Raw genomic sequence first — 54,640 nt, 5'->3', positions numbered from 1 at the left:
GTGGCCGTTAAAAGACGGCCACGTCCGGACAGCAAGCAGAACCTATACCTACGGCGACGCCAATTGGCCGGACCTGCTGACGGCGTTCAATGGGAAGTCCATTACCTACGACGCCATAGGCAATCCCCTGTCCGACGGCACGTGGACCTACGCCTGGCAGCATGGCCGTCAGCGGTTCCATGTCTGCCACCCTCGGCGCCGCGAATCCCCTGCGCTATCGTGGGTATGTCTACGACAGCGAGACGAGCCTGTACTACCTCAGCAGCCGGTATTATAACCCGGTCTGGGGAAGGTTTATCAACGCGGATACCGCCGCCGTGGTAGCTGCGTCCCCCGACAAAGCCAACTGGGATAAGAATCTCTTTGCCTACTGCGACAATGACCCGGTCAGCAGAAAAGATGATGGCGGGGACTTGTGGGAAGAAATCACCACTTTGGGAGATTCTATTTTTCGTAGCGCACTCATTTTTGGCGGTCTTGCAATCGGTGCTGCAGTGTTATCAGCTTTTGTAGTTGGGACCGGTGGTGCTGGTGCGATTGCTATTCCTATGCTGATATGAAGTACATCGGTATAGACTACAGCCTCATAGAGGGCCGTCCGGAGTTTTGGATTTATTTCAGTACAAACCCGGTTCCAGTGGAGTATACCCATAAAATAGCGGCATATCGTATCAACAAAGGATTCTTGTGTATCCTGTATACCCCCAAAAACTATGAGTTGCTGATTCGAAACACGCCGCCAGAAATCAGCCGGCAGCTCAGAAAATGCTACTCCACCGTGCTGGCCTATAAAGCGGACCGGTAGTGGCAAGCAGGGCGAGTGTTTATACAAACTCTTGCAAAAGCGGAAATCCGGCAAACGCCGGGTTCCCGATTCGCTTGGTTCACAAAGTCAACCCCCGGCTCTGCCGGGGGCAAAAGAAATCCTATGGAGAGGGGAAGAGTAGACAAGAAAAAGTCTCCGAGTTAGAGAAAGGAAGAGGTTTGCCGACCAAAACTTACAAAAACAAGGAGACTAATTCATGAAAGAAGTAGATGTAAGTAGTTTAGAACATAACAGTTGGCGATGTCAATACCATGTGGTGTTTGCGCCGAAATGCGGAAGTTGTGCCAGCAAAAGAGCATGGAAATCATAGAAGCACAAGCATGCCCAGACCACATCCACATGTTGATAAGCAACCCGCCGAAGTACAGCGTATCCCAGATTATGGGCTACCTGAAAGGAAAGAGCAGCCTGATGATATTTGACCGGCATGCCAACCTGAAATACAAATATGGGAATCGGCATTTTGGGGCAAGAGGATATTTTGTGGATACGGTAGGGAGAAATAAGAAAGCAATAAAGGCGTATATACAAAACCAGCTTGAGGAGGACAAAATGAGTGACCAAATCAGCATTAAGGAGTATATAGACCCGTTTACGGGTACCAAGAATCCCAAGGCATAAGTAAAACCCCTTAAGGGGTAGCCCGAGAAAGGAATGCGATCGGCAGACCTTTCGGGCCCCTTAAGGGGCTTCGTCCGTAATAGGCCCTTATAGGGCCAGATCAAACCTCCGGCTTAGCCGGAGGTTTTGATTTTTGGGATAGTCCCAAGCCCTTGTTGTTCATGTTATTCTTTGTTAATCTTCTTTGGACAAAATATGCTTAATCTGTTCAAGGCTCTCCGCAAAATAGATTCCTTCCTGCCGTTCCTTTGAAGACAAGCCCATTTCTATCATGTGATTTAAGAGTGCTTTCAGATCCTTGTAGAAGCCGTTCAAATTGTAAAGAATACAGGGAGCATCCAATTGCTTCAGTGATACCTTGGACATGATTTCCGCAATCTCCTCCAATGTGCCAGTGCCACCGGGGAAGGCGATAAAGGCATCGCCCAGCTCGATCATTTTATTCTTGCGCTCCGACATATCCTTTGTGACGATCAGCTCTGTCAGCCCGTCATACTGGAAACCTTCGTCCATAAAGAACTGCGGTTCTACACCGGTCACATTCCCACCGGCGTCCAGAACGCTTTTGGCGATCTCGCCCATTAAGCCAGTCTTCGATCCGCCATAGACCAGCGCATTTCCGCTTGCACCAATCCATGTACCAAGTTCCTGAACCGCTTTGCGCAAAGATGGGTCATTGCCTTCGTTTGCACCGAGATAAACTGTAATATTCATATCAGAATGCTCCTTTCATTTATTGCTCTACTTGCTTTTCTTTATTTATCACAGTCAGAAATACAATGATGATCTCTGTCAGCACAGCCATAGATATTCCCATAAAGGTTGACAGCCCACTCAACGCAATATGGTCAATGCCGCCGATAAATACAGTCGTGATTCCTGCAAACACCATAGGTATTTTATTCAGCCAGGTGTTGCGGAGAAATTTGAGATGCACAAACAGCAGCAGGAAAGTTAGGATCAGTTCACTGACGGTCATTGCGGCGAAGGAAGGAATATGAAATGTCTTTTCCATAAAAGAGGGAAAGAATACATAGGCGAGCGACCACACATATCCTGCCAAAAGGCTGCAAACGTAATTTCTATATTCGCATTTCTTTGCGCCAAGAGCCATTGTTAATGAGAAGCCGATGTAAATGCACCATAGGAAACCCTTGAAGAAAGCGACCGTTGTAAACAAAAGCGTAATCAGGGCAAAAGCAATTCCACGCACCAAAGAGGCAACAAGAGCCCTATCCTTAAACCTGTGTGCAACTGATATTCTTTTCATTTTCGCACCTCCGTAAAAGCAAAAACGGCACGTAGACTTTTCAGCCTAAGTGCCGGTAGGTACCCACCCATACACACTATACAGAAAAGAGTCGGAAATGTCAACCTATAAACGGCGGAAGAGGGATATATTTTGCCACGTGGATAGTTGCAGTAACAACATATAAACCCATCCGCCTCCTAAGTTTACGCTTCTTATAAGACACAAAATCCTCGTTTTTCCACCCTAAATTACACACAATTTTGGGCTTTGATTGTAGATTTCTGATTGTATCCGCACCGCTGTTTTTCTTGTCATGCTTTATGCAAGATTGTCGTTGAATACGTTGCGGATGGCGGTAAACTCGCTGTCCCCGCGCACACTGTCCACACCGTCATTGACGGCAATAAAGTGGACGCCGTACTCTGGAAACAGCATTTCCGTATACATTCCGACTTGCAAATAGTTACGCCCGAACCGGCTCATATCCTTAACGACAACGCGCTTGATCTTGCCCGCCTTGATGTCGGCAAGCATCCGCTGGAATCCGGGCCGGTTGAAGTTGGTTCCCGAATATCCGTCGTCCTCGTCGTAGTGGCGGATGGCTGTATAGCCGTGATCCCGGCAATACTTTTCTAAAATCCGCTTCTGGTATTTGGTAGTACTCAAATATTGATTCTGTACCAAATCGAATAATGGAGTGCAGGCTTCCTTTAATGGGCAATTCTTCTACCGGAGGCTTTGGTGTTCGAAATTCTCTGCCCATGCGTTTGGCGTAATCGGCATCAACACCTGAACCCCAATAAATCGCTTCATATGCATTTTGCGCAAACATTTTATTGAGTTCGTTTACTTGATTTTTGGATTTAATTGTAATATTGAAACCATCCTCACTTTTCTCATCGTACACTTCTGGATCGCAAAGGCAAAAACACACAGTTGGACTTAGAGGAAGAAAAATGATAATACCTCCAGTACCTAAACCATAGTTAATTCTATAATTCCTACGCGCATAGAGAAGGTTATACAACGTGACCGGATTATCAGAAATAATAAAGCCACGACCGGATTCGTTTATGATTGTCAATGGCTTTAGATCGACCAAAATATCAAAACATTCGTTCGCTACAGCGATGGAGATTTTATTGGGAGTATCGTAGTCAGCAAAGAATTCTTCGCGACTAACTGCAAGCTTTCCTCTGGATGCTTCTGTTTCATCGAGCATCATTCTAAGATTATCAAGTAATGAACGATAAGCGTCTGCTATTTTTAGCTGTTCTTACTAATGAAATCTGTACAAAGTGAAGGAGGAGCAGGTAGTATTCCAATGGTTCTGTACACTCTGTGTCGTCCTCAACCAATAGATATCTCACCACCTGAGACCATTTTCCTTCACATTTGGACAGCCACTCTTCTATAACGCCATCTCTTCCATACATATAGTCCCGATAGGCTACTTGTTTAATTGACGCATGCTCGACTACCCTGAAACCGGATTTTCTGAGCATACCAAGGCTTTTTTTATTTTTGGAGAAGTTCTTTAAATAGAATCTTGGAACATAGTGTTGATCTTTTTTGTTCTGCATAAGATCACTCTTTTCTGTAAAGAGAAGTAGCCGCATGGGAATACTCTCACACGGCTACCTTGGTAGCACAAAGGCCTACCGTTGATTAATTATAGTACATAGCGGAACAAATTACAAGAAAACATCGAATTATCACATTTTTTGCCATAGCGACACTCCTCAAATTCTGCGCCGCAATAGACAATGAATAAGAAAAACCCTCTGAAATCAACCGATTTCAGAGGGTTTTGGTCCGAGTGGGGCGACTCGAACGCCCGGTCTCTTGATCCCAAACCTATGTCTGAACTTTCAGCGAGGGGTCTTGCGCCCTCTTTGGCACTTTCCGGCACTCCTGCGGTCCCCCTTTGGAACTCTATTGGCCTGTTTATTTCAGACACCGCTTTCGTCTTTTGGGATTTGTGTGGGATGAAATTCTGTATATTAAAAGTGCTTCCGACCGGGATTGTCCCCGGCAGCGGGTGCTTTTTACCGCAGCGAGCAGCTCAGAAATTGCGCCGCATAAACAAAGAAAAAAGCGCGATGACAAAAAGACAGCAGGCTGACTTGGATGATAGCCAGCCTGCTGAGCGAAGATGGTTATTCGATGTTTTGCCTTTCGGCAGCAATACGTGTTCTTTTGCCTGAGAATGCAATGCCGATTTTTATAAATGACGTAACATTCATTGCCTGCAGATCAACGCTGTACGCACGGTCGTTGATCTGTTGCAAGGCAACATTGGCAAGGTCTTCAAGCTGTGTTTCAGAGCGGTCTTTCCCCGCCTTTAATTCAATCAGAATACCAGGAAGCCGCTTATTCAAAGGAAGCATCTGAATATCAAATCGTCCATCACCAGCTTCGCGATTGGAGGTAATGCGATAGCTGTTGTCCATCACAGCGCACATACCCAATATCAGACCATGGTAAAATGTTTCGTCGGCAGCATCGTGGAAACTAATTGTTTGGAGCAGGAACTTTTCCAAGGCTTTTTGCAGTGATTCGATATCTGCCTTGTAGATAGCTTCCTGAATAGCAATAGCAACGGAACGAGGAATAATATTCTCAAGCTGAGAGAGGATCTCCTTGCTGTAGACGAAAGAAATCTCTTTGTTGGGCAGAGCCACTTCGCACATATAATCCTCGCCGTAAGACTGGTCGCAGCTCACAGCCTTCAAATAACCTGCCACAAGCAGGAAGCTGTAAACAGAGGACGGATCATTCTGGATCTGCGGATAAATGACGCCAGTGTCGATGTGCGTAACGAAGGATTCGCCCTTCATCAACAGCTCCAGACGCTCCATAATATCCGGCGTTGCAGAAGCCAGCACCTCACGGATGATGTCATTGCTTCCGGTGGACTGCCAGAATGCTTTGGGACGGCAGTTATTGTTGAAGTATCCAATGACAGACCAGGGATTAAAAATCTCGGTATTGCCGAAAAGGTAACCATCATACCACTCGCAAAGCTCCTGATATTTATCAGAAGCATGATAGTAGTCCGCCATCTCATGTACTTCACTTGAAGTGAAGCCGAAATATTCACTGTAGCGCTCGTCTAAAATCGAGTTGATCTTCAGGTTGTTCAGGCCGCTGAAGATACTTTCCTTGGCAACACGAAGGATGCCGGTCAGGAAACCATAGCTCAGATGCGGATTGTCCTTCAGACCACCGGAGAACAGGTTTCGCATGAACCCGATGATCGTGTCGTAGAAGCCGCTCATATGGCCCTGCTGAATGGGAGTATCATATTCGTCAATGATGACGATAGGTGCGACATTGTGGTGCTTATGGAGGAGCAGCGTCAGTGTCCGCAGGGACATTTGATATTCCACTTCGTCAGCGGCTTCTGTTGCAAGAAGGGAATATTCCTCTTTTTCGTAATCACTAAGTGCGGAGCTGGATGCCAACTCGTCGTGGCGGCGGAATTCCTGCGCGATCAGCTTTTGGAGCGTCTGATAGGTTTCTTCCCAAGAGGTGTATTTAACATCCTTGAAGGACAGGAAGATCACAGGGTACTTTCTATGGTGGGCAAGATAGGATTCTCCGCAGGACCAGATTTTCTTATCTCTGAAGTAAACGGAAGTGTCCTCGGTCGTCTTTTCGAAGAAGGTGCGGAGCATATCCATGTTCAACGTTTTGCCAAAGCGTCTGGGGCGGGTAAATAGGGATACTTTGGGGCGCTCGTCCAGAAACTCTTTGATCATTAAAGTCTTGTCTACATAGTAGTAGTTTTTGCAGGCGTCCCGGTAATCAGATACGCCAATGGGCAACGGCTTGCGTGCAGATGATGCAACGGGCTCCACCACACTCCGATGACCACGCTTATCCATCGGCTTTTGAGCGCTGTCCGGGATAAACCACTGCCTGCCCTCCTTATACGCGCCGGAAATACGTCCGGCTTTGCAAAGCGCATTGACCCGCCGTTCGGTGATCCCCCAAGCGGCAGCCGCTTCTTTGATCGTCATATTGGAACACCTCCAGTACAGTTTCTAAGAATATTATAACCGTTTCTCCGAATAAAATCAACTATATTATTCCGAATAATACCGGCGTTATTCGGAACAGTTATTTTCCCGAAGATATGCCGTTCTTTTCAGTAGCTATTTCCTGCTTTCTGTGATATTGTTCGTTTGCCAAAAGGAGGCGACGATATGCAGAAAGAAAATACCCTGACAGTCGGGCAGTGGTGCGGCCAGTGGTTCATCGCCAACCGCCCCAAGTGGAACGGCAACACCGAGGGCGGGTACCGCAATCTGATTTACGGCCACATCCTACCCAACATCGGAAATGTAGCACTCTCCGACCTGACAGAGCAGACGGTCACGGGTTTCTACGATGTCCTGCAGAGCCGGGGACTCAGTGCCAGAAGTGTGTGGTGCGTCCACCTGCTCCTGCGCCGGTGCATGGATCAAGCGGCACAGGAACAGCTCATTCCATACAACCCGGTGCGGCTCTGCCCAGAACCGCAGGCGGAGGAATACAAGTCCGCCCCTTTGCGTCAGGGGCAGCTCCAGCGTTACCTGAACGCAGCGGAGCAGCTCGGCGTACTTCCCATCATCTATACAGGACTATCAAGCGGCCTGCGGCAATGTGAACTGATCACCTTGTCGTGGGCCGATTTTTATGTCCGCTACAGGTACATCCTTAAAGGCCAGCGGTTGCTGACGCTTAACGCCAAAGCGGCGCATCTGCTGAAGCAGATACCGGAAACGGCCTCGTCCTATGTGTTTCTCAATCCAAAAACCGAAGCGCCGTACAAGCTCCACGAGTTCTACTATCTGCACAAGAAAATACTCAAACAGGCCAGACTCCCACGGGTGGTCTTTCGTGATCTGCAGCGCCAGTGTATGGAGGTGGGAATATGACGCTTCGGGAATACATCCTCTTCTGGCAGGAAACCTACGACAGGCACCAAAGCAGGCCGACCACCTATGCGGCACACAACTATGTGTTCAAAAACCACATTCTCCCCGGTTTAGGAGATGTGCTCCTCTCTGAATTGACATCGGAGAGGGTTGGAGAATTTCTGGAGGAACGGAAGCACTTCGGCAATCATCGACCCGGCAGCTCTGGCTTGGGAGAAGAAACCATGCGGCACATCCACCGCCTGCTGCAGCAATGCTTGGATCAAGCCATACGGGACGGTCTCCTGACAGAGAATCCCGCCAAGGCATTCCGCTACCGCAAGTCCACAACGGTGAAAGCGAATATCATGACGCCTCTGGAAATGGAGGACTATCTGGACGCCGCCGAGCGGCTGGGCTACCTCCCCATGTTCATGCTGGCGCTGACGACAGGCCTACGCCAAGGCGAGCTAATCGCCCTGAAATGGAGCGACCTTGATATCGAAAAGCGGACGCTGACCATCGCAGAAAACCGTGCCGTGGTACGGCGAGAGCTGGTGGAGTACGGCAGTCAGACGAGGTCAATAAGGCTGACCCCGGAGGTGGTCGACCTTCTCATCATGGAGCACAGCAAGCACCCAAGCAGTCCGCTCATGTTTATGCACCCGGCTACGCTGAAACCTTACTCGCCGCAGATGGTGCGCCGGATGCACAATGAGATCATCAAGGAAGCGGGCATCGACCACATTCGGTATGTGGATCTCCGTCATACCTGCGCCATCCTCGCTCTAAAGAACGGCATGGATGCCAAGGAGTTGGCGCAGATGCTGGGTCACTACCGACCGACGATCACCCGGCAGAACTATGGACCCTATCTGCCCCACAAGGTACAAAATGAGGATTTGCCAAACGAGACCACCCAGAGCGAACTGCAACAGGCGGCAAATATTCTGGATAATCTTCTGAAGCTCTGATAGCTATTCCGCAAAAGGTGAGTTGTCCACAGAACTCAATCATTTTACATCCAAAGAGGAGGAACCAAAATGAAAAATAGAATCATCATCGTCGCAGCAATCACCGCCTGTCTGGCCCTGTGCGCCGCCATGTGGCCGCAGACCGAAACGGTCGGGGAAACACCCGCGCCGCCCCAAACACCCGCCGTAAGCGCCCCAGAGCCGATTGTCGCAGAGGCCAAATTAGAAACAGAAATCGATTTGCCACCAGAGAAAGAAAAGGCTGCGACTCCACAGCCGGAGCCTCCCTGTGAAACCACCAATGAGCCGGAGTTTGTACCGGCGAAAGCGTCTGCAGCTCCCAACACACAACCAACGGCTGAATCGGAGCACGTTCCGGAACCTACTCCCGTACCCGCCCCGGCGCAGACGGTCACTGACCTGCAACCCGGCGATATGGTTTATGTGGAGGGCTTCGGCTGGCTGGAATACCAAGGGCCAAATCACTGCGAATACGGCGCGGACATTTACGAAAACGGCAACAAAATCGGCATCATGGGCTGACCTCAAAAACTGCGCCGCATAAACAATGAAACAACCGATTTGAAAAATCGGCGATAAAAAATCGGTGATAAATGTCGGCGACAAAAATCGACGATAAGCGTAAACATGAAAGGAACGACAGTCGATCAGCTTGATCAACAAGGATATAGTCGTGGGAGCGGCATGAAACGCTCTCACAAAGTCTTTAAATGGCGATAACGATGAATACACACAGGACAATTTCAAAATACCATTATGTAGACAGCATATTTTATCTCTTGCAAATAGCAGAAACAAAAAATGACGAACAATATTTAAAAAATACAAAAAATATATAAAGAATGTGTTGACACAAATGAATCCACTCTATATAATAAAATCAAAACAAGTCAAAGGAGCGGTTATTATGGGGAAAAAACCAGAATCCAAGCGTGATAGATTTGTTCGGCTGGCAGAAGCCAGAACAAACAAAATCATCGATATGATTCAATTGCTGGGGAACTGTGCAAACACCAACACCTATGAGTATACTCAGCAGGATGTCGATCAGATTTTCTCTGCCATCGAAACTGAACTTCGTGAGGCGAAGAAAAAATACCAGAAGGTCGAAAGCAGCAGAACCTCCAGGTTCACATTAAAGTAAGGATGGTGTTCTTAAATGGCTCTATTCTCTCTTCGCAGATACGCTTGGAATTTTCCTTCTAACAACCATGGTCAAATTTTTGGCATCGCAGATTCTGGCGTTGAAACTTTTAATGGCACCCCAATTAAGTCTTTGGCGCGTGAGATTTGCCAGAATTCCATCGATGCAAATCTGAAGAATGGTGAACCTACTCGTATTGTTTTTCGCACATTTGAGATTGCGCCGTCTGCAATTCCGGGCTTTGATGACTTGGAAGATGCATTTTCCAAGTCGCTGGAATACTGGTCTAAGCAGAAATCTACTAAAGCAAAGAGCTTTTTCCAGTCTGCTCTTAAATTAGCGAAACAGCCTAAGATCACCTGTTTAAGAATCAGCGATACCAACACCACAGGACTCCTTGGCTCTGATGAAGAATACAATTCTCCTTGGTGCAACCTTACTAAGTCTCAGGGTGCCTCTGACAAAAGCGGCTCTCATGGAGGCTCTTTTGGCATCGGCAAATTTGCTCCTTATGCCTGCTCCGTTTTTAGAACTGTTTTCTACAGTACGTTGGATAGTGAGGGAGTCGCTGCGTACCAGGGCGTGGCCCGTCTCACCAGCTTTAAAGACAAGAAAGGTGAGACCACGCAGGGGACGGGATTTTACGGAGCAGATAAAAACGCTCCCGTGAAGCAACAAATATCCATTGACCCTTCCTATAGCCGTGAGGCAGGAAAGAGCGGCACAGACATCTTTGTCTTAGGCTTCAATGGCAGCAAGGATTGGAAGCATGACATGGTAGCATCTGTCCTTGACGGCTTTTTGTATGCTGTGTATGCTGAGGAACTTATTGTTGAGGTCGAAGATATCGTTATCAGTAAGGAGACCCTGCCAGAACTGGTTACATCCCACAAAGCATATTTTTCTGAATATGCCGACGAGTACTATCAGGTTCTTACTGCCGACGAGCAAAAATCGCCTACATACACCAAAGACATCGGTACAATGGGCAAGGTAACGCTTCGACTCATGATACAGCCTGATTTTCACAGAAGAGTGGCGATGGTTCGCCGCACGGGTATGAAAATTATGGATAAAGGAAACATCAACGGACTAATTCCCTTTGCCGGAGTGTTATATATTGAAGGTGACAAACTCAATGAATATCTCAGAACGCTGGAGAATCCTCAGCACACAAAATGGGAAATTGAGCGTGCTGAAAATAAGTCCGAGGCTAAGGGCGTCCTGTCTGCCCTTACCAAGTTTATCAAAGCCTGTCTGGATGAGCTGAAAAATGATGATGGCGAAGAAGCACTTGACCCTTCTGTTGGTGAGTATCTCGCTGCTGAACAAGATCCAGCACAACCGAAACCTGAAGATAAAGGCGAAAACATCAATGACACCATACAAGCGATTGAAACAAAGACTGTGTCCCGCAGTCCCAAGCCAGGCAGTATGAGTCAGGCTGGAACAGGTACTACTGAGGTAGATGACCCCAATGGAGATATTATCGCAGATGATATCCCCGGTGAAGGCAGCCGCGAAGGCAACTCCACCGGAGGCAATGGCGGAGGTGGCGGTGGAAGCGGCGAAGGTGGAGGAAAGGGTGATAAGCCTATCGAACACCGCAAGAGCTTGGCCGCAGTGTCTGCAGTAAAGTCGCGCGTTATGTGTACGAACAAGAGTCAGGGTGAGTATACCGTCACTTTTGTTCCCAATGTATCTGCAACAGACGGGATTATCAGCCTTTTCATGTCTGCAGAATCCCAGAACTACGATGCAACACTTATTTCTGCAGCCGCAGATGGTGCTGAACTGACAGTGAGTGGAAATAAAATCAGCGGATTAACCTTTACCGAAAATGTTCCTGTGAAACTGTCTATAAAGATTAATTTCCATGACTACTGTTCGATGGAGGTGAAGGCGTGTGGAAATAAGGTATAAACTGTATCCTTACCCCGTCTTGGCATATTATTCTGATGATTACAAAGACGGTAGTTTTGATACTACTATTGATTTGCAGAAAGATGGCTATAACATCCGTATCGACTTTATGGCCTCTCTTACCAACGTGGGGCTGAAAAAGCTGATTCAGGATGGACAGGCCCAGTATGTATATCACCTGGAATGCGCTCAGACTGGTTTCCGTGAAGTCGTGACTACTGAGAAGGTATCGGAAAGCCGTGTGCTTTCCGATAAGAAAATATGCGGTAAACTGCAGATATGTCCGTTTATCGTTGCGACTCAGGATATTGCTGGGTATAGTAATCCAGGATTTCATGATGACTATAGTGGAGCGACCTTTGAGATTGAAGCCGGCTGCGTCTTAGCGGTTGGAAAGCAGGTCAATGCAACCATCACTAAAGAAATAGAAGATTTGGCAAACACTCCGTCTGTTTTCAGTATCATTCGAAACGCAGACCCATTAGTAACACACATGATTGTGGGTATTGATGGTCAGAAAATCGTTGTTAAACTGCCGCTGAACGACTACTACAGTTATAAGCAGCTTGCCAAGGCTCCGATCACACAGCCTGTTTTGAATGCGATTACAATTATTCCGGCTCTTACATATGCGCTGGAGGAATTGAAATGCAGAAGCATAGAGGAACGTGAGGAGTTATCCGAATGTGGCTGGTATAGAACTGTGCGCAAATCTTTGCTGACAAAATTCGATGTAGATATTGAGAGCGATGATTTTAATCAGCAGAATATGGTGGTGCTGGCACAGCGCTTGATTAATGATCCGCTTGCCGAAGCATTCAAGGTTCTCTGTGAAGGCTTTGGAACAATAGGAGGGGATGACGAATGAATCTGCAATTTATAAGCTGGGATGATCTGAACGCCATAAAAGAAAACTTAGATCAGTATGTCAGCAAGTTCGCTCTGCCCTCCAATGCATGGATCGAAGAGGAATTGGGACACTCCCCATTCCTCAATACCAAGTATCCGATGCCGGATATTCATTTGGATATGTCCCAGCCGGTCGACAAAGCACATTTGACGGATGCAGCCAATGTTCAGGAAGTTTACGGCAAACTGAGTTTCATTTCCGACTCTCAGGCATCGGATGAACGCTTGTGGGCAGGTATGTGTTTAGGCCCATTTTATGAGTACACACAGTACCGATGGAAAATAGCAAAAAAGTGTACCAAACAGGATATAAAGGCGCACTACTTCTTCGGATTTGGTGCTCGACGTTCGTTGAGCAGAAATGCTCTTGCACGGCTATGGTGGATCGGCAGACTAACTTATGATGACTCGCGTCCCGATCCGTATGAACTTACAAAGTTCGTATGTGAAAACGCCGATCATGCGCTGCATATCATTGAACGCAACACTTCCAATAGTCCTACCATTATTCGCGCGTTTGTAAGCGCTATCCTTACTGCACGTACTGAAGGATTGAATATCAACACCGATACAGTTGGAGAGCTGTCAAAGTATCTGAATCTATTGGGTGGTACATATATTCTGGACTGCCTGCCTTACGATACTATTTACAACAAGACCTTGGCGAAGGCTCGTGAACTTGCTAAATGACAAAAAGGGTGGCCCAAGCAAGCTGCTCAGGTCACCCTTCTCTTATTCCTTTTCTGCACCTAATGCTTTAACCAGGCTTCGCGCAATTGCGTTTGACAAAACTGGAGGAACCGCGTTTCCTACCTGCTGATACTGTGAGTCTTTAGAACCCTCGAAAATAAAGGTGTCTGGGAAAGTCTGCAGGCGGGCAGCCTCTCGGATAGATATGGCTCTGTCCAACTCAGGATGCACCCACATAGATTTTCTTACATTCACAACAGTACCAGAGGGCTCATTGTATTTCAAACGCATATAAATGGTGTTTTGTGTTCTGTCCGCATTACTGTATGTAGTCTTTAATTCCACACCCAGATCATGAAAATTCTCGCCTTCTTTTAACGCCGCGAAACGGGCTTGTGCGACCTCACGGGTTGCTGTGGATACATGGTTATACAGCAGCTTGCCGCGAAGAGCTTGAGCCAAAGCACTTAGATTATCCATACGAGGTAATTCAACAGGGGGCGCATCAACCTCTGTTGCGGCAGGGACATCCTGCAGGTCTGCAATAGCGTCTCGCACAGTGCGGAATGCATCACTTGTAAACTCAGGCTTCGGAGGATCATAAACAATTCCCCCTCTTGTGCCGACAATAATAAAACGTTCTCTCTTCTGCGGCGCGCCGTAATCAAGAGCGTTGTAGACCTTCGCTGTAATATCGTAATTATATGGTGCGGCAGACAAAACACCATCAACATAATCAAAAACAGCATAAGACTGTACTGCTGCAATAACTGTACCATTTTCGGAACGATATTCAGTTACATGGATGTTATTGTCCAACAGCTCCTGCATCCTGCCCAACATACGCTGCACAGAGAGAGGTATTTCGATAGCACGAATTAATGCATCAAACTCAACTTTGTCTCCATTCATGTAGGAGAGCAGCATTTGTGCCATTTTGCGCTCCTGCGTTCGCACCCAATCTTCATCAGTGGACGCGGCGATATCTGCCAACAGTTTGGTGAGGTACTTTCGATAGCGCTCCACAGAGCTGGCAAACTTGGGCTCGTTGATACGAAAGCGGTATAACACAGTAATCGCTTTGAGCTCTTTTTCGTCCCACAGATAAGTTTTAATGTTGGAGGGATCTTTAGCAAAGTTGACCGCATTAGGGAAATTGATGCCTTTCGGCAGTAACTCAATTTTATCCTCAGAGAGAGTCAACCCCATGATAACGGGATCATCGATATCTGTTTCCTCTACCATAAATCGATGGATGTTGGATTTAAGCATAGCCACATTTTCCATAACAAACGCTTTGGGCTTCAGCTCTCGAACAGCACGAACATATTCCTTGACCAGACGGTTGTTCATGCTGATGATAGTAGTGTGCTGACGGTTTGCATTCGAGAATCCTTGGCAGGGAGGTCCGCCGATAACCACATCGATTTCGCCGCACGATTCCTCTAATTCCTTGTAATCAATTGTACGGACATCCGGGTACAGGCGAGCCAATCTGTGATTTCGTTTGTATGTCTTTCGTGCGCCGGGATTATTTTCTGCGGCTGCAACAATTTCAAATTTTCCTGTCTGCATAAATCCGAGACTCAATCCTCCCGCCCCTGCAAACAGGTCTATCACTTTATAAGCCATTTCAATTACCTTCTCTTCGCTGTAGTGACCATTCAGTCTAAGACATCATTGCATTCACACAAATATAAGAAATCCGTTGAGGTATCTTCACTCTGCTTAACCTATTAGTCAAGTGCATAAATTTACCAAAAGCAAGCGGAATCTAATCTGTATGTTATTGTCCTGTGTCATCCGCGTTTTCGTAAACAATCTCTACAACATCAGAGAACTGAACGCCAAAAACAGCACAGATTTTTATAAGTGCATCCATGCTGATCATCTCGTCGCGTGACAATTTTGCAATGGAGGAGGCACTTAACCCAGTAAGGGCTTGTAAATCTTTCTTTTTCATGTTTTTATCAATCATGAGTTTTAGAAGCCTATGGTAACTAATTTTCATATGCGTACCTCCCTTCAACTATCCTATAATACATCAAAAACTACAAAAAAGCAACAGGATTCATGAGAAGTTGAAGTTTCTTTCTATGTTCTTGTAGTTTGCATCTGGTTATAGATGTTGCAATGCCGCTATTAGAAAGCAGAGGGATGAATTATGGCGGACAACCATTCTCAAGAAGTACGAAGCATGAATATGTCACATATTCGTAGCAAGGACAATAAACCTGAAGAAATGGTGCGGAAGTTTCTGTTCTCCCAAGGTTTTCGCTACCGCAAAAATGTTCGCAGCTTACCCGGTTGCCCAGATATTGTTCTTCCTAAATACCGTACGGTTATTTTTGTGAACGGATGCTTTTGGCATAAACACGATTGCCCTCGTTTCGTTTGGCCGTCCTCTAATCAAGAATATTGGAAACCCAAGATCCTTGGCAATGTAGCGCGGGATAAGCGCAACGCTGAGTTACTGCGCGAGGCTGGGTGGAAAGTTATCATTGTTTGGGAATGCGAACTCAAAAAGAAATGCCGGGAAGAAACATTAATTCAACTGGTATCTGATATACAGTCTGGCCAATAGTCGATGCCATTGATACCTTCGCAAGCAATAGACGGCAGTAAAAACACGGGCGACAAGTGATGAAAGTGACGATAAAAGTGGCGATAAAATGTGACGATAAACTGCTTGAAAACGATGATAACACCATACGGTTAGAAGGAGCTGAGACTTGGTGGTCTCAGCTCCTTCTTTCGTAACGACTATTCTTTTTTCTGCGATCCATTCAGGCTGGCCCAATGCTGGCGCAGCAGCCTTTCTGCTTCTCTGCGAAAGGAATCTTGGAACATGACAGCCACAACCAATGCGCTAAGCACTGCAGCCACAGGCTCCAGCCAGGGATATGCGGTCCAAAGCTGTTCTCCCCAGCAAACAAGCGGAACACCAACAAGCAGCATAAACAGCAAAATAATGATGGCAACGTCGGGCCTGCCGTAGCCTTCACGTCTTTTGATTTTGGCCCGTATCTGTCGAAGCGCACGGGCGCGGATCTCCCGGATGTTTCTGGACGAGCACTGTTTGTCCTGTGCGACGGATTCGGTGGACTCGCCGTTGATGACGGTGCGGAACAGAACCTCCCGCTGTAGTTCAGTCAGCTCACGCAGTCCCTCGTCAATTTCTTTGCGCACATACATGAGCGGGTCTTCATCAGATCCCTCTGGCAGATACTTCGCCCGGTCAAACCAGCGCATATCATCGTAGATCGCGTTGCGCACTTCCTCCGGCAGGAACGCTTCCGGATTGTAAGATCGAGGCTGTTTGATATCCACATCCTCCAGAGTATCCGGCGCAACTCGCTTGTGAAAGTTGGCTTCGCTGTAGTAGAGCATGTGCTCCAGTTCCTTCCACTCCTCCGGATGCTCCTTCACCCACTGGTCTGCGGCAGCGGCAGCTTCCGGGTCCATAGAGTGTATCCAGCGCCAGTCAGACTGCAGTTCTTTGTAAGACTGGGTATCCTTGAAAGACATGAGCTCACCACTCTTTCTGCGTTTACAAAAAGTTTACAATTTTGGACCTTCCGATTTTGCAATTTGTCTCTAAGTAATAGTAGAAGGACAATTTCACCCGGGTGGAGTTTCCTTCGGTTCGGTACGGCACGGCCTCCGCGCTGACGAACCCACATGGCCTTCGACAGAGCATCTATGAGAGCATGAGCGCTCTCCGCCATACGGCAATCCGCTCGGAAGGTCATTCCATCTCTGACCGTGCGCCCGGGAGCACGGTCTTTTGCTATGCATACGCATAGCAAATTGCCATGTGCCGTTTCCAACGGCACGGCTATATAAATCATTCTAACACGGAGGAGGCGAAAAAGATAGCTCACAGATGAAAGTAAAAGACTCAGCTGCAAAGCAAAGGAGGGGGACACACCAGTCCGACCGCAAAACAAAAACCGCCGTGACTGCGGCAACAGTCCGGCGGCTCGGCGCACACACAGGCACGCGCAAATCAACTAATCAAAGTATAGCAAACGGGCAGCGGAAAAGCAATGAGAATTTTCCGTACGCTCCCTGTGTGAGTGTCGCAGAAGTCTACAACAACACAGGAGGTATGAATTGAGTTACAACAAATGGCCCAAGCGCAGCGCAGAGAAAAACTATTTTATGGTGCCCAACGAGATATTCAGCATCGGTCTGGATTACCGGGAGATATCTCTCTACATCTATCTGCTCCGGTGCGAGAATCGTAAGACCTACCAGTGCTACCCCAGTTACAAAACCATCGGCCATGCGATCGGCATGAGTGAAAATACGGTGGCAAAGTATGTGCGGCAGCTGGAGGAGAAAGGTCTCATCTACACGGAGCCGACGATGGTACGAAGCAAAGATGGCAGACCCCTGAACGGGAATCTGCTCTACACCATTCGTCCTATCCCAGGTGTACTCGAAGCGTTCTATGAGCGGCAGTTCCGGCAGGCAGAGGAGGCTGCCGCCCGCTATCGTGTGGCAGAACTCCTCAAAAAGTCCAACGCCCAGGGTCGCCAGAACGCCTTGTGTGCGCCTTTCCGGGAAGAAGCGAGTCCCAGTCCCGACCAGGGGATTGAAGCCGGATGTGAGCCGTTTTCGGCAGACTTTTGCGGGACGAAAGAAAAAGCAGGATAAAGGCATGGCGTCGCACGTGCCGCCGCAGCCGCCACTTCTGCCCGCAGTGCGGGCAGTTTCGGGAGTTTGAAGCTGGCGTCTTTGAGAGGCGAAAAAAGCACCGATGGCGTCAGCTTCCCCGAAAAGCCCCGTGTTGCAGGACTTTTCAAGGATGTCTTACAGCAAAAAGGAGGAATTGAATGAGTAAAGAAACCAGAGATCGTATTGCATTCCGGATGCAGCCGGAAACCAGAAGAAGGATCGAGCAGTGGTACGCTGCCGACAACTGCCAGAGCAAAAATGAGTTCATCGAGAAAGCCGTGAACTTCTATGTGGACTATCTGGGAATACAGGACAACACAACGCTGCTGCCCATGGCAATCACGTCTGCCATCGACGGCAGGCTGAGCAGACTGGAGGACTATATCGCCCGCAGAGATTTTACCAGATGCGTGGAGCAGGACATGACCAACGGTATCATCGCGGAAGCGTTCGAGATGGACCGGGATGACTTGAAGCGCAGACGCGCGCAGAGTGTCCGGAATGTTAGAGCGACCAACGGTACTATCTCTCTGGAGAAGTACGCGCGCTCCCGTCAGGAGCCGGACTGGGATGATGACGAATGGCAAGACTGATCCTCAAGAGTCCCTATATCAAAAGCACCGGCGGGGCCTCCGGATACCTTCGCTACATCGCGACCCGGGAGCGGGTAGAACTCATTTCGAATGACCGTCCGCCCACACGAAAACAGGAGCAGCTGATCGCCAAACTGGTCAAGGACTTTCCGGACAGCAAGACGCGCTATGAGTACGAGGACTACCTGACGAAGCCCACTAAGGTCAGCGCCTCTGCGTTCATCACGCTGGCGCTGGAATCCAACTGGGATGCCATCCACGAGTCAGAGCAGTACATGAAGTACATCGCCACCCGTCCTCGCGCGGAGCGCATCGGCGCTCATGGTCTGTTCAGTGATGACGACACCGTTTCGCTGGAGAAGGCCATGGAGGAACTGGAGAGCTACACGGGAAATGTGTGGACGCACATCATCTCCCTCAAGCGTGAGGATGCTGCCCGGCTCGGCTTCGATAACGCCGCGGCGTGGCGAAACCTCATCCGCGCCCACCGCAACGACATCGCGGCGGCAATGAAGATCCCACCCGGCGACTCCCGATGGTACGCTGCTTTCCACGACGAGGGCGAGCACCCGCACATCCACATGATGGCCTGGTCCGCCAAGACGGGCCAGGCCTACCTCTCCAAGGAAGGCATCCGTCAGATCAAATCCAAGCTCACCAACGATATTTTCCGCAACGAGATGCTCCATCTCTACGAACAGAAGTCTGAGTCCAGAGACGAGCTGGTACGGGAATCCCGCCGGGCGATGCTGGAACTGGTACACGCTATGCAGGACGGCGTATGTGACCACCCGGACGCCGAACAGCTCATGCTGGAACTGGCGGTGCAGCTCGAAACGGTCAAGGGCAAGAAATCCTACGGTTACCTCCCCAAACGGCTGAAGAAACTGGTGGATGAAATTGTTGATGAGATGGAGCGTCTCCCCGGCGTGAGCAAGTGCTATGACCAGTGGCTGATGCTCCAAGGCAAGGTGGACAGCTACTATCACGACAAGACCCAGGCACGCATCCCGCTCTCACAGCAAAAGGAGTTCCGGCAGATCAAAAACGCGGTCATTCAGGAGGCGGAGCGCCTGCGCTTGGGTGAGATCAGCTTCGAGGAGAAGAATCTCGGTCAGTACGATGAGCCGGAAGAATTCCGAAACGAGTCTTACGACTACTGGGCGCTCCGGGATGTGATCCGGGACGAGAGCCTGACCATGGAGGAACGGAGCGACGCCGTCTCTGAAATGGACAAACTGGCAGAGAACGGTGATATGTATGCCCAGTACCTGATGGGAAAGCTCTGGCGGGACGGACCTTTGCTGATACCGGACTCGGTGGAAGCACGGTACTGGTTCGAGCAGGCGGGGGATCAGGGACATCTGGTGGCACAATATTCCCTTGCTAAGTTATACCTCTCGGATGATTTGGAAGTGCGGGATACCCGGAAGGGGATGAACTGGCTCTACACCGCCGCGGTCAACGGCAGCCACTACGCCATGTATCGGCTGGCCAAAGAACTGTTCAAAGGTGATTTGATCAAACGAAATAGTGATGCCGCGGTGGAGTGGTTTGCCAGGTCGGCGGAGGGGGGAAATCCCTACGCCCAGTATATGCTGGGCAAGTTGTACCTTGCTGGTAAGGAGATTCCCCACGACGAGGAGAAAGCCGCATATTGGCTGACCCAATCCGCCGAGCAAGGTAATCAGTATGCACAGTACCTTCTGAACCATTTGGAGGAAAACCGTCTGCCCTCTGTGATGCTGGCGGTGACCCGGCTGCTCCATCACATGAGCCGAATATTCCAGGACAACTCCGTTCCCAAGTCCCGCCCCGGCGGTATCCAGATCGACCGCAAGCGGCTGAAAAAGCTGCAGGAGAAGCGCATGGCCTTGGGTCATAAACCGGACGACCATGAGGAGCAGTGGCCTGACATGACCATGTAAGCGGCTCAAAAACTGGGCCGCAAAACAAAGAATTAAATCCTTCTGGGCGGAAGGTAGAAAGGAACTGAATGAGAAAATCCAAATACAATTCGTTTGATGAACTCCCACTGATGCTGACCGTGGAGGATGTGTCCCATGTGCTGGGCATCGGTCTGGCCCACGCATACGAGGTGGCGCACCGCAGGGATTTCCCCACCATTACCCTGGGCAGCCGCATCATCGTTCCCCGTGACAAATTCATGGAATGGATCGACGAGCAGGCTACAAAAAAGTCCGAAATATTGTAATAGCTATTTCGGAGATTCTGTGGTATGTGTTTGTGTTAAAAAGGAGGGATCATAAATGGCAAAGAAACGAGCCAACGGTGAGGGCAGCATCCGTAAAAAGCCCAGCGGCCGCTGGGAGGGCAGATATACCCAGGGCATCGACCCGGTCACCGGCCGGGCCATCCAGAAAAGTGTGTCCGCCAAGACCCAGGCGGAGTGCAAAGAAAAGCTGGCGAAAGCCATTCGGGAAAACCGGGGCGTACCGCTCAATCACACGGGCGACTACACCGCAGCGGAGTGGTGCCGCCTGTGGTTTGAAACTTACAGCAAGCCCAACATCCGCTACAACACCGCCAAGGGCTATGAGGGGATCATTGAACACCACATCATCCCGGCCATCGGCGCGATCAAGCTTAAGCAGCTCTCGTCCATCCACATCCAGAGAATGTATAACGACCTGAAAGAGAACGGCAGGATGCCCCGTGGGGCGAAACAGAACGACAAGCCCCTGTCCAACACCTTCGTGCGGCGTGTCCATGCGGTGCTGCAGGCGGCGCTGAAGCAGGCGGTGAAAGAGCGGCTCATCCCATACAACCCCTGCGAGAACTGCCGCATCCCGCCCAAGGACAAGAAAGAGATGACCATCCTGCCGCCGGAGAAGATCGGCAGATACCTTAAGGAAGCGGAGAAGTACGGTGTCCTGCCCATGTTCTATCTGGAACTGTCCAGCGGCCTGCGCCGGGGCGAACTGCTGGCGCTCCAGTGGACAGATTTGAATGTGAAAGAGCGCATCCTGACGGTGAATAAGCAGGTCACCCGCATGGAGGGCGAGCTGGATGTGACGGAGCCGAAAACGAAAAACTCTGTCCGCAAGGTGGCGCTGTCACAGCAGGCGGTGAACCTGCTGGTGCAGGAGCATGAACAGCACCCGGACAACCCCATCCTGTTCCCGTCGCCCCGCACAGGCGGTTACTGGAGTCCGGATGCCGTGTCGAGGATCAACCGGAAGCTGCTGAAAAACGCAGGCATCGAGGAGCACGTGCGCTTCCACGACCTCAGACACACATTTGCGACCATGGCGATCTCCAGCGGCGTGGATGTGAAAACTCTGTCCAGTATGCTGGGCCACTACAGTGCCGGATTCACTCTGGACACCTACACGCACATCACCAACGATATGCAAAGGGGCGCGGCGGAGAAAATCGGCGGCTTCATGGAATCGGCCACGGCAGCCAACACCCCGGAACCTCCCGACCCGCCGGAGGAAAGCTGGTGCAAGGTGATACCGTTCGAGAAGGTGGGATAAAAGCAACAAGGCCCAAGGGACAAGATTGCGTCCCTTGGGCCTCGCCTTTCCGTCAAAACTGTAACTCAAAAGCGTTGAAGTTCATCTTGACTCAACAAAATACCATATACGATTTTTTGCTGCGCCTCTGTCGCAACACCCAAGTCAAAGCTTTTTCTCAAATCATCAGACAATACCGCACTTTTGTGTTCAACAAAATAAGGCTGATATTCTTTTGAGTATATGAGATTTTGCCACATATAATGCTCAGTATTTACCTGAGAGTAATCGAAAGCTTCTGGATTTACCATGAAGGAAAGGTGTTCAGAGTAATGGGCATATGGCTCTAAGGAAGTAAGGTCTATATCAAATCCCAATAGCTTTAAGATCATACACTCTTCAATGGTCACAATTAACCAGTCAGGAAAAGTACGCATCCCTGGCTGTGCTTTCCTTGCCGCATCCTGTTTTTCCAAAGTTGAGATGAATTTCGCCCAGCATTTTTCATCAAACGGTAGGATATTTTCTGTAAGCAAATTAAAACTCTGCTCTGCTGAAAGATGATCAAGATGCTCCCCAAAAAAGGTAGTACAGAATTCTTTTGAATAGAAAGACCTGAAAAAGTACAACTTCTTTACCTTTTGCGTGATATCGTTTATTCCATCAATATGTCGCTTGAACTGGTCCCTGTTGTCTTGAGATATTTCGTCGGCATATTTTCTGATAATGCGTCCAAATGAACTGTTCTTTCGATCTATCAGCAAAGGGTAAATCGCATCAGCTAAAAGTGCATCGAGGAGCAAAGTCCTTTCTGCACAGACATCTTTAACCGATATGTGGTTTACAATAAGTTCAATTGCGTCAAAAACATCTTCGACCATTACGGGAGCTGACTTTGATGCCTCTATTACAACATTTGCCAAAGCCCTGAAAATAGCACATACACTGTTTTTGCCTAAATCAACCGAGCAGAGAATGATCGCAAAGCAGTGGATATGCTCATGCCAATATCTGATTCTGAAATGGGCTAAACTGGCGCATAGGTTTACAAACTTTTGGGTAATATCGAGCCCATCTTCAATTTTCAGCTTTTGTACTGAATATTTTTTGAGCCAGGATTTCAGAGTCTTAGGTGAGGTGAATTTTACGAGCATATCCAAATCTACTTCGCCAATCGGATAATTATGTTCCTCTTTATGGGCTCCAATACCCCAGAAATCCATTTTTTTGCTTTCGGGTGAGTACGAACAGAGTAACGCCTTTAAATAATAGCTAAAATATTCTTTGGGTTCTGAGAAGTAGTCAAGCGGAATTCCGTTTTCTTTGAAAAAGAAATAGTAGTCGTAAGCATACGCTTTCAATTCCCATAAGCCAATATATGAATGATCGAAATAGGTAGTTCTGTTGTCGAATGCGTACCTCCTTTCGTGTTTGCTAAGAATGTCTTCCATCTTCTGCATATTCTTTGCAGGAGAATCAAATAGCATCCTCAAAAAGGATACGGCGTTCTTGTAGCGTTCGGGCGGGGACGTGTTAAACGCCCTTTGCAGCTCTAAGGTTTTATTCTCCTGTCGTTCAAAATAGGAAAGCGTTGCAATGCGTGCCCTCATTTTAGATAGTAAAACAGAAACATAATCGTCAGGCGGATTTGCTTTTGTAATAACAGAGAGCAACATTTCTACATGCTTTTTGTCCTTACCAAGCAAATGACTATAGTGCATTTTCTGGACTAAATCTTTGCAGGTTTCGAGCGTTGCGTTTAGTGTGCTGTAGTTATTGTCAAGGTACAATTGGAAAAGAGAATCTACTGGCTCGTAGACATCTGGAACAGGGAACGGTGAATCGCTCTCATAAAAATGAATTGCGGATATACCGGCACGTCTATAGACATTGGATACAACAGAATGGCTATCAGATAAGAGCTTTTGGATACACTCATACCAAGGCTTCTCGTAGAAAATAAGTTCCGTGTCCAAAAACTTTGTCCGACCAAGTGGATGCACCGCAATGAGATCTTGGTGTGAAATCTTAGAATACGACTTTAATAGCTGATACTTCTCAACGATTCGATCTTCAAGCGGAATATGCTGATAAGTAATTTTAGGGTTTGTAATGCAGCGAAGGAATGTAAAAAGCTTTCGCCCAGTACCATTAGTAATGGAGGATGGAACGCCTGCCTTTTCGCCTAAATCAGCAGGTAAAGAACTGAGGTCAACAACATAAATGTTGCGGCTTTCCAAACGCGCCTCTTCAAATGGTGTAGCGGGCTTTGAGTCAAGCCAAAAATTTGCCGGACGTTCCTTGACACCATGAAGTTCTCTAAAATAGTTGATCCATCCAATAATTAAATTGAGGTTATTATCATTTAGGGAATAGCCGAGGAAAATGAATGTATGATTGACAAGAAGCGATTTGATGAAAGTGCAGATCAAAGGGTGTTCTTGCTCGTATTTAATGTAGTCGCTCTCTTTGAGTACAATTGTGTCCGGCTTATCAAGGTCGCCATGCATTTTGATAATATAACGATCATTTGCCTCTGCAAGTAAATCACTATCTCGAGCTACAACAGTATAGAGCAGAGAATTCACAGATTGAGATTTTTCGAGGAGCGGGTCATAATTGGTTGTTATGATATGGCGGGGAAAAACGGAAAGGATTTCATCATCGATTGGGTTGGGGCCATTTTCGCAATGCAATGCACTTTGAATTAACCCAAAATAATCGGCGTGGTTTTCGGAGGCATCTTGCTGAAAGTAATACTCAGGGATGCGAAGAAACTCCTCTTGGGTATATTCGTATCGGTCTTTACAATCTGACTTGGGACAATCAGCAACTTTTTTCTGACAAGTATCGCACCGACTATAACCAAGCTCATCTCCAAAATTTCTTATTAATTCCCACCATGAAGGGACGCCAGAATTTTTGGAAACTCCAGCTCCTACAAAAATGACCAATCGATCATCCTCTTGAGCCTTCTGTATTTCTTTAATAGCAGTTACCCAATCCATATTGATTCCCTCACTGAAAAGCATTGATGTGAGACACTTCTGATATTACGATTACGAAAAAGACCGCACGGGAATACACCCACACGGCTGCCTTGGCGGCGCAAAGGCAGCCGTAAAATTATTATAGTGGATAATGTCGGAAAATTCAAGTTTCCGGCGTATCTGCGGCGAAAATACCAAAGTTATACCCGTTAGGGATGGGTTAGGGATTTTGCGGTCTTCGGCGTTCTCCCGCACCGAGGTTGCAACTGCCGTTTTACCTCTCTGGCCACAATTGGGATGTGGTCAAGCACACTTCAAAAATTGAACTTATAACGCAGAAAAACCGCCTTTTTAGGCGGTTTCTCTGAGAAAGGTGGTCCGAGTGACAGGATTCGAACCTGCGGCATCCTGCTCCCAAAGCAGGCGCGCTACCAACTGCGCTACACCCGGTTATATATTGTCGGCTTGAGCGGCCGCCCCCATAGTATACCCTACAGCGCGCCCGTTTTCAAGAGCTTTCTGCACCGGCGGCCACAAAAAGAGACCCCGCCCGGGGCTGCCGGAAAAAGGCAGGCAGCGGGCGGGGATATGAGGGAAGGGGAATGGCTTGCAGAATCAGACTCTGCGCCGCGAACGGGGAAGGCCGCTCAGCTGCTCCGTCAGCTCTCGCACCCGGCGCTTGCCGTCGGCAATGTGCCGGTCGATGGCGGCCTGCTCCCGGCAGGCCCATTCCTCATGGGTGGGCACCTGGGCCAGCAGCTTTGCCGCCGCCGCAGCCAGCCAGACGGCGCCGGAACCCTCCCCGGGACGGGTAAGCTCCGGCTCCAGCACAACGTTTTCATATTTCCGGGCACTCTCCCGGATGCAGCGGACGGCTTCCTGCAGCTCCTGGGCCGCACAGACGGCCAGGTCCGCCAGGTCATGGCTTCCAATGTTTTTCAGCAGTTGCCGCAGCTGCTCCAGCAGGCAGAGGGCTTCCTGCATCCGCCGGACGTCCTCACCGGCGGTCTCGGGGTCAATGGACAGAATGGTCAGCTTGCTTGTCATGGATGTTCTCTCCTTCTTCTTGGTGGCGTGATCCTCCCGTGCCGTGGCGATACCACGCTTTTATGTCATTATAACCCAGGATTTCTCCCATTTCATGGAATTTGCATAATTCGCCGCAAAATGCGCAGAACTCGACATTATTTACCATAAATTTCCAATTCTTGCAATTATCGGCGGCGTATGCTACAATGTATTTTCACTGTATAGGAGGGATATTTTTGAGCACGACGGTTTCCATGATTTATAACATCTGCCTGCTGGCAGTCTGGGTTTTGTTCCTGTGGAAAAATCTGACGCCCCGATTCAGCTTCCGGATAACCATGTTGATCTGCGCGGCGGTGGTCCCGGCGGTGGCGCTGGGGGTCAACTATGGGCTGAACCGGCTGTCGGTGCTGCGGCTGATCTCCATTCCGCTGCTGTTTCTGATCCTGGGGCTGACGCTGTACCGCAGCCCGATCCCCCTGACGGCCTTTGTGGCCCTGCTGCCGGAGGCAACGCTCCTGATGATGGAGATGATGCTGTCGGTGATCTTCCCGATGCTGTTTGGCCTGAACGGGGAGGTCGACTATTGGCACTCCGCGGCGGCGGAGCCTATGGCTCTGCTGACGGTTTCGGTGTATGCCGGAGTCCTGGCCCTGGCCACCCGGGCCCTCTCCCGGAACGGCCGGCCGCTGACCCTGACCCAATGGCTGATCTTCACGGTTTTCCCCCTGCAGCAGAGCGTCTGCCTGATTACCATGTTCCGGCTGTATACCCAGTTTCCGGAGGCCGTCAACTGGCCGCGAATGTCCGTTCTGATCCTGCTGTTTGCCGTGTCCGACGTGGCGCTGTTCTGCCTGATCGGGCAGACCGCCCGGAAGGCGGAGCTGGAGACCGCCAACCGCCTGCTGAATGACCAGCTGGATAACCAGCTGAAGCACTATTCCGCCCTGGTGGATCAGTACGAGGACAACCGCCGCATCCGCCACGACATCGCCCACCATATGCACACCATCCAGCTGCTGCTGGAGAGCGGCCGCCGCCAGGAGGCCACAGCCTATGCCGGGGAGCTAATGCGCCAGCAGGAGCACAGCTCCCAGCTGGGCCAGTGCGAAAATCCGCTGGTGGACGCCTTCCTGTTCAGCCGCATCCGGGAGGCCCGGCAGGCCGGGATCCCGGTGGAGGCATCGGTGGTGCTGCCCCGGAGGCTGCCCATTGCCAACGTGGACCTGGTGATCCTGTTCGGCAACCTGATGGACAACGCCGTGGAGGCCTGCGGCCAGGTGGCCTCGCCGTTCATCCGGCTGGAGGCCGGGCTGCGGAAGGACTATCTGGTGGTGACGGAGACCAACCCCGCCCCGGCGGATGACACCCGGAAGGAGCGCCGCATTCCCCAGCTGGAGCGGGGCATCGGCCTGCACATTCTGACGGACCTGGCCGGGCGGTACCACGGCTCCTGCACCCAGGAGGTCCGGGACGGACAGTTCACCGTGTCCATTGCCCTGCAGCTGCCGGAAAATCAAGGAGAAACGGAGGAAGCCTGATGTTCCGTCTTGCTATCTGCGACGACGACACCCTGCATATGCAGAATACCCTGCGCTGCACCCGGGAGACGCCGGAGGCTGCCGACTGCGACATCCGCACGTTTTCCGCCCCCGGGGAGCTGATGGACGCCGTTACCGGCGGAGGCTACCGGCCCCACATCGCCCTGCTGGATATCTGTATGCCCGACAGCAGCGGCATCGAGCTGGCCCAGCGCCTGCACGAGAAGCTGCCCCGCTGCCAGGTGATCTTCGTCAGCAGCTTTCTGGACTATGCCACGTCGGTGTATGACGTGGAGCACGTTTATTTTATCCTGAAATCCCAGATGGCCCAGCGGCTGGGTCCCGCCCTGCGGCGGGCCATGGACGCCCTGGGCGCCGTCCGCGCCGACCTGCTGCTGGAGCGGGACGGCGCATCGTACCGGGTGCCGGTGTCGGAGGTGCTGTATGCCGAGCGGGTGCTGCGGAAAACCCGGGTGGTCACCACCCGGGGAGACTTCATGACCCAGCGGACCCCCGCCCAGCTGCTGGAGGAGAGCCGGGGTTTCATCCGCTGCCACCAGAGCTATTGGGTGAACCTGTCCCGGATCCGGTGCATCAGGGACGGAGCCTTTGTCATGGAAAGCGGCGGCTGCGTCCCCATCAGCCGCACCTATCAGCATCCCGCCCGGGAGGCGTTTTTCCGCTCCCTGGTGGACGGCGAGTCTCAAAAAGGGCAAGGCCCTTTTTGATAAGCATAAAAAATCAGGGCCCTGAAAAGGCCCCGATTTTTTATGCTTATGTTCCGGGTTCTGCCGGGTCCGGGGCGGGATCGGGTGTGGGTTCAGGCTCCGGGTCCGGGGTGGGTTCAGGCTCTGGGGTGGGTGTGGGGTCGGGCTTGGGCTCCGGCTGGGGCTCCTGCTTGCCCACCTCCACGATCTTGTCCCGGCTGTCATAATTGCTCTCCGCCTCGAAACTGCTGGAGATCAGATTTCCGTTGCCGTCGTACACATTCCGCCAGGTCTGCACGGTGAACCCAGTGATGGGATACTGGGTCACCCGCTCCGCGCCGGGGGCCAGGCTGTCCACCTCTTTATAGATGGTTTTCCAGGGGGTGGTGGACACGGTTTTGCTGGTGATCTTCACGAAGCTGCTGTCGGTTTTGGTGCCGAAGATCTTCACCGTGACGTTGTTGTTGTACCAATAGGTGACGATCTTGATGGGATAGTCCGTGTTGTTCTGCAGAACAAAGTCCAGATACGGCCAGAACACCGTGGCGTCGCACCCGGAGGGGACATAATCCTGGGCGTACATATGGCAGGCCCGGGACACGATCTTCAGGTTGGCCAGCAGGGCCGAATAGTACAGGGTGGACGACACCTGGCACACGCCGCCGCCATAGGAGGGCACGGCCTTGCCGCCCACATAGGCGGTGCCGATCTTGAACCCGGCCTCCTTGGTGGTGGGGCCCACGGCATTGTTATAGCTGAAGTTCTCGCCGCTGTTGACCACGGAGCCGCTGATGTTTCCGGCGGCCTTGCGGACGTTGAAAATCCGGTCGCTGGTGCCGGAGACATAGGAGGTGTACTGTCCCAGCACGTCCCGGAACAGCACCTTCTCCAGCTCCGCCTTGGTGACGGTGGGATAGGTGATCTGGGCGGGGATGACGATCTCCTGGCCGGGCTGGGCGTCCTCCACCAGCTTTTCGGCCCCGGCCACGTCGAAGGTGACGCCTATGCGCCCCTCCACCACCTGGCCGGTGGACCGGTCATAGGAGGCGTTCTTTCCCTGGCCGCCGATCTCCTGCTCCAGGGCCGCCAGGTCCAGGGGCTTGCCCTGGGTGATGGTGCTGACGCAGGGGATGGGGTCCATGCACCGGGTGGTCACCGCCTGGTGCAGGGCCCGGGCCAGCTTGTCCCCGTCGATGGTGCGGCCGTCGGCGGCCTTGGTGACGTAGAAGCCGTCGCCCTTGCCCTCCTCCATGCGGTACGCCCCGTCCACCGGGTCAAGGCTCAGCTCCCGGCTGAGGCTTTCTGCCCGCTGGGACAGCTGCCCGGCGTCCAGGTCCCACTGGACCTGCGCCTGGGTGTCCCCGAACCAGCTGCGGATCAGGTGATAGCCGTTGACGAAGAAATTGCCGCCGTGGGCCGCGTTCCAGGCGGCCTGGGCCGCCTCCTGGGGCGTCACGGACACCCCCAGCTCCGTCAGGTTCACCGTGCCGATGACCTGGTCCTCCAGGGTCAGGTCGATGGTTTCCTTGCGGCAGGCGGCGTCGCCCTCCCGCTGCCACTTGTCCCGGACCTGCTGCGCCGTAAGGCCGCCTACGTCCACCCCCAGCACCCGGGTGCCCCGCAGGGTGGTCCCTCCGGCGGCGGCCACCGCGCAGACGGCTATGTACGCCGCCGCCAGCACGCCCACGGCGATGCCGGCAATCAGGCCCGCGGTGCGGCCCGGGGACCGGGGCTTCTTTTCCTTCTGTAAGGGCTTCTGGTTGGTCTGTTCCATGGATGCCCCTCCTTGTTTCTGTATAACCGCGCCAATGCGCGTCTTTACAGTATACTACAACCCCGGCGGAAAAAAGTTACAATCCGGTAACAATCAGCAACTTTCGGACACACTATCGATTTTTCCCGATGCGCGCTTGGGGATGCGGATGGTCAGCAGAATCTCCCGGTCCGTATCCTGGCGATTCCATCCGGCGTCCACCCCGGCCTGCCGCATCAGGTGCAGCCCCCGGTCCACGCTGTTGAGAAACAGCCGCACGTCCTTGATGATGTAGGTGCTCCGGCCCCGGGGCGGGGTGACCTGGGCCGATTGCAGGAGCTTTTCCACATAGGCCTCCGCCTGGGCCACGTTCATCCCCCGGCGCACCATATCCCCGGCGGCCCGGCGCTGGACCTCCGGGTCCTGGAGCCGCAGCAGCGCCCGGGCGTGGCGCTCCGTCAGGCCGTTTTCCCGCAGCAGGGCCCGCACGTCCTCCGGCAGACGCAGCAGGCGCAGCTTGTTGGCCACGGTGGGCTGGGCCCGGCCCAGCCGCCGGGCGGCCTCCTCCTGGCTGAGCCCATACCGGGAGATCAGCCGGGCGATGGCCTGCGCCTCCTCCCAGCAGTCCAGGTCCCGGCGCTGGAGATTCTCCATCAGGGCCAGCAGGGCGGAGTCCTCCTCCCCTACCTGGGCCACCAGACACGGCACCTCCCGCAGTCCGGCGATCCGGGCCGCCCGCAGCCGCCGCTCCCCGGCCACCAGCTCATACCCGTCTCCGGCCCGGCGGACGGTCAGGGGCTGCAGAATGCCGCAGGAGCGGATGCTGGCCGCCAGCTCCGCCAGGCCCTCCTCATCGAAGCTGCGGCGGGGCTGCTGGGGATTGGGCCGGATGCGGCCCAGGGGGATGTACTGGACCCGGGTGGATAGAAACTCACCTTTTCGCTGCAATTTCATGGCGTTCGACCTCCTTTCCCCCATTTTATCCGCCAGAGGGGGCAAAAAAGGCCGCACCCTGTCGGGAAATCAAAATTTCCCCGCTTGCGCCCCGGGCTGCAATGTCTGCGCCGTGTATGTGGAGCCGTCTCACCGCTCCGTTGAAAACAGGAACATATCATAATTGTGTTGACGGCAGTCCGTGAGATGGGATACAATGAGAAAAAAGGAGGGGAAGCTCTATGAAGAAGCGTCTGGAAGCCCTATGGTGCGCACTGTTCCGCGTGAACAAAAACGCTACCGGCTACACCTGGCCCATTTGCCGGATACTGCTGTGTCTATTGTCCTACTGGCTTTTGACAGTGGTCAACGGAAGTCGGCCCATGAGTACGCCCCGGGCGGTGGTGTTCGTGCTGCTGATCGTGCTGACCTGGGGACTCTTTTACGGCGTTATATGCGCACTGGTGGAGATCAACATCGTCCGGAAGCACCGCAGATCCCCCAAGACCAGGCAGCCGGTATCGGGCCGGGAGAAGGCTGCCGGAAAGCCCTTTTCCCTGGAGCAGCTGGCGGCGCTGGCGGAGGAGAATGACATTGTGGAGCTTCGCCTGCTTCACGGCAGCCGGACTGTCACCGCCGGGTCCAGCTCCGACTACACGCCCCAGAAGGGTTTTTTCGATAAGCGCTACTATGTGGGCAGCAAGGAAATGGAAACTATCGACGATTTCCGGCGGGCATTGGAGCCATACGCCCCCGGCAGCACCGTCACGGTGCTGACCATTGACGGCGTAAAGCCCCAATAAACATTTGCAGCACGGAAGAGAGCCGTATGATGCACCGCATATCCCCGCGGAAGCCACCCTCATCAGCGGAAAAAATGCTTGCCATCGGGACCCCTGGGGGGTAAAATAACACCAATTGAAAGACAGGAGGCGCATTCCTATGGAATTTAATCCCCAGAAGCAGCTGGCGGGCCTGTTGGAGTGGATGGACCAGCAGATGACCCAGTGCGGCGGCAAAACCGCCGTCATCGGCATTTCCGGCGGCAAGGACAGCAGCACCGTGGCGGCGCTGGCTGTGGCTGCCTATGGCCGGGAGAACGTATACGGCGTGCTGATGCCCAACGGCGTCCAGCCGGACATCGACTATTCCCAGGCCCTGGTGGAGCACTTGCAGATCCCCCACTGCACCATCAACATCCACGACGCCGTTCAGGGCGTTCTGCGGGAAATGGAGAAGGCGGGCCTGACTCCCAGCCGCCAGACCGCCGTGAACCTGCCCTCCCGCATCCGCATGGCCACTCTGTACGCCGTGGCCCAGACCGTGCCCGACGGCATCGTCATCAACACCAGCAACCTCTCCGAGGACTGGGTGGGCTACTGCACCATTTACGGCGACTCCGCCGGAGCCTTCTCCCCGCTGGGCATGTACACCACCGAGGAGGTCATTGCCCTGGGCCGGGTGCTGGGCCTGCCGGAAAAGTTCCTGGTGAAGGCCCCCTCCGACGGCCTCACCGGCCTCACCGACGAGGACAACCTGGGCTTCACCTATCACGCCGTCAACGAATATGTCCGCCGGGGCGTCTGCGACCCCGCCATCCGGGAGCAGATCGACCGGAGGCACTGCACCAGCCGCTTCAAGTTCCAGACCCTGCCGGTGTATCACAACGGCCTGCCTATGGCCCTCACCGACGAAACGGATTACTACAAGTAAGCAAAAAAATCCTGCGGCTCTGCCGCAGGATTTTTTTGCTTATTCGTTGGGGCCGAAGGGGTCGATGGGCCGGAAGGGATCGTCATCGCCGCCGTCGGGGCCGGACTGGAAGCCGATGCCCTTCACCCGCTTGATCTCCTGGAAATAGCCCACGTTGGCCTGCTCCCGATAGGGGGCCAGCCAGATGTCCAAAATGCCCAGGGTCAGGCCGGACAGCAGGATCCACCCGATGAAGGACAGGTCCAGCACAAACAGCGTCCACTTGAAGCCCGCCGTCTGGGCCTTGCTCATGCTGATGGCCTCCATGATGCCGATGTCGGGATTTTCGCACAGGTTATACACCGCGAAGCGGTACCGGTACTGGGCGATGAGGCCGGGGATATAGAACAGCAGGGACCACAGGAACACGAAGATGCTCATAACGATGTTCAGCAGGATCAGCTTCCCCAGGAAGCCGAACCCGTCCAGCAGGCAGGAGAAGGGCATTTCCTTGCCCCGGCGCACGCCCAGGTGATAGATGGACCAGCCGGCGCTGAGAATTGCCTGGGCCAGCCAGTTCACCGCCGCCACAAAGGCCACCAGCAGCACCGGGAACTCCGGAAAGTTGGGCAGCATCGCCGCCAGGTCGGGGTCATAGCCTGCCATCTGGTCCACGGTCTGGGACGCCCCCACATAGGAGTCCAGCCCGCCCAGCAGGCCCAGAACCCCCACAACGATCAGTGACACCAGGTAGGGGTTCACCCGGGCCCCCCGCAGCACCTGCTTGGCTTCTTCTTTAATCTGAATGCGATCGGGCATGAAAGCACTTCCTTTCTTGTGACACGCCGCCCCGCAGGCGGCCATATGTCCGCTTTTCTGCGCATAGTATACCATATGCCGCCCCCAAACACAAGAGCGGGAAATTTCGGGTATTTCTGGATAAAGATTCCGCCGGATTCCCTCCGAAAAGCTAAGAATAAGACAAAAACCTATAATTTTTGCAGAAAACCGGAATACAGGGGGTGGACAAGAAGCCAAATCTGGTGTAGAATTTAGGGCAGTATGTGGTGGCATAGGGCCACCCAGTAGTAAGATGAGGTGAAGACAATGGCACAAGCTTTCTTTGGCGGCGTTCATCCCAATGATATGAAGGCCGCAACCAATGAAAAGGCCATCGAACAGCTGGCAGCCCCGGCTGAGGTGGTCATTCCCATGTCTATGCACATCGGTGCACCCTGCAAGCCCATCGTTGCGGTGGGCGACAAGGTGACCATCGGTCAGAAGATCGGTGAACCCGGCGGTTTCGTGTCCGCTCCCATCCATGCCAGCGTGTCCGGCACGGTGAAGGCAGTGGAGCCCCGTCCCTTCTCCATGGGCGGGACCATGATGTCCGTGGTCATCGAGAACGACTTCCAGAACACCGTGTGTCCGGACATTCATCCCGTGGACGACCCCGACAGCCTGACTCCCGAGCAGCTGGTGGAGATCGTCAAGAACGCCGGTATCGTGGGCCAGGGCGGCGCAACCTTCCCCACCCACGTGAAGATCAGCTCCGGCCTCGGCAAGGTGGACTATGTCATCATCAACGCCGCCGAGTGCGAGCCCTACATCACCGGCGACCACCGCACCATGCTGGAGCGGCCCGAGCAGGTCATCAAGGGCGCCACCCTGCTGGCCAAGTGCTTCGGTGTGGAGCACGTGTACATCGGCGTGGAGGCCAACAAGCAGAACGCAGCCGACGTGCTGAACAAGACCATCGACGAGCTGAAGGCCCCCGTGGTGGTGGAGGTCCTGCATACCCGCTACCCCCAGGGCGCTGAAAAGCAGCTGTGCCAGGCCATCTCCGGCCGTCAGGTTCCCTCCGGCAAGCTGCCTGCCGATGCAGGCTGCTGCATCTTCAACCTGAACACCACCTGCGCCATCTATAAGGCCGTTTACACCGGTATGCCCGTTGTCAGCAAGGTGGTCACCGTGTCCGGCTCCGGCGTCATCGAGCCCAAGAACCTCGAGTGCCCCATCGGCACCCCCATCACCGCCCTGTTCGATGCCTGCGGCGGCCTGAAGGACGAGACCTATAAGCTGATCATGGGCGGCCCCATGATGGGTCTTGCCCAGTATAACCTGGACGTCACCGTGGGCAAGGGCACCGGCGCTATGCTGGCCTTCGCCGGTGATGAGGAGCAGTACGAGGAGAATCCCCAGTGCATCCGCTGCGGCAAGTGCGTGGGCGTGTGTCCCATGCGGCTGGAGCCCGTGTTCATGTATAAGTACCTGATGAAGGGCGACGTGGACACCTGGCAGAACACCCTCCACGGCATGGACTGCATCGAGTGCGGCGCCTGCGCCTATACCTGCCCCGCCCGTCTGCCCCTGACCCACGCCTTCCGCATGGGCAAGCAGAAAGTCAACAATGCAAGAATGGCCGCCAAGGCCAAGGCAGAGGCCGAGAAGGCCGCCGCCGAAAAGAAGGAGGCGTAAACCATGACCGATTACAAGAATTTGAAGCTGATCGCGTCCTCCTCCCCCCACATCCGGTCCAACGAGAGCACCCGGACCATCATGATGGACGTGATCATTGCCATGATCCCCGCTCTGATCATGAGCGTGTTCGTCTTTGGCTTCCGGGCCCTGGCCCTGACCCTGGTGTCCGTGGCCGCCTGCGTGTTCTGGGAGTGGGGCTATCGCAAGCTCCTGAAGAAGCCCCAGTCCATCGGCGACCTGTCCGCCGTGGTCACCGGTATGCTGCTGGCCTTTGTGTGCCCCCCCACGCTGCCCTATTGGATGATCATCATCGGCGCGTTCTTCGCCATCGTGGTGGTCAAGCAGCTGTTCGGCGGCATCGGCTGCAACTTCATGAACCCCGCTCTGGTGGGCCGTGCCGTTCTGCTGGCCAGCTATGCCACCGCCATGACCACCTGGGCCGTGCCCATGAGCAAGCTGTCCATCTTCGGCTCCAACGCTGACGCCGTTACCTCCTCCACCCCCCTGGCCATCATGAAGGGCGGCGACCTGGCCTCCCTGACCAGCAACTACTCCGTGGTGGATATGTTCCTGGGCCGCATCGGCGGCTCCCTGGGCGAGGTTTCCGCGCTGATGCTGCTGCTGGGCGGCGTGTACCTGGTGATCCGCAAGGTCATCTCCTGGCACACCCCCGTGGCTTTCATCGCCACCGTGGCCGTCCTGTGCCTGATCTCCGCCCCCGCCGGTATCTCCGCCGTGGACTACATGCTCTATAACGTCTTCGGCGGCGGCCTGATGCTGGGCGCCATTTTCATGGCCACCGACTATGCCACCTCTCCCGTCACCAAGCCCGGCCAGATCATCTTCGGCATCGGCTGCGGCCTGCTGACCTGCTTCATCCGCCGCTTCGGCTCCTATCCCGAGGGCGTCTGCTATTCCATCCTGATCATGAACTGCACCACCTGGCTGCTGGATAAGTACATCCGGCCCAGCATTTACGGTGCTCCCAAGAAAGAAAAGAAGGAGGCGGCTGCAAAATGAAGATCTCCGGTAAGTTTATTCTGAAGGTCGCCGGCACCCTGACTGTTATCTCCCTGGTGGTGGCCTTGCTGCTGGGCCTGGTCAACGGCGTCACCAAGGACAAGATCGCCGCCATCGAAGCGGAAAAGACCCGGGTGGCCATGAGCGCCGTTGTCCCCGAGGGCAGCGAGTTCACCGACGCCCTGGAAATTCCCCAGGCCGCTATTGATGCCGCCAAGGCACAGGGCGGCACCGTCAGCGAGCTGTACGGCGTCACCAACGGCGGCGCAGAGGCCGGCTATGTGGCCAAGGTTGCCGCTTCCGGCTCCCAGGGCACCATCACCATGATGGTGGGCATCGACGCCAACGGCGCCATCACCGGCATCTCCGTGGTCAGCCACTCCGAGACCTCCGGCATCGGCACCAAGGTGGTCGAGAACAAGCCCAATGCCGCCGGTACCCCCGTGCTGGATCAGTTCATCGGCATGTCCGGCGCCGGCACCCTGGCGGTGGGCAGCAACATCACCGCCATCTCCGGCGCCACCGTTTCCACCAAGGGCATCACCATGGGCGCCAACGCCGCCCTGGCTGCCGTGGAAGCTCTGGGCTAAGAAAGGAGGAGCTGCAATATGAACTTTGGCAAGCAATTCAAGGAGGGCCTGATCACCCAGAACCCCGTGCTGGTGCAGCTGCTGGGTATGTGCTCCACCATGGCCATCACCACGTCGTTCTTCAACGGCCTGGGCATGGGCGTGTCCGTTCTGATCATCCTGACCCTTTCCAACATCTTCATCGCGCTGCTGCGCAAGATCATCCCCAATGAGGTCCGTATCGCCTGCTTCATCGTGGTCATCGCCGGCTTCGTTACCTGCGTGGACCTGCTGCTGAAGGCCTTCGTTCCCGCCCTGTCCAACTCCCTGGGCGTGTTCATCCCCCTGATCGTGGTGAACTGCATCATCCTGGGCCGTGCCGAGGGCTTCGCCTCCAAGAACGGCATCGGCGCTTCCGCCGTGGACGGCATCTGCCAGGGCGTCGGCTATACGCTGGTCCTGATCGTCATGTGCGTGGTCCGTGAGCTGCTGGGCTCCGGCAAGTTCGGCGGCGGCCTGCTGGGCGGCGGCGGACTGGGCAGCGCGCCCGGCATCGTCATCTTCCCTGAGGAATTCGGCATCAAGCTGCTGACCCTGCCGGTGGGCGGCTTCCTGACCCTGGGCGCTCTCATCGCTGCGATGCAGTGGGCCCTGGCCAAGAGCGAAAAGAAAAAGGAGGCCAAGTAAGCTATGTCTGTTACGACTCTGCTCGCCATCTCCCTTGGCGCTATTCTGACCAATAACTTTATTTTCTCCCAGTTCCTGGGCATCTGCCCCTTCCTGGGCGTGTCCAAGAAGATCGACACCGCAGTGGGCATGGGCGCCGCCGTGACCTTCGTTATGGGTCTGGCCTCCGCTTTCTGCTATCTGGTGAACCTGATTCTGGTGCCGCTGCACCTGGAGTTCATGCAGACCGTGGCCTTCATCCTGGTCATCGCCGGTCTGGTGCAGTTTGTGGAAATGTTCCTGAAGAAGAACATCCCCACCCTGTACACCGCCCTGGGCGTGTACCTGCCCCTGATCACCACCAACTGCGCCGTGCTGGGCGTGGCCCTGCTGAACGTGCAGAACGACTACAATTTCATCAGCTCCGTGGTTTACGGCATCACCGGCGGTCTGGGCTTCCTGCTGGCCATCTTCCTGTTTGCCGCCGTCCGCGAGCAGCTGGAGGTCTCCAGCGACATCCCCAAGTCCTTTGAGGGCTTCCCCATCGCGCTGGTCACCGCCGGCCTGATGGCTCTGGCCTTCATGGGCTTCAGCGGCCTGAAGGTCTGGTAAGGAGGAAAAATTATGGATTTTACTACTGTCATTTGGGCCGTTGTGGTCCTTGGCGCCCTTGCCATTGTGTTCGGCCTGATCCTGGCGGTGGCCGCCAAGGTCTTTGAGGTGGAGGTGGATCCCCGCCTGCCCGAGATTCAGGCCTGTCTGGCCGGCGCCAACTGCGGCGGCTGCGGTTATCCCGGCTGCGGCGGCTGCGCTGAGGCCATCCTGGCCGGTAAGGCTCCCATCAACGCCTGCGCCCCTGCCGGGGCCGAGGGCGCTGCCAAGATCGCTGCCATCATGGGCATGGAGGCTCCCACCGGCGAAAAGATGGTGGCTCACGTGCTGTGCAACGGCGGCGTCAATGCGGTGAAGAACTTCGAGTATCGCGGCATCAACGACTGTCTGGCCGCCACTAAGGTCCTGGCCGGCGACGCCCTGGCCTGCAAGTACGGCTGCCTGGGCTTCGGCTCCTGCGTGGCCGCCTGTAAGTTCGACGCCATCCATGTGGGCGAGAACGGCGCGGCCGTGGTGGACAAGGAAAAGTGCACCAACTGCGGCGCCTGCCGCGAGGCATGCCCCCGGAAGCTGATCGTGGAGGTCCCCTACTCCAAGAAGGTGTTCGTCAACTGCTCCAACAAGGACAAGGGCCCCGCCGTCACCAAGGTCTGCGCCAACTCCTGCATCGGCTGCGGCCTGTGCCAGCGCACCTGTAAGTTCGACGCCATCCACGTGGTCAACAACGTGGCCGTCATCGACTATGCCAAGTGCAAGGGCTGCACCATGTGCGCCAAGGCCTGCCCCCGCAACGCCATTGAGCCCATCCCCACTCCCGAGGAGAAGGAGAAGTTCAAGGCCGCGCAGAAGGCTGCCGCCGAGAAGAAGGCTGCTGCCGCCAAGGCTGCTGCTGAAAAGGCTGCCGCCGAGAAGGCTGAGTAATTATCCCCGTAGCTGTCACAAGCGCCCCATGCGGCTTTGCCGCATGGGGCGCTTCAGCTTGTTCCAAAAGGGTATTTGCCGCCCGCTGGCGGCAAGCTCTACGGGGCTTTGGGGGGACAAGAAAACCGCCCCGCAGAAGTAGTCTGCGGGGCGGGGGAGAGGCGGTGATTCAGTTGACGATGACAAAGCAGCTGACGCTCTGGTCGCCTACGGTAGCCTTCAGGATGGTCTTGCCCTTGGCAACGGCTGTGACCAGGCCGTTGGCGTCCACAGTGGCGATCTTGGTGTCCTCAATGGTCCAGGTGACGGTCTGCTCCGTGCCGTCCACGCGCATCTGGACGGTGGAGCCGACCCTGGCGGAGAACTCGTTGATGGTCTCGCCCTTGTTCTGATAGATAGAGCGCAGGCCCAGCTTCTCCTCGGGCGGCTCCGGCAGGGGAGTGGCCACGTTGACGGTGCAGGCGGCGGACTGGGAGCCGTCGGCGGTGGTGACGGTGATGGTGGCGGTGCCGGGGATTCCGGCGGTGACCAGGCCGGTGTCGTCCACGGTGGCCACGTTGGTGTCGCTGCTGGTCCAGAGGACGTCCTCTGCGCCGGTGACGGTGAGGGTGGCGGTTTCCGCCTGGTTCAGGTTCAGGGTGGTCTGGTCCAGGGTCAGGGGCGTTGTGGGAGCGGGATCCGGCTCCACCACGGCGGGATCATCGGGCTTTTCGGCATTGCCCTTGCCGCCGAACAGCAGCACGCCCACCAGCACCGCGGCCAGCACCACCACCAGCACCATGGCCGGGCCCAGAATGCTGGGAGCCCTGCGGCGGCGGGTGACCTTGCGGCGGGGCGCGGCGGCCCGGCCCTTCAGGGCCTCGTCCTCCTGGCAGAAGGGGCAGGTTCTATAGCTGTCGGAGTACATTTCTCCGCATTTGGGGCACTTGATGAGCTTCATGATCTATATCCTCCATTGGAAAACACCGAAAGTGGGCGAAAATTATACCCTACTATCATACTCATTTTCCCGGGCCGCGTCAACTGAAATCCTTGGAAGTTCATGCTTTTTTTACAAGTTCCCTTGCAATATGCCGGGAAGTTTTTTATAATGTATGCAGAATATACGCTTATGCGGGAGGCAGAGATATGAACACCATCTTCATCGGCATCGCCGGGGGCACCGGCAGCGGCAAAACCACCCTCACGGAGCACCTGGTGTCCCGGTTCGGCGACGATATCGCCGTGGTGCACCACGACAACTACTATAAGCGGCAGGACTGCTCCTTCGAGGAGCGCTGCAAGCAGAATTACGACCACCCGGACGCCTTCGACACGGACCTGATGATCCAGGACCTGAAAAAGCTGAAGGCGGGCCAGACCATCTACTGCCCCGTGTATGACTACGCGCTGCACAACCGCACCGACCAGACCGTGGAGATCAGGCCCGCCAAGGTGATCATCGTGGAGGGCATCCTGATCTTCCAGAACAAGGAGCTGCGGGACCTGCTGGATATCAAGATCTTCGTGGAGACCGACGCCGATGTGCGCATCCTCCGCCGGGCCCTGCGGGACGTGGAGGAGCGGGGGCGCTCCATGCAGTCGGTGGTGACCCAGTATCTGACCACGGTGAAGCCCATGCACGAGCAGTTCGTGGAGCCCACCCGGAAGTATGCCGACATCGTGGTGCTGGAGGGGGGCCACAACCTGGTGGCCCTGGACCTGATCATGCAGCGCATCGCCAACCACATCGCGGAGAACTGACGTGAAGGCGGTCCGTTACGCCGGGGCGGCTGTGTGCCTGGCTCTGGCGGCGTATTTCATGGCCCCGCTGGTCATGGGCATCCTGCACATCGGCATGGTGTATCCGGCGGCGCTGCTGGCCCTGGCGGCGGCTATGCTCCTGCGGCCCCGGTGGTTCCGGCGGCTTCCCCGGTGGCTGCGGCGCACCGGCGGGGCCTTGCTGGGGGCGGGACTGGCCCTGCTGGCGGCGGTGCTGGTGATGATGGCCGTCCAGGCCGGGAACCGGCCCGGGCCGGAGGACTGCACCGTGGTGGTGCTGGGGTGCCAGGTGTCCGCCAACGGCGAGCCCACGGTGATGCTCCGGGACCGCATCGACGCGGCGTATGACTATCTGACCGCCCATCCGGAAAGCCGGTGCGTGGCCTCCGGCGGGCAGAACGACAACGAGCCCATCTCCGAGGCGGCCTGCATCCGCAACACCCTGGCGGCCCGTGGCATTGACCCGGACCGCATCCTGCTGGAGGACCGGTCCCGGTCCACGGAGGAGAATCTGCGCTTCACGGCGGAGATCATCCGGCAGCAGGGGCTTAACCCCCGGGTGGCCATCGCATCGGATAATTTTCACCAGCTGCGGGCCTCGGTATGGGCCAGGCGCTGCGGCCTGGAGGCGGAGTCCCTGGGCTGCGCCAGCTGGTGGCCCCTGGGTCCGGGCTATTGGGCCCGGGAGGCCGTGGCCGTGGTGGTGCTGGAGGTTGGAAGTCTGCTGCAGGGAGGATAAGATTCAGGCGGGGAACGGCGGAAACGCCGTTCCCCCGTTGACCCTTGGCTCCCCCTTTGGGGGAGCTGTCGGCGCAGCCGACTGAGAGGGAAAATCGGAAGCCCCTACAGGCCCTCTCAGTCACCTTCGGTGACAGCTCTCCCAGAGGGAGAGCCAAGTAGGGCGCGTTGACCGGCGGCGGGCCGCGTTCACACTGGTTTCATCGGGCGGACGACATGTCCGCCCGTTTTTTGGCATTTTTACGGCAACAAGGCATCTGTCATGACATAAAATCGAAAACTGCCAGCCATAAGCCGAACGAAATACCGAAAACGTTACCAATGATTATCGTTATCGAAACAGCGTTTTTTCGACTTGATTTTTTCGGGTTTTTATGCTATATTAGCACGTAAGAAAGTAAGGGCGGAGAAGAACGGATTCCGCCTTTGGGAGGGGGCGCCGGCGTGGGCTTGTACATCGGAAAAATGGACCGCAAATGGCTGTCGCGGGTGCTTATCATCATGCTGGCGGATATTCTGGGGATTCTGGGGTCGTATCTGCTGGCCCTGTGGGCCCGGTTCGACCTCCACTTCATGGATATTCCGCCGGAGTTTCTGCAGGGATATCTGAGCACCATCTGGTGGTGGGTACTGATCTGCCTGGCGGTGTTCTGGTTATGCAACCTCTATAACAGCATCTGGCGGTTTGTCAGCGTGGACGCGCTGATGCGGATCATCCTGGCCTATGTCATCCTGGGCGGGCTGAGCTTCGGGTGCGTGAAGCTGTTCCACATTGTGATGCCCCGGTCGTACTATGTGTGGGGCCTGCTGTGCAGCTTCTTTATCACCGCCGGTATCCGATTTTTCTATCGGGGCGTGCGGTATCTGCGCAACCGGGTGCCCGGCAGCCAGAAGGGAACCGAAAACGTGATGATCATCGGCGCGGGCCAGGCCGGGCGGCAGCTGATCCGGGAATACGCCGTCAGCAGTCATCTCAACAGCCGGGTGGCCTGTCTCATCGACGACAACCCCGCCAAGCGCGGCCGGATTCTGGAGGGCGTGCGCATTGTGGGCGGCCGCCGGGACATTCCCCAGGCTGTGAAACGGTACGACATCCGCAAGATCATCTTCGCCATCCCGTCCCTGCAGGGGGCCGGGCGGCAGGAAATTCTGAACATATGCAGCAAAACCGGGTGCCAGATCCAGGTGGTGCCGGGCATCTATCAGTTGGTCAAGGGCGAGGTCACCATCAGCAAGCTCCGCCGGGTGGAGCTGCAGGACCTGCTGGGCCGGGACCCCATCCGGGTGAACCTGGGGGAGATCTGCGGCTATATCAACGACAAAACGGTGCTGATCACCGGCGGCGGCGGGTCCATCGGCAGCGAGCTGTGCCGCCAGATCGCCCGGCACAAGCCCCGGCGGCTGGTGATCTTCGACATCTACGAAAACAACGCCTACGACATCCAGATGGAACTGCGCCGGGAGCACCCGGAGCTGACGCTGGACGTGTGCATCGGTTCCGTCCGGGACCGGGGACGGGTGGACGATCTGCTGGACACCTATCAGCCGGACCTGATCTTCCACGCGGCGGCCCACAAGCATGTGCCGCTGATGGAGGACAGCCCCAACGAGGCCATCAAGAACAACGTATTCGGTACATACAACATGGCCCAGTCCGCCGCGGCCCACGGGGTGAAGCGCTTCGTGCTGATCTCCACGGACAAGGCCGTGAACCCCACCAACATCATGGGGGCCTCCAAGCGCCTGTGTGAGATGGTGGTGCAGATGATGGACCGGCGCAGCGACACGGAGTTCGTGGCGGTGCGGTTCGGCAACGTCCTGGGCAGCAACGGCAGCGTGGTGCCGCTGTTTGAGCGGCAGATCGCCTGCGGCGGGCCGGTGACCGTGACCCATCCGGAGATCACCCGGTTCTTCATGACCATCCCCGAGGCGGTGTCCCTGGTGCTGCAGGCGGGATACTATGCCAAGGGCGGGGAAATCTTCGTGCTGGATATGGGCCAGCCGGTGAAGATCGACGACATGGCCCGGCAGCTGATCCGCCTGTCCGGCTTCGAGCCGGATGTGGACATCCCCATTATCTACACCGGTCTGCGGCCGGGGGAGAAGCTGTATGAGGAACTGCTGATGGACGAGGAGGGCCTGCAGGATACTGCTAACCGGCTCATCCATGTGGGACGCCCCATCGACATGGACGACGAGGCCTTCTGCCGCCAGCTGGGGGTCCTGGAGCGGGCCTGCCGGCACAACAGCCCGGACATCCGCCGCTGCGTGGCGGACATGGTGCCCACCTATCACCCCAAGAAAGACTGACAGGCTATAGAAGCCTCGCAGAGTTTGCCGCCCGCAGGCGGCAAATCAAGTGAGATCATTTTCGCCCGGGGCGTGTACCTGGGCGAAAATTCTTCTCAGTTTGCAAGTGTGGAATTTGTTCGCCCCTGGCGAACAAATTATGCGCGCGGCAGACTGCAAGCCTTTTGTCCAAAAAGGGCTTTGCCCTTTTTTAATAAACTCAGGGACCCCGCCATTTGGCGGGGTCCCTGAGTTTTTCACTGGTGCGTTTATTCCTCAAAATCGAAAATGGCCTTCTTTTCCAGCAGGGGGCCGAAGCGGTCCTTCCACCGGTGGTGCATGGGGGACACATCATAGGCCGCCAGGGCCGCCGGGTCCATGTCCAGCCGGATCAGCACGTGATACCGGTTCTCCCGGTCCACGCAGTTATGGAATACCTCCGCGCCCCGGACGCCGGGAATGTCCCCGGCTGCGGAAAAAATCTCCCGGATCTCCGGCAGATACGCCCGCCAGTCCCCGGCGTCAGCCCGGAACCGGGCCAGAATGCAGTGCTTCATGCCGCAGCCCCCTTACAGGCCGACATACGGCAGGATCAGGCCCAGGATCATGACAATGGCCATCAAAAGGGCCACACCCATGGCCACATAACGGGTCCAGTTTTGCTTTTTCATGGGGTTTCCTCCTTTGGAATCACACGCTTGATGCTTTTTTCCACCTTGCGCCGGGGGGCCAGCACCTCGTGGCCGCAGCCGGTGCACCGCAGGCGGATGTCCATCCCCACACGCAGCACCTCCCACCGGCGGCTGCCGCAGGGGTGGTCCTTTTTCAGTTCAACGATATCATGGAGCTTCAGGTCCATTGGCTGCCCGCCTTTCCGGTTCACGATTTCTTGATGTCCTCCCAGTACCGCCGGGCGGCCTGTTCGGTCTTGTTGTCGCCGTATTGGTAATAGGTCACGTCCCCCAGGGCCTCCGGCAGATACCGCTGGGCCACATAGTGGTGGGGGTAGTCGTGGGGATAGCGATAGGCCGGGGCCATGCCGCTGCCGGTGCTGTCGGCGTGGACGTTCTGCAGGTGCCGGGGCACCTGGCCCACCCTGCCCCGGCGGATGTCGTCCATGGCGGCGATGATGGCGTTGTGGGCGGAGTTGGACTTGGGAGCCGTGGCCAGCAGAATGGCCGCCTCCGCCAGAGGCAGTCTGGCCTCCGGCAGGCCCAGCTCCCGGGCGGCGTCCACGCAGGCCTTGGTAACGGCCATGGCCTGGGGATAGGCCAGCCCCACGTCCTCGGCGGCGATGACCAGCAGCCGCCGGCAGGGGGACAGCAGGTCCCCGGCCTCCAGCAGCCGCCCCAGGTAATACACCGCCGCGTCCGGGTCGGAGCCCCGGATGGACTTCTGCAAGGCGGACAGCAGGTCGTAATGCTCGTCCCCCTCCCGGTCATAGCGCATGGCGCTGCGCTGGGAGGCCTGGGCGGCGTCCGCCGCCGTGATGCGCAGACCTCCGTCCACCGGCCGGGCGGCCCGGTCCAGCAGCTCCACGGCGTTGACGGCCTTGCGCACGTCGCCGCCGCACCCGGCGGCGATAAGCCCCGGCACCTCCTCCTCCCAGGTCAGGGGCAGGGGACTGCGGCTGCGGACAATGTCCAGGGCCCGCAGCACGGCGGGCAGAGTCTCCTCCGCCGTCAGGGCCTTGAACTCGAACACCGTGCTGCGGGACAGCAGGGCGTTGTACACATAGAAATAGGGATTCTCCGTGGTGGAGGCGATGAGGGTGATCTTACCGTTTTCCATGAACTCCAGCAGGCTCTGCTGCTGCTTCTTGTTGAAATACTGGATCTCGTCCAGGTACAGCAGCACCCCGTTGGGGGCCAGCATGGTGTCCACATCGGCGATGATGGCCTTCACGTCCTGCAGGGACGCCGTGGTGGCGTTCAGGTGATACAGGGCCTTCTCCGTGCGCTTGGCGATGATGGAGGCGATGGTGGTCTTGCCGGTGCCGGAGGGTCCGTAGAAGATCATGTTGGCGGAGGTCCCGCCCTCGATGAGGCGGCGCAGCAGGGCGCCGGGGCCCAGCAGGTGCTTCTGTCCCGCCACCTGATCCAGGGTCTGGGGCCGTATTTCGTCTGCCAATGGCCGCATAGCGGCACCTCCTTCCGGGAAAATCACAGCTATTATACCACATCCCGCCGTCCTTTGCACCCCCCGATTTGCATTTTTCCCGGCAGTCTGGTACAATAGGGGGCGAGGTGATCTGTTATGAAATCTCCCCAGGAGGTGGCCGCCATCATCCGGCGGCTGAAGGAGCTGTATCCCGACGCGGCGTGTTCCCTGGACTATGGAAAGGACTATGAGCTGCTGTTTTCCGTGCGCCTGGCGGCCCAGTGCACCGACGCTCGGGTGAACCAGGTGACCCCGGCGCTGTTTGCCCGGTTTCCTACCCTGGAGGCCTTTGCCGCCGCCAGCCCGGAGGAGGTGGGGGAATACGTCCGCTCCTGCGGCTTCTGGCGGGCCAAGGCCCGGGATATCGTGGCCTCGGCGCAGATGCTGCTGTCGGATTTCGGCGGCCGGGTGCCGGACAATATGGAGGACCTGCTGCGGCTGCCCGGCGTGGGCCGCAAGACCGCCAACCTGATCCTGGGGGACGTGTACGGCCAGGCGGGCTACGTCTGCGACACCCACTGCATCCGGATCACCGGCCTGCTGGGGCTGACGGACGGGTCCAAGGACCCCCTGAAGGTGGAGCAGCAGCTGCGGGCCTGCATCCCGCCGGAGGAGTCCAGCAATTTCTGCCACCGGATGGTGCTCCATGGCCGGGCGGTGTGCGTGGCCCGGCGGCCCGACTGCGCCGGCTGTACCCTGCGGGACCTGTGCGACTATGGGAAAACCGTCCGGGAGCCGTAAGCGGAAGTAAGAGCGTTTATAACGCAATTTTGCTATGCAAAAGCATAGCAAAAAATAGAATGTGCCATTCCCTCGCCCCTTCGGGGCAACCGGGAATGATGCACAAAACTTCATGCACAGAAGATTTTGCCTGTTTTCGCGGTGCGCCGCACAGTGCATGAAGTTTTATGCCCCGGCGATTGACAGCCGCAGGGGAAAGGGGTATAGTATCGCCGGGAGCCGTCTTCCCCGGAAAATGGCGGCTGTTCGCTTATCTCGGGAGGTGTGTTTGTTGAAGGAGTTGCTTTCTCTGTTTCTGACCTTCGCCAAGGTGGGGGTCATGACCTTCGGCGGCGGCTATGCCATGCTGCCGATCCTGCAGCGGGAGGTGGTGGAGAACAAGGGCTGGGCCACCGATGAGGAGCTGACCGATTACTTTGCCATCGGCCAGTGTACCCCCGGCGTCATCGCCGTGAACACCGCCACGTTTATCGGCCAGAAGCGCCGGGGCATCATCGGCGGCATCGCGGCCACCCTGGGCGTGGTGTTCCCGTCTCTTATCATCATTGCGGCCCTGGCCGGGGTCATCGACGCGTTTTCCCATCTGGCCTGGGTGCAGCACGCCTTTGCCGGGATCCGGGTGTGCGTGTGCGTGCTGATTTTCAACGCCGTGCTGAAGCTGTGGAAGGGCGCGGTGAAGGACGTGTGGGGCCTGGTGATCTTCCTGGTGATCCTGGCACTGTCGGTGTTCACCAAGCTCTCGCCCATTATCTATGTGTTGGCGGCAGCCGTGGCGGGACTTCTCATTAAGAATCTGGGGGCGAAGCGGTCATGATCTATTTGCAGCTGTTTTATGAGTTTTTCAAAACCGGACTGTTCGCCGTAGGCGGCGGTCTGGCCACCCTGCCGTTTCTGTATGACATGGCGGACCGCACCGGCTGGTTCACCCGGCCCCAGCTGGCGGATATGCTGGCGGTCAGCGAGTCCACCCCTGGCCCCATCGGCGTGAACATGGCCACCTATGTGGGCTTTGTCACCCGGGGCATTCCCGGGGCCATTATTTCCACCCTGGGCTTGGTGACGCCGTCCGTCATCGTGATTCTGATCATCGCGGCCTTTCTGAAGGCCTTCCGCCACAACCGCTATGTGGAGGCGGCGTTTTACGGTCTGCGCCCGGCGTCCACGGCTATGGTGGCGGCGGCGGGCCTGTCGGTGGTGGCCATCACCTTGCTGAACACCGGGGCAGCGGGCCTGGCCATCGTCAACTGGAAGGCCCTGGCCCTGGCGGCGGTGATCCTGGTGCTGACCCGGTGGGTCAAGCCCACCAAGGGCCTGCACCCCATCGTGTTCATCCTGGCCTCCGCCGTGGTGGGCGTGGTGTTCAGCTTCTGAAGCCTGACCCTTGCGGGCAGGGAGCGCTGTGCGCTTCCTGCCCGTTTTTTGTATGCTTATGCGCTTTTGGCGGGACCGCGCCTCTGGGCGCGGCGTGACTGCCGAAATGAGGATATAAACGAAATTTAGTTCATATTTCGGGCCAGAGAAGGGAGCCGCTCCTCGCAAAAACGGGATTTTTACCGCTAAGAACGCGTTAAGAAACTTTGAAAAATTAACACATTTTTTATATAGTTCTTATAAAAAACGGCGCTTTTGGCATAAAGAAAGTGAGAAGCGTTGGAATATTTGACGGAACGAACAAATTGCGAGTTCATAATTTGTTCAAATTCCCATCCAGAATCCCATTGCTGAAATCTTGACAATCCGGCCCAAAAACGGTAACATAAAAGAACCAAATCTGAGGAGGTAAATCACCCTAATGGAAAAGAAAGGTACCAAAATAGCGTATTTTATTGCGCTGGCGATCGTTGTGATCGCTCTGGTCATCGCGAAGGTCACCAACGATGGCAGCGGCTTCATCGCTACCGGATGGGCCCTGTTCCCCCCGATCGTGGCCATTGCCCTGGCCCTAATCAGTAAGGAAGTGTATTCTTCCCTGTTCCTGGGCTGCCTGGCCGGCGCTCTGCTGCTGGCGAATTTCCAGCCCTGGCAGATGGTGGTGAATTTTGTCGGCGCCGGCGAGGGCGTGGGCATGATCAATGCCATCGACATCTCCATCCTGATCTTCCTGGTGATGCTGGGCATCATGGTGGACCTGATGAACAAGGCCGGCGGCTCCGCCGCCTTCGGCCGCTGGGCCTCCAAGGCCGTCACCACCCGCCGCGGCGCGCAGCTGCTGACCATGCTGCTGGGCGTGCTGATCTTCATCGACGACTATTTCAACTGCCTGACCGTGGGCGCCGTCATGCGTCCCGTCACCGAGAGCCACAGGATCTCCCGGGCAAAGCTGGCCTACATCATCGACGCCACCGCCGCCCCCGTGTGCATGCTGGCCCCCGTGTCCTCCTGGGCTGCCGCCGTTGCCTCCTATGTGCCCGATGGCTTCCCCGGCTCCCGCATCAGCATGTTCCTGAGCCAGATTCCCTGGAACTATTACTGCATCCTGACCCTGATCATGGTCATTGTCATTTCCGTGCTGAACATTGACTACGGCCCCATGCTGACCCATGAGTACAATGCCCAGGTGAAGAACGACCTGTTCACCACCCCCGAGCGTCCCTTTGAAGGCGCCGACGACTACGAGGAAGGCACCAAGCACTCCTCTGTGCTGGACCTGCTGCTGCCCGTTATCGTCCTGATCGCCCTGTGCATCATCGGCCTGATCTGGACCGGCGGTGTGTTCGACACCGAGAGCGACAACTATCAGAACTTCGTCATGGCCTTCTCCGACGCTTCTGCCGGTCCCGGCCTGTGCCTGGGCTCCATCGTGGCCCTGGTGTTCACCTTCGTGTACTACTGGCTGCGGGGCCTGATCAAGTTTGAGAAGTCCATGGAGTCCATCCCCAACGGCTTCATCCAGATGATCTCCCCCATCCTGATCCTCTGCTTCGCCTGGACCCTGTGCGGCCTGTGCCGTGACGATGGTCTGCAGGTCGGCGAGTTCGTTCGCGGCGTCATGGCCAACACCGGCTCCCTGGCCAAGTTCCTGCCCGCCGTCATCTTCATCGTGGCCTGCTTCATTGGCTTCGCCACCGGCACCTCCTGGGGCACCATCGGCATCATGGTCCCCCTGGTCTGCGCCGTGTTCGACTGGTATGATCAGTCCACCCTGCTGTCCATCGGTCTGGCCGCTTCCTGCGCCGGCGGCGTGTGCGGCGACCACCTGTCCCCCATCTCCGACACCACCATCATGGCTTCCGCCGGTGCACACTGCTTCCATCTGAACCATGTGTCCACCCAGATCCCCTACGGCGTCACCGTGGCTGCCGTGTCCTTCGTCAGCTTCATCATCGCCGGTCTGGTGCAGAACGTTGTGGTCTGCATGATCATCGCCGTGGCTCTGATGATCGGCACCCTGCTGGTGATCCGCGCCATCGTGGCCAAGAAGCACACCGGTATCTTCCAGGAAATGGCCAACGCCGGCAAGGCTATGGCCAAGTAAGCAAGTCCCTGCTCATTCAAAAACAGGTCCGCTGCGGCGGACCTGTTTTTTTCTTTGCCGCAAGCCCTTGCGGCTGCGCCGTGCCGGGGATGCATTCGCAGGCGGTCATACCGGGTCGCATTAGAAAAAATCATGTGAATTTTGTCAAAAATTCCTTGCTTTTTTGGTGAAAAAGGTATAAAATATTCGGGAAGAATTTCTGGGAGGACTGGATCAATATATGAGCAACCCCTATAAGACCCGCGAGGGCGGGGCCACCGTCACGGTGTTCGTGCCCTACGACTGCAACAACCACTGCCCCTTCTGCATCAACAAAAAGGAATACGCCGACTGCACCGGCTTCAGCCTGGACGCCATTCTGGACAGCATCCGCACCATGGACGCCATCACCCCCCGGTGCGACTTTGTGTTCACCGGCGGCGAGCCTCTGGCCAATCTGGAGGCCCTGCAGAAAATGCTGGACGCCATCCCCACCACCCACAAGGTGTATATCAACACCACCTTCCCGGTGCAGACCGGCTTCTACACGGCGGAGGAGATGCTGGACTTTACCCGCCGCAACCGGGACAAGATCACCTGCATGAACATCTCCCGCCACCTGGTGAAATATGTGGAGGAGAGCCCCGACCAGGTGCTGGGGCAGATCGCCTGTCCCACCCGCATCAACTGCGTGCTGTATAAGAAGTACCCGGCGGAGAAGCTCCCCCAGTATGTGGAGCGGTTCCTGCCCTACGGCATCCCCATCCAGTTCCGGTACGACTATACCGAGACCACGCCGAAGAACCTGTATGACCAGGACCATGACCCCATTCTGCAGGACCTGAAGCGGCTGTTCACCTATCGGGGGCTGGACGGCTGCCGCATGCGCAACGGCTTCCACTTCGAGTATAAGGGCCTGCACATGACCTATCACAAGACCCTGCCCTATTCCACCATTGCGGAAACCGGGGACGACGGCGTGACCTATGACATTCTGTACGACATTCTCATCAAGCAGAACGGCGAGATCCACTCCGACTGGACCGGCGTGAAGATGGACGTGGAGAAATACCGCCGCGTCACCTTTGAGCCCTATGACCTGCGGGTGCTGGAGGGCACCGTGAACTTCTGACACGAACCCAAAAACCGGCTCCGGCGCATCGCGCCGGAGCCGGTTTTTGTTATACTCAGGGCCGTTCTCTGAAAAACGCCTGAATTTCGTCCGCGGTGCAGGCGGCGCTGCCCTGGGCGAAGCCGTCCCGGCCGCCGCCCCGGCTATGGAGGGCCTGGTTCATGTCCCGGATCAGGGGACGCAGGTCCTGCCCCGGGTGGATCACGGCCCAGCGATAGCTGCCGTCGCTGCCGGAGAAAACGGCACACCGGCCGCCGCAGGTGCCGCTGACGGCGTCGCACAGCCGCCGGACGCTGTCCGGCTCCAGGTCCGGCTGCACCAGCAGCACGTTCCCGGCGTTCTGATAGCGCTCCGCCAGCTGCCGGAACGACTGCTCCTCCAGGGCGGCGCAGCGCTCCCGACTCTCCCGCAGCTGCCCCTCCAGCCGCTGCACCGCCGGGAAGGCTGCCAGCGGCTTCACCGACAGGGCCTGGCCGATCCGGCGGCTCTGGTCCCAGGCCCGGGACAGGTAGTCCATGGCCCGGCCGCCGCACAGCAGCTCCAGCCGCACGCCCTCCCGGAGCTTCTGGCAGGACAGGAACTTCACCAGTCCCACCTGGCCGCTGGCGGCCACATGGGTGCCGCAGCAGGCGCAGCAGTCGGCCCCGGGGAACTCCGTGATCCGCACCGGCCCCTCCAGGGCTTTTTTGCTGCGGTAGGGGATGGCGGCCAGCTCCTCCGGGGCGGGATAATAGGCCCGGAAGGGGTGATTTTCCCAGATGTAGCGGTTGGCCCGGGCCTCCACCTCCAGCACCTGGTCCCAGGTCATGGGGGCGTTATAGTCGATGGTGACCACGTCCGCCCCCATGTGAAAGCCCACGTTGTCGCAGGAAAAGGCAGCGCACAGCATACCGCTGACGATGTGCTCGCCGGAGTGCTGCTGCATATGGTCAAAGCGGCGGGACCAGTCGATGGCACCGTGGACGGAGGCCCCCACGGTCAGGGGCCGGTCGCAGGTGTGGAGCACCAGGCCGTCCCGCTCCTGGACGTCCAGCACCGCCGCGCCGCCCAGATCGCCGCGGTCTGCCGGTTGGCCGCCGCCCTCCGGGTAAAAGGCCGTGCGGTCCAGGGTCACAAGATATGTGTCCCCCTTGCCGGGCCGGCAGTCGGTGACGACGGCGTCGAACTCCTTCAAAAATGCGTCCCGGTCATACAGCTTCTCGGTGTCCATGGGGCATCCTCCTCTGATGGTTTTCTCCTATCATGCCACATCCCGCCGGGATTTGCAAGGTTTCCCTTGCCGGTGGGTGGGAAATGTGGTATAATACCCCTGGTTATGCGCCCGTGGCGAAATTGGTATACGCGATGGATTTCGGTGATGTCACCTCAGTGAGGGGTTTTTGTTGTGTGTTGACGCGGGATTTGTGTACCGCCGTTGACAAGCACTTGGAGGGAGGCTCTTATGGCGCAAGCGGCATCAAAAGGAAACTGCTATCTTTGCGGGGGAACAATTTCCAAAACAGCGTTTAAGAAGCATCTGCTGGAAAAGCACAATGATGCTGCCGACGATGCGCAGACGTGCAAGCTGCTGAAGGTGGAGGGCACAGACGAAAAGGCGTATTGGCTGTATCTGGATATGCCGATGAGCGCCACGCTAAAAACGCTCGATCGGTTCCTGCGGGATATCTGGCTGGAATGCTGTGGGCACGAAAGCGCGTTTTTTGTGGGGAACTATGAGCAACTCTCGAAAAACACCATGGTCGGGATGCTGCGCGATGGGAGCAAGCTCCATTATGAGTATGATTTCGGCTCTACAACGGAGCTGACGATCACGGTAGTGGGAACACTGCTGCGCCCGAAGCAGCGCAAATCTGTTCGTCTGCTCGGGAGAAACGAGCCGATCCGCTTCCTGTGCGGAAAATGCGGAAAGGAAGCCGATTGGATCTGCTGTGAATGCGAATGGGAGGATCAGTATCCGTATTTCTGCGAAGACTGCATGGAAAGCCATCCGCACGATTCTGCGCTTCCAATCGTAAATTCTCCGCGTATGGGCGTGTGCGGCTATTGCGGAGAGGACGACGTCTATACCTTTGACCCGGCTCCGTTTTTGAAGTAAAAAATCAGGCGGCCGGCGGACGCTTGCGCCGCCGCTCGCCTGTATATGCGCCCGTGGCGAAATTGGTATACGCGATGGATTTAGGTTCCATTCCGCAAGGGTAGGGGTTCGAGTCCCCTCGGGCGTACCATGCTGAGAACTCCAAGAAAAATCTTGGAGTTCTCTTTTTATCTCTGAAAGCCCTTGTGCCACAACGGCTCTGCGGATTTACGCCCACAAATCCGATTTCTAATTTTTACAAAAATCCTATACTTCTGGAAAAGAGAATGTCAGAAAATAGAGAAAAATATGACATAAATTCTGACGCCGCCAACTGCCTCCGGGCCTTCTGGGGACAGTCCCGGTAATTTCCCCCAAAGCAAAAGAAATCCGAGGGCGGTCCGCCTTCGGATTTTTTGCATTTTTTGAGGGCCTGCGTATAAATCCGCCGCCGCCCGGCCATACTGAGGGCAGAAACGTTCCCCAGGATTTCGGCCCGCCGCAGGCCGGTATATGCGGCTCCGGCCCCAGGCCGGACGGGAAAGGCACCTATGAGCAGATTCGACGGAAAAAAGGTCAAGGCCGTGTTCGGCGGCAAGGGCTTCTACATAGCCCTTGCCCTCTGCCTGCTGGCAGCCGGTATTGTCGGCTATTACACCCTGCTGCGGCCCCAGGCCCCGGCAGAGCCCGCATCCAACCCCGCCTCCAACGTCCCCGATGACCGGGACAACGCCTGGGTGGCCCCGGCGGTGCAGCCGGAGGAGAATGTCCCCGCCGCCCCTCCGGCGGAGGAGACGCCCATCTCCGACCCCCAGGACCTGCTGCCCCAGGTCATGTCCCCGCTGGACGGCACCACGGTAACGGTGTTCAGCGTCACGGAGCTGATGTATGACGAGACCATGGCGGACTGGCGCACCCACAACGGCATCGACATCCAGGCCTCGGAGGGGGACTCCGTCCGCACCGCCGCCGGCGGCACGGTGCTGTCGGTGAAGGACGACGAGCTGATGGGCACCACCGTGGTGATCCAGCACGGCGGCGGCTATACCACCCAGTACAGCTGTCTGCAGAAGGATCCGCCGGTGCAGGAGGGGGACCAGGTGGCCGCCGGTGACGTCATCGGCCTGGTGGGGAGCACCGCCTCCGCCGAGGGCAGCATGGGCCCGCACCTGCACTTCTCTGTGTCCAAGGACGGCCAGGTCATCGACCCGGCGGACTATGTGAATTGACCCAAGCGGCCCGGCAGGGAGTTTTCTCCCGGCCGGGCCGCCTTTCATATCCTGTAGGTTTGTCAAACATATTGGACAGCGAACTCATTAGGCAAGAGCCAGCGGAGGGGTCTCATGGGCAAGTTGTTG

Annotated in this window: 52 protein-coding genes, 2 tRNA genes and 3 pseudogenes; 37 read left to right on the top strand and 20 right to left on the bottom strand. The window is 55.7% G+C overall.

The window, feature by feature from the left end; translation table 11 throughout:
* Positions 1 to 161: 161 nt before the first annotated feature.
* Complete coding sequence (locus LKD37_RS07820) at positions 162 to 560, top strand: RHS repeat-associated core domain-containing protein (protein ID WP_302928692.1); 399 nt, start codon at positions 162 to 164, stop codon at positions 558 to 560.
* A gap of 462 nt (positions 561 to 1,022) precedes the next feature.
* Positions 1,023 to 1,447 (top strand): annotated as a pseudogene (tnpA, locus tag LKD37_RS07815) (IS200/IS605 family transposase).
* Between the two features lie 174 nt (positions 1,448 to 1,621).
* Here tnpA and LKD37_RS07810 read toward each other — a convergent pair.
* The 5 genes and pseudogenes from LKD37_RS07810 to LKD37_RS07790 form a co-directional block, all read right to left on the bottom strand.
* Positions 1,622 to 2,161 carry an LOG family protein gene (locus LKD37_RS07810; protein ID WP_302928691.1) on the bottom strand — a complete coding sequence of 180 codons (540 nt, stop codon included), beginning with the start codon at positions 2,159 to 2,161 and terminating at the stop codon, positions 1,622 to 1,624.
* A 19-nt stretch (positions 2,162 to 2,180) separates the two neighbouring features.
* On the bottom strand, positions 2,181 to 2,717 hold the full coding sequence (locus LKD37_RS07805) for a DUF1097 family protein (protein ID WP_302928690.1): 537 nt from the start codon (positions 2,715 to 2,717) through the stop codon (positions 2,181 to 2,183).
* Positions 2,718 to 3,029: 312 nt separating this feature from the next.
* Positions 3,030 to 3,347: pseudogene (locus LKD37_RS17590) on the bottom strand (recombinase family protein); the annotation flags it as partial.
* Between the two features lie 211 nt (positions 3,348 to 3,558).
* A pseudogene (locus LKD37_RS17585) lies at positions 3,559 to 3,921 on the bottom strand (DUF4238 domain-containing protein); the annotation flags it as partial.
* 13 nt (positions 3,922 to 3,934) lie between these two features.
* Complete coding sequence (locus tag LKD37_RS07790) at positions 3,935 to 4,282, bottom strand: DUF4238 domain-containing protein (RefSeq protein WP_302928687.1); 348 nt, start codon at positions 4,280 to 4,282, stop codon at positions 3,935 to 3,937.
* 183 nt (positions 4,283 to 4,465) lie between these two features.
* On the opposite strand from LKD37_RS07790, the gene LKD37_RS07785 reads away from it, so the two are divergent.
* Positions 4,466 to 4,906 carry a hypothetical protein gene (locus LKD37_RS07785; RefSeq protein WP_302928686.1) on the top strand — a complete coding sequence of 147 codons (441 nt, stop codon included), beginning with the start codon at positions 4,466 to 4,468 and terminating at the stop codon, positions 4,904 to 4,906.
* Here LKD37_RS07785 and LKD37_RS07780 read toward each other — a convergent pair.
* Positions 4,859 to 6,724: an AAA family ATPase gene (locus LKD37_RS07780; protein WP_302928685.1), complete on the bottom strand. Its 1,866-nt coding sequence runs from the start codon at positions 6,722 to 6,724 to the stop codon at positions 4,859 to 4,861. The genes LKD37_RS07785 and LKD37_RS07780 overlap by 48 nt on opposite strands.
* Before the next feature lie 186 nt (positions 6,725 to 6,910).
* Here LKD37_RS07780 and LKD37_RS07775 point away from each other — a divergent pair, with 186 nt between their 5' ends.
* The 7 genes from LKD37_RS07775 (at position 6,911) to LKD37_RS07745 (ending at position 13,264) form a co-directional block, all read left to right on the top strand.
* Positions 6,911 to 7,624 carry a tyrosine-type recombinase/integrase gene (locus LKD37_RS07775; RefSeq protein ID WP_302928684.1) on the top strand — a complete coding sequence of 238 codons (714 nt, stop codon included), beginning with the start codon at positions 6,911 to 6,913 and terminating at the stop codon, positions 7,622 to 7,624.
* Positions 7,621 to 8,577, top strand: a complete 957-nt coding sequence (locus LKD37_RS07770) for a tyrosine-type recombinase/integrase (protein WP_302928683.1) — start codon at positions 7,621 to 7,623, stop codon at positions 8,575 to 8,577. Before LKD37_RS07775 ends, LKD37_RS07770 begins: the two co-directional genes overlap by 4 nt.
* Before the next feature lie 69 nt (positions 8,578 to 8,646).
* Entirely contained in the window at positions 8,647 to 9,120 is a 474-nt protein-coding gene (locus LKD37_RS07765; RefSeq protein WP_302928682.1) for a DUF6550 family protein, read from the top strand.
* A gap of 334 nt (positions 9,121 to 9,454) precedes the next feature.
* Positions 9,455 to 9,742, top strand: a complete 288-nt coding sequence (locus tag LKD37_RS07760; protein WP_306414429.1) for a hypothetical protein — start codon at positions 9,455 to 9,457, stop codon at positions 9,740 to 9,742.
* Between the two features lie 15 nt (positions 9,743 to 9,757).
* A complete protein-coding gene (locus tag LKD37_RS07755) occupies positions 9,758 to 11,665 on the top strand; it encodes a hypothetical protein (RefSeq protein ID WP_302928681.1) in 1,908 nt (635 codons plus the stop codon).
* Positions 11,649 to 12,533 (top strand): hypothetical protein, encoded by an 885-nt coding sequence (locus tag LKD37_RS07750; protein WP_178265266.1) that lies wholly within the window; start codon positions 11,649 to 11,651, stop codon positions 12,531 to 12,533. Before LKD37_RS07755 ends, LKD37_RS07750 begins: the two co-directional genes overlap by 17 nt.
* A complete protein-coding gene (locus tag LKD37_RS07745) occupies positions 12,530 to 13,264 on the top strand; it encodes a DUF6339 family protein (RefSeq protein ID WP_178265267.1) in 735 nt (244 codons plus the stop codon). Before LKD37_RS07750 ends, LKD37_RS07745 begins: the two co-directional genes overlap by 4 nt.
* Positions 13,265 to 13,306: 42 nt before the next feature.
* On the opposite strand, the gene LKD37_RS07740 is transcribed toward LKD37_RS07745, so the two are convergent.
* Positions 13,307 to 14,896 carry a DNA cytosine methyltransferase gene (locus LKD37_RS07740; RefSeq protein ID WP_178265268.1) on the bottom strand — a complete coding sequence of 530 codons (1,590 nt, stop codon included), beginning with the start codon at positions 14,894 to 14,896 and terminating at the stop codon, positions 13,307 to 13,309.
* 154 nt (positions 14,897 to 15,050) lie between these two features.
* On the bottom strand, positions 15,051 to 15,275 hold the full coding sequence (locus LKD37_RS07735; protein ID WP_178265269.1) for a helix-turn-helix domain-containing protein: 225 nt from the start codon (positions 15,273 to 15,275) through the stop codon (positions 15,051 to 15,053).
* A 153-nt stretch (positions 15,276 to 15,428) separates the two neighbouring features.
* Between LKD37_RS07735 and LKD37_RS07730 the strand changes: the two genes are divergently transcribed.
* Entirely contained in the window at positions 15,429 to 15,848 is a 420-nt protein-coding gene (locus tag LKD37_RS07730) for a very short patch repair endonuclease (RefSeq protein WP_178265270.1), read from the top strand.
* A gap of 179 nt (positions 15,849 to 16,027) precedes the next feature.
* Here the strand turns inward: LKD37_RS07730 and LKD37_RS07725 are convergent, their stop codons facing one another.
* Entirely contained in the window at positions 16,028 to 16,792 is a 765-nt protein-coding gene (locus LKD37_RS07725) for a sigma-70 RNA polymerase sigma factor region 4 domain-containing protein (protein ID WP_302928680.1), read from the bottom strand.
* Between the two features lie 588 nt (positions 16,793 to 17,380).
* Here LKD37_RS07725 and LKD37_RS07720 point away from each other — a divergent pair.
* The 5 genes from LKD37_RS07720 to LKD37_RS07700 all read left to right on the top strand — a co-directional run bounded on the left by LKD37_RS07720 (position 17,381) and on the right by LKD37_RS07700 (position 22,040).
* Entirely contained in the window at positions 17,381 to 17,926 is a 546-nt protein-coding gene (locus LKD37_RS07720) for a helix-turn-helix domain-containing protein (protein ID WP_302928679.1), read from the top strand.
* A 179-nt stretch (positions 17,927 to 18,105) separates the two neighbouring features.
* Positions 18,106 to 18,540, top strand: a complete 435-nt coding sequence (locus LKD37_RS07715) for a hypothetical protein (RefSeq protein ID WP_302928678.1) — start codon at positions 18,106 to 18,108, stop codon at positions 18,538 to 18,540.
* Positions 18,528 to 20,468, top strand: coding sequence for a MobP3 family relaxase (gene mobP3, locus LKD37_RS07710; protein ID WP_302928677.1), 1,941 nt, complete (start codon positions 18,528 to 18,530; stop codon positions 20,466 to 20,468). Before LKD37_RS07715 ends, mobP3 begins: the two co-directional genes overlap by 13 nt.
* 68 nt (positions 20,469 to 20,536) lie before the next feature.
* On the top strand, positions 20,537 to 20,755 hold the full coding sequence (locus LKD37_RS07705) for a helix-turn-helix domain-containing protein (protein WP_302928676.1): 219 nt from the start codon (positions 20,537 to 20,539) through the stop codon (positions 20,753 to 20,755).
* 55 nt (positions 20,756 to 20,810) lie between these two features.
* Positions 20,811 to 22,040: a tyrosine-type recombinase/integrase gene (locus tag LKD37_RS07700; RefSeq protein WP_302928675.1), complete on the top strand. Its 1,230-nt coding sequence runs from the start codon at positions 20,811 to 20,813 to the stop codon at positions 22,038 to 22,040.
* Positions 22,041 to 22,105: 65 nt separating this feature from the next.
* Here LKD37_RS07700 and LKD37_RS07695 read toward each other — a convergent pair whose 3' ends face one another.
* The 3 genes from LKD37_RS07695 to LKD37_RS07685 all read right to left on the bottom strand — a co-directional run bounded on the left by LKD37_RS07695 (position 22,106) and on the right by LKD37_RS07685 (position 26,056).
* Positions 22,106 to 25,027: an SIR2 family protein gene (locus tag LKD37_RS07695; protein ID WP_302928674.1), complete on the bottom strand. Its 2,922-nt coding sequence runs from the start codon at positions 25,025 to 25,027 to the stop codon at positions 22,106 to 22,108.
* 356 nt (positions 25,028 to 25,383) lie between these two features.
* Positions 25,384 to 25,459 (bottom strand) — tRNA-Pro (locus LKD37_RS07690).
* Positions 25,460 to 25,624: 165 nt separating this feature from the next.
* Positions 25,625 to 26,056, bottom strand: coding sequence for a hypothetical protein (locus LKD37_RS07685; protein WP_302928673.1), 432 nt, complete (start codon positions 26,054 to 26,056; stop codon positions 25,625 to 25,627).
* Between the two features lie 218 nt (positions 26,057 to 26,274).
* Here LKD37_RS07685 and LKD37_RS07680 point away from each other — a divergent pair, with 218 nt between their 5' ends.
* Together LKD37_RS07680 and LKD37_RS07675 are read left to right on the top strand one after the other, a co-directional pair.
* Complete coding sequence (locus LKD37_RS07680; RefSeq protein ID WP_302928672.1) at positions 26,275 to 27,579, top strand: sensor histidine kinase; 1,305 nt, start codon at positions 26,275 to 26,277, stop codon at positions 27,577 to 27,579.
* Positions 27,579 to 28,307, top strand: coding sequence for a LytR/AlgR family response regulator transcription factor (locus tag LKD37_RS07675; protein WP_302928671.1), 729 nt, complete (start codon positions 27,579 to 27,581; stop codon positions 28,305 to 28,307). Before LKD37_RS07680 ends, LKD37_RS07675 begins: the two co-directional genes overlap by 1 nt.
* 46 nt (positions 28,308 to 28,353) lie before the next feature.
* Here the strand turns inward: LKD37_RS07675 and LKD37_RS07670 are convergent, their stop codons facing one another.
* Positions 28,354 to 30,060, bottom strand: a complete 1,707-nt coding sequence (locus LKD37_RS07670) for a VanW family protein (RefSeq protein ID WP_302928670.1) — start codon at positions 30,058 to 30,060, stop codon at positions 28,354 to 28,356.
* Between the two features lie 93 nt (positions 30,061 to 30,153).
* The gene (locus LKD37_RS07665; protein WP_302928669.1) at positions 30,154 to 30,993 is read right to left on the bottom strand and encodes a ParB/RepB/Spo0J family partition protein; all 840 of its coding nucleotides are present in this window, start codon (positions 30,991 to 30,993) and stop codon (positions 30,154 to 30,156) included.
* Positions 30,994 to 31,214: 221 nt separating this feature from the next.
* Here LKD37_RS07665 and LKD37_RS07660 point away from each other — a divergent pair, with 221 nt between their 5' ends.
* A complete protein-coding gene (locus LKD37_RS07660; protein ID WP_302928668.1) occupies positions 31,215 to 31,775 on the top strand; it encodes a hypothetical protein in 561 nt (186 codons plus the stop codon).
* A gap of 139 nt (positions 31,776 to 31,914) precedes the next feature.
* Entirely contained in the window at positions 31,915 to 32,685 is a 771-nt protein-coding gene (nadE, locus tag LKD37_RS07655) for an NAD(+) synthase (protein WP_302928666.1), read from the top strand.
* A 39-nt stretch (positions 32,686 to 32,724) separates the two neighbouring features.
* On the opposite strand, the gene LKD37_RS07650 is transcribed toward nadE, so the two are convergent.
* Positions 32,725 to 33,483 carry a DUF975 family protein gene (locus LKD37_RS07650; protein WP_302928665.1) on the bottom strand — a complete coding sequence of 253 codons (759 nt, stop codon included), beginning with the start codon at positions 33,481 to 33,483 and terminating at the stop codon, positions 32,725 to 32,727.
* Positions 33,484 to 33,771: 288 nt separating this feature from the next.
* Here LKD37_RS07650 and rsxC point away from each other — a divergent pair, with 288 nt between their 5' ends.
* Genes rsxC through LKD37_RS07620 form a run of 6 tightly spaced genes read left to right on the top strand, consistent with a single transcriptional unit; the run spans position 33,772 to position 38,933 of the window.
* The gene (gene rsxC, locus LKD37_RS07645) at positions 33,772 to 35,142 is read left to right on the top strand and encodes an electron transport complex subunit RsxC (protein WP_302928664.1); all 1,371 of its coding nucleotides are present in this window, start codon (positions 33,772 to 33,774) and stop codon (positions 35,140 to 35,142) included.
* Positions 35,143 to 35,145: 3 nt separating this feature from the next.
* Positions 35,146 to 36,165: an RnfABCDGE type electron transport complex subunit D gene (locus tag LKD37_RS07640; protein ID WP_302928663.1), complete on the top strand. Its 1,020-nt coding sequence runs from the start codon at positions 35,146 to 35,148 to the stop codon at positions 36,163 to 36,165.
* Positions 36,162 to 36,755 carry an RnfABCDGE type electron transport complex subunit G gene (locus LKD37_RS07635; protein ID WP_302928661.1) on the top strand — a complete coding sequence of 198 codons (594 nt, stop codon included), beginning with the start codon at positions 36,162 to 36,164 and terminating at the stop codon, positions 36,753 to 36,755. The genes LKD37_RS07640 and LKD37_RS07635 overlap by 4 nt, the downstream gene beginning before the upstream one ends.
* 18 nt (positions 36,756 to 36,773) lie before the next feature.
* The gene (gene rsxE / locus LKD37_RS07630) at positions 36,774 to 37,421 is read left to right on the top strand and encodes an electron transport complex subunit RsxE (RefSeq protein WP_302928660.1); all 648 of its coding nucleotides are present in this window, start codon (positions 36,774 to 36,776) and stop codon (positions 37,419 to 37,421) included.
* Positions 37,422 to 37,424: 3 nt separating this feature from the next.
* Positions 37,425 to 38,012, top strand: a complete 588-nt coding sequence (gene rsxA, locus LKD37_RS07625) for an electron transport complex subunit RsxA (RefSeq protein WP_302928659.1) — start codon at positions 37,425 to 37,427, stop codon at positions 38,010 to 38,012.
* 12 nt (positions 38,013 to 38,024) lie between these two features.
* Positions 38,025 to 38,933 (top strand): RnfABCDGE type electron transport complex subunit B, encoded by a 909-nt coding sequence (locus LKD37_RS07620; protein ID WP_302928658.1) that lies wholly within the window; start codon positions 38,025 to 38,027, stop codon positions 38,931 to 38,933.
* A 169-nt stretch (positions 38,934 to 39,102) separates the two neighbouring features.
* On the opposite strand, the gene LKD37_RS07615 is transcribed toward LKD37_RS07620, so the two are convergent.
* A complete protein-coding gene (locus tag LKD37_RS07615; protein ID WP_302928657.1) occupies positions 39,103 to 39,873 on the bottom strand; it encodes an Ig-like domain-containing protein in 771 nt (256 codons plus the stop codon).
* 188 nt (positions 39,874 to 40,061) lie between these two features.
* Here LKD37_RS07615 and udk point away from each other — a divergent pair, with 188 nt between their 5' ends.
* The 3 genes from udk (at position 40,062) to LKD37_RS07600 (ending at position 43,742) form a co-directional block, all read left to right on the top strand.
* Positions 40,062 to 40,676 carry a uridine kinase gene (gene udk, locus LKD37_RS07610; RefSeq protein WP_302928656.1) on the top strand — a complete coding sequence of 205 codons (615 nt, stop codon included), beginning with the start codon at positions 40,062 to 40,064 and terminating at the stop codon, positions 40,674 to 40,676.
* Position 40,677: 1 nt separating this feature from the next.
* Complete coding sequence (locus LKD37_RS07605) at positions 40,678 to 41,433, top strand: YdcF family protein (protein ID WP_302928655.1); 756 nt, start codon at positions 40,678 to 40,680, stop codon at positions 41,431 to 41,433.
* Between the two features lie 443 nt (positions 41,434 to 41,876).
* Positions 41,877 to 43,742, top strand: a complete 1,866-nt coding sequence (locus tag LKD37_RS07600) for a polysaccharide biosynthesis protein (protein WP_349048744.1) — start codon at positions 41,877 to 41,879, stop codon at positions 43,740 to 43,742.
* Positions 43,743 to 43,990: 248 nt separating this feature from the next.
* On the opposite strand, the gene LKD37_RS07595 is transcribed toward LKD37_RS07600, so the two are convergent.
* The 3 genes from LKD37_RS07595 to LKD37_RS07585 all read right to left on the bottom strand — a co-directional run bounded on the left by LKD37_RS07595 (position 43,991) and on the right by LKD37_RS07585 (position 45,860).
* Entirely contained in the window at positions 43,991 to 44,278 is a 288-nt protein-coding gene (locus tag LKD37_RS07595; RefSeq protein WP_302928654.1) for a Dabb family protein, read from the bottom strand.
* 110 nt (positions 44,279 to 44,388) lie between these two features.
* Positions 44,389 to 44,580, bottom strand: a complete 192-nt coding sequence (locus LKD37_RS07590) for a DUF951 domain-containing protein (protein WP_302928653.1) — start codon at positions 44,578 to 44,580, stop codon at positions 44,389 to 44,391.
* Between the two features lie 20 nt (positions 44,581 to 44,600).
* Positions 44,601 to 45,860, bottom strand: coding sequence for a replication-associated recombination protein A (locus tag LKD37_RS07585; protein WP_302928652.1), 1,260 nt, complete (start codon positions 45,858 to 45,860; stop codon positions 44,601 to 44,603).
* Positions 45,861 to 45,977: 117 nt separating this feature from the next.
* Here LKD37_RS07585 and LKD37_RS07580 point away from each other — a divergent pair, with 117 nt between their 5' ends.
* The 5 genes from LKD37_RS07580 (at position 45,978) to LKD37_RS07560 (ending at position 51,208) form a co-directional block, all read left to right on the top strand.
* Entirely contained in the window at positions 45,978 to 46,622 is a 645-nt protein-coding gene (locus LKD37_RS07580) for an endonuclease III domain-containing protein (RefSeq protein ID WP_302928651.1), read from the top strand.
* 271 nt (positions 46,623 to 46,893) lie between these two features.
* The gene (locus LKD37_RS07575) at positions 46,894 to 47,436 is read left to right on the top strand and encodes a chromate transporter (protein WP_302928650.1); all 543 of its coding nucleotides are present in this window, start codon (positions 46,894 to 46,896) and stop codon (positions 47,434 to 47,436) included.
* Positions 47,433 to 47,993, top strand: coding sequence for a chromate transporter (locus LKD37_RS07570; protein ID WP_302928648.1), 561 nt, complete (start codon positions 47,433 to 47,435; stop codon positions 47,991 to 47,993). Before LKD37_RS07575 ends, LKD37_RS07570 begins: the two co-directional genes overlap by 4 nt.
* Before the next feature lie 421 nt (positions 47,994 to 48,414).
* Positions 48,415 to 50,097 carry a Na+/H+ antiporter NhaC family protein gene (locus LKD37_RS07565; protein ID WP_302928647.1) on the top strand — a complete coding sequence of 561 codons (1,683 nt, stop codon included), beginning with the start codon at positions 48,415 to 48,417 and terminating at the stop codon, positions 50,095 to 50,097.
* A 220-nt stretch (positions 50,098 to 50,317) separates the two neighbouring features.
* Positions 50,318 to 51,208 (top strand): 4Fe-4S cluster-binding domain-containing protein, encoded by an 891-nt coding sequence (locus tag LKD37_RS07560; RefSeq protein WP_302928646.1) that lies wholly within the window; start codon positions 50,318 to 50,320, stop codon positions 51,206 to 51,208.
* Positions 51,209 to 51,263: 55 nt separating this feature from the next.
* On the opposite strand, the gene LKD37_RS07555 is transcribed toward LKD37_RS07560, so the two are convergent.
* Positions 51,264 to 52,418: an alanyl-tRNA editing protein gene (locus tag LKD37_RS07555; protein WP_302928645.1), complete on the bottom strand. Its 1,155-nt coding sequence runs from the start codon at positions 52,416 to 52,418 to the stop codon at positions 51,264 to 51,266.
* Between the two features lie 231 nt (positions 52,419 to 52,649).
* On the opposite strand from LKD37_RS07555, the gene LKD37_RS07550 reads away from it, so the two are divergent.
* From LKD37_RS07550 to LKD37_RS07540, 3 genes are all read left to right on the top strand, one after another.
* On the top strand, positions 52,650 to 53,303 hold the full coding sequence (locus LKD37_RS07550) for a hypothetical protein (protein ID WP_302928644.1): 654 nt from the start codon (positions 52,650 to 52,652) through the stop codon (positions 53,301 to 53,303).
* A 47-nt stretch (positions 53,304 to 53,350) separates the two neighbouring features.
* A tRNA-Leu gene (locus LKD37_RS07545) sits at positions 53,351 to 53,433 on the top strand.
* 400 nt (positions 53,434 to 53,833) lie between these two features.
* Entirely contained in the window at positions 53,834 to 54,511 is a 678-nt protein-coding gene (locus tag LKD37_RS07540; RefSeq protein WP_302928643.1) for a M23 family metallopeptidase, read from the top strand.
* The last annotated feature ends 129 nt before the right edge of the window (positions 54,512 to 54,640 follow it).

It is taken from the genome of Brotocaccenecus cirricatena, from assembly GCF_020687045.1.
Taxonomy (GTDB): Bacteria; Bacillota; Clostridia; order Oscillospirales; family Oscillospiraceae; genus Vescimonas; species Vescimonas cirricatena.
This window is presented reverse-complemented; position numbering and strand designations above follow the sequence as displayed.

Coding starts and splice junctions, on each gene's coding strand:
- LKD37_RS07820 (WP_302928692.1), top strand. CDS start 162: ATGGCCGTCAGCGGTTCCATGTCTGCCACCCTCGGCGCCGCGAATCCC.
- LKD37_RS07810 (WP_302928691.1), bottom strand. CDS start 2,161: ATGAATATTACAGTTTATCTCGGTGCAAACGAAGGCAATGACCCATCT.
- LKD37_RS07805 (WP_302928690.1), bottom strand. CDS start 2,717: ATGAAAAGAATATCAGTTGCACACAGGTTTAAGGATAGGGCTCTTGTT.
- LKD37_RS07790 (WP_302928687.1), bottom strand. CDS start 4,282: ATGCAGAACAAAAAAGATCAACACTATGTTCCAAGATTCTATTTAAAG.
- LKD37_RS07785 (WP_302928686.1), top strand. CDS start 4,466: ATGAATAAGAAAAACCCTCTGAAATCAACCGATTTCAGAGGGTTTTGG.
- LKD37_RS07780 (WP_302928685.1), bottom strand. CDS start 6,724: ATGACGATCAAAGAAGCGGCTGCCGCTTGGGGGATCACCGAACGGCGG.
- LKD37_RS07775 (WP_302928684.1), top strand. CDS start 6,911: ATGCAGAAAGAAAATACCCTGACAGTCGGGCAGTGGTGCGGCCAGTGG.
- LKD37_RS07770 (WP_302928683.1), top strand. CDS start 7,621: ATGACGCTTCGGGAATACATCCTCTTCTGGCAGGAAACCTACGACAGG.
- LKD37_RS07765 (WP_302928682.1), top strand. CDS start 8,647: ATGAAAAATAGAATCATCATCGTCGCAGCAATCACCGCCTGTCTGGCC.
- LKD37_RS07760 (WP_306414429.1), top strand. CDS start 9,455: ATGAATCCACTCTATATAATAAAATCAAAACAAGTCAAAGGAGCGGTT.
- LKD37_RS07755 (WP_302928681.1), top strand. CDS start 9,758: ATGGCTCTATTCTCTCTTCGCAGATACGCTTGGAATTTTCCTTCTAAC.
- LKD37_RS07745 (WP_178265267.1), top strand. CDS start 12,530: ATGAATCTGCAATTTATAAGCTGGGATGATCTGAACGCCATAAAAGAA.
- LKD37_RS07740 (WP_178265268.1), bottom strand. CDS start 14,896: ATGGCTTATAAAGTGATAGACCTGTTTGCAGGGGCGGGAGGATTGAGT.
- LKD37_RS07735 (WP_178265269.1), bottom strand. CDS start 15,275: ATGAAAATTAGTTACCATAGGCTTCTAAAACTCATGATTGATAAAAAC.
- LKD37_RS07730 (WP_178265270.1), top strand. CDS start 15,429: ATGGCGGACAACCATTCTCAAGAAGTACGAAGCATGAATATGTCACAT.
- LKD37_RS07725 (WP_302928680.1), bottom strand. CDS start 16,792: ATGTCTTTCAAGGATACCCAGTCTTACAAAGAACTGCAGTCTGACTGG.
- LKD37_RS07715 (WP_302928678.1), top strand. CDS start 18,106: ATGAGTAAAGAAACCAGAGATCGTATTGCATTCCGGATGCAGCCGGAA.
- mobP3 (WP_302928677.1), top strand. CDS start 18,528: ATGGCAAGACTGATCCTCAAGAGTCCCTATATCAAAAGCACCGGCGGG.
- LKD37_RS07705 (WP_302928676.1), top strand. CDS start 20,537: ATGAGAAAATCCAAATACAATTCGTTTGATGAACTCCCACTGATGCTG.
- LKD37_RS07700 (WP_302928675.1), top strand. CDS start 20,811: ATGGCAAAGAAACGAGCCAACGGTGAGGGCAGCATCCGTAAAAAGCCC.
- LKD37_RS07695 (WP_302928674.1), bottom strand. CDS start 25,027: ATGGATTGGGTAACTGCTATTAAAGAAATACAGAAGGCTCAAGAGGAT.
- LKD37_RS07685 (WP_302928673.1), bottom strand. CDS start 26,056: ATGACAAGCAAGCTGACCATTCTGTCCATTGACCCCGAGACCGCCGGT.
- LKD37_RS07675 (WP_302928671.1), top strand. CDS start 27,579: ATGTTCCGTCTTGCTATCTGCGACGACGACACCCTGCATATGCAGAAT.
- LKD37_RS07670 (WP_302928670.1), bottom strand. CDS start 30,060: ATGGAACAGACCAACCAGAAGCCCTTACAGAAGGAAAAGAAGCCCCGG.
- LKD37_RS07665 (WP_302928669.1), bottom strand. CDS start 30,993: ATGAAATTGCAGCGAAAAGGTGAGTTTCTATCCACCCGGGTCCAGTAC.
- LKD37_RS07660 (WP_302928668.1), top strand. CDS start 31,215: ATGAAGAAGCGTCTGGAAGCCCTATGGTGCGCACTGTTCCGCGTGAAC.
- nadE (WP_302928666.1), top strand. CDS start 31,915: ATGGAATTTAATCCCCAGAAGCAGCTGGCGGGCCTGTTGGAGTGGATG.
- LKD37_RS07650 (WP_302928665.1), bottom strand. CDS start 33,483: ATGCCCGATCGCATTCAGATTAAAGAAGAAGCCAAGCAGGTGCTGCGG.
- rsxC (WP_302928664.1), top strand. CDS start 33,772: ATGGCACAAGCTTTCTTTGGCGGCGTTCATCCCAATGATATGAAGGCC.
- LKD37_RS07640 (WP_302928663.1), top strand. CDS start 35,146: ATGACCGATTACAAGAATTTGAAGCTGATCGCGTCCTCCTCCCCCCAC.
- LKD37_RS07635 (WP_302928661.1), top strand. CDS start 36,162: ATGAAGATCTCCGGTAAGTTTATTCTGAAGGTCGCCGGCACCCTGACT.
- rsxE (WP_302928660.1), top strand. CDS start 36,774: ATGAACTTTGGCAAGCAATTCAAGGAGGGCCTGATCACCCAGAACCCC.
- rsxA (WP_302928659.1), top strand. CDS start 37,425: ATGTCTGTTACGACTCTGCTCGCCATCTCCCTTGGCGCTATTCTGACC.
- LKD37_RS07620 (WP_302928658.1), top strand. CDS start 38,025: ATGGATTTTACTACTGTCATTTGGGCCGTTGTGGTCCTTGGCGCCCTT.
- LKD37_RS07615 (WP_302928657.1), bottom strand. CDS start 39,873: ATGAAGCTCATCAAGTGCCCCAAATGCGGAGAAATGTACTCCGACAGC.
- udk (WP_302928656.1), top strand. CDS start 40,062: ATGAACACCATCTTCATCGGCATCGCCGGGGGCACCGGCAGCGGCAAA.
- LKD37_RS07595 (WP_302928654.1), bottom strand. CDS start 44,278: ATGAAGCACTGCATTCTGGCCCGGTTCCGGGCTGACGCCGGGGACTGG.
- LKD37_RS07590 (WP_302928653.1), bottom strand. CDS start 44,580: ATGGACCTGAAGCTCCATGATATCGTTGAACTGAAAAAGGACCACCCC.
- LKD37_RS07585 (WP_302928652.1), bottom strand. CDS start 45,860: ATGCGGCCATTGGCAGACGAAATACGGCCCCAGACCCTGGATCAGGTG.
- LKD37_RS07580 (WP_302928651.1), top strand. CDS start 45,978: ATGAAATCTCCCCAGGAGGTGGCCGCCATCATCCGGCGGCTGAAGGAG.
- LKD37_RS07570 (WP_302928648.1), top strand. CDS start 47,433: ATGATCTATTTGCAGCTGTTTTATGAGTTTTTCAAAACCGGACTGTTC.
- LKD37_RS07565 (WP_302928647.1), top strand. CDS start 48,415: ATGGAAAAGAAAGGTACCAAAATAGCGTATTTTATTGCGCTGGCGATC.
- LKD37_RS07560 (WP_302928646.1), top strand. CDS start 50,318: ATGAGCAACCCCTATAAGACCCGCGAGGGCGGGGCCACCGTCACGGTG.
- LKD37_RS07555 (WP_302928645.1), bottom strand. CDS start 52,418: ATGGACACCGAGAAGCTGTATGACCGGGACGCATTTTTGAAGGAGTTC.
- LKD37_RS07550 (WP_302928644.1), top strand. CDS start 52,650: ATGGCGCAAGCGGCATCAAAAGGAAACTGCTATCTTTGCGGGGGAACA.
- LKD37_RS07540 (WP_302928643.1), top strand. CDS start 53,834: ATGAGCAGATTCGACGGAAAAAAGGTCAAGGCCGTGTTCGGCGGCAAG.